The 57,671-nt window shown below is 46.1% G+C and carries 50 protein-coding genes (2 of these 50 cut by a window edge); 16 read left to right on the top strand and 34 right to left on the bottom strand.

Going from position 1 to position 57,671, the window contains the following annotated elements; genetic code table 11:
- Window positions 1-1,790: the 5' portion of a DUF294 nucleotidyltransferase-like domain-containing protein gene (locus tag AB6E51_RS11060; protein WP_102394135.1), read on the bottom strand. Its footprint begins 43 nt before the window's first position; the window shows 1,790 of its 1,833 coding nt (coding positions 1-1,790); the start codon lies at window positions 1,788-1,790; its stop codon lies beyond the left edge, outside the window.
- A gap of 232 nt (window positions 1,791-2,022) precedes the next feature.
- On the opposite strand from AB6E51_RS11060, the gene AB6E51_RS11055 reads away from it, so the two are divergent.
- Both AB6E51_RS11055 and AB6E51_RS11050 read left to right on the top strand, forming a co-directional pair.
- Window positions 2,023-3,219, top strand: a complete 1,197-nt coding sequence (locus AB6E51_RS11055; RefSeq protein ID WP_017062710.1) for a 3-phenylpropionate MFS transporter — start codon at window positions 2,023-2,025, stop codon at window positions 3,217-3,219.
- Between the two features lie 118 nt (window positions 3,220-3,337).
- A complete protein-coding gene (locus AB6E51_RS11050) occupies window positions 3,338-6,769 on the top strand; it encodes a PAS domain-containing hybrid sensor histidine kinase/response regulator (protein WP_136974344.1) in 3,432 nt (1,143 codons plus the stop codon).
- A gap of 117 nt (window positions 6,770-6,886) precedes the next feature.
- Here AB6E51_RS11050 and AB6E51_RS11045 read toward each other — a convergent pair whose 3' ends face one another.
- The 4 genes from AB6E51_RS11045 to AB6E51_RS11030 all read right to left on the bottom strand — a co-directional run bounded on the left by AB6E51_RS11045 (window position 6,887) and on the right by AB6E51_RS11030 (window position 10,852).
- Complete coding sequence (locus tag AB6E51_RS11045; protein WP_017062713.1) at window positions 6,887-8,272, bottom strand: lyase family protein; 1,386 nt, start codon at window positions 8,270-8,272, stop codon at window positions 6,887-6,889.
- A 12-nt stretch (window positions 8,273-8,284) separates the two neighbouring features.
- Window positions 8,285-8,671 carry a hypothetical protein gene (locus AB6E51_RS11040; RefSeq protein ID WP_017068852.1) on the bottom strand — a complete coding sequence of 129 codons (387 nt, stop codon included), beginning with the start codon at window positions 8,669-8,671 and terminating at the stop codon, window positions 8,285-8,287.
- Between the two features lie 200 nt (window positions 8,672-8,871).
- On the bottom strand, window positions 8,872-10,575 hold the full coding sequence (locus tag AB6E51_RS11035) for a sodium:solute symporter family protein (RefSeq protein WP_017062715.1): 1,704 nt from the start codon (window positions 10,573-10,575) through the stop codon (window positions 8,872-8,874).
- 10 nt (window positions 10,576-10,585) lie between these two features.
- Entirely contained in the window at window positions 10,586-10,852 is a 267-nt protein-coding gene (locus AB6E51_RS11030) for a DUF4212 domain-containing protein (protein WP_010435433.1), read from the bottom strand.
- A gap of 448 nt (window positions 10,853-11,300) precedes the next feature.
- On the opposite strand from AB6E51_RS11030, the gene AB6E51_RS11025 reads away from it, so the two are divergent.
- Window positions 11,301-13,052: a potassium/proton antiporter gene (locus tag AB6E51_RS11025; protein WP_372057591.1), complete on the top strand. Its 1,752-nt coding sequence runs from the start codon at window positions 11,301-11,303 to the stop codon at window positions 13,050-13,052.
- On the opposite strand, the gene AB6E51_RS11020 is transcribed toward AB6E51_RS11025, so the two are convergent.
- The 11 genes from AB6E51_RS11020 to aspA all read right to left on the bottom strand — a co-directional run bounded on the left by AB6E51_RS11020 (window position 13,049) and on the right by aspA (window position 27,694).
- Complete coding sequence (locus tag AB6E51_RS11020) at window positions 13,049-13,678, bottom strand: response regulator transcription factor (protein ID WP_017062717.1); 630 nt, start codon at window positions 13,676-13,678, stop codon at window positions 13,049-13,051. The genes AB6E51_RS11025 and AB6E51_RS11020 overlap by 4 nt on opposite strands.
- A gap of 212 nt (window positions 13,679-13,890) precedes the next feature.
- Window positions 13,891-15,738, bottom strand: a complete 1,848-nt coding sequence (locus tag AB6E51_RS11015) for a protein-disulfide reductase DsbD (RefSeq protein WP_372057592.1) — start codon at window positions 15,736-15,738, stop codon at window positions 13,891-13,893.
- Window positions 15,739-15,913: 175 nt separating this feature from the next.
- On the bottom strand, window positions 15,914-16,402 hold the full coding sequence (locus AB6E51_RS11010; protein WP_017063664.1) for an arginine repressor: 489 nt from the start codon (window positions 16,400-16,402) through the stop codon (window positions 15,914-15,916).
- 327 nt (window positions 16,403-16,729) lie between these two features.
- The gene (pyrI, locus tag AB6E51_RS11005; protein ID WP_048605441.1) at window positions 16,730-17,194 is read right to left on the bottom strand and encodes an aspartate carbamoyltransferase regulatory subunit; all 465 of its coding nucleotides are present in this window, start codon (window positions 17,192-17,194) and stop codon (window positions 16,730-16,732) included.
- Window positions 17,195-17,209: 15 nt separating this feature from the next.
- On the bottom strand, window positions 17,210-18,139 hold the full coding sequence (pyrB, locus tag AB6E51_RS11000) for an aspartate carbamoyltransferase (protein WP_017062721.1): 930 nt from the start codon (window positions 18,137-18,139) through the stop codon (window positions 17,210-17,212).
- A 490-nt stretch (window positions 18,140-18,629) separates the two neighbouring features.
- Window positions 18,630-19,640 carry an ornithine carbamoyltransferase gene (locus tag AB6E51_RS10995; protein ID WP_017062722.1) on the bottom strand — a complete coding sequence of 337 codons (1,011 nt, stop codon included), beginning with the start codon at window positions 19,638-19,640 and terminating at the stop codon, window positions 18,630-18,632.
- Between the two features lie 141 nt (window positions 19,641-19,781).
- On the bottom strand, window positions 19,782-20,693 hold the full coding sequence (arcC, locus tag AB6E51_RS10990) for a carbamate kinase (protein ID WP_372057593.1): 912 nt from the start codon (window positions 20,691-20,693) through the stop codon (window positions 19,782-19,784).
- 73 nt (window positions 20,694-20,766) lie between these two features.
- Complete coding sequence (gene arcA, locus AB6E51_RS10985) at window positions 20,767-21,990, bottom strand: arginine deiminase (protein ID WP_017062724.1); 1,224 nt, start codon at window positions 21,988-21,990, stop codon at window positions 20,767-20,769.
- Between the two features lie 805 nt (window positions 21,991-22,795).
- Window positions 22,796-24,244: a YfcC family protein gene (locus AB6E51_RS10980; RefSeq protein ID WP_017068849.1), complete on the bottom strand. Its 1,449-nt coding sequence runs from the start codon at window positions 24,242-24,244 to the stop codon at window positions 22,796-22,798.
- A 510-nt stretch (window positions 24,245-24,754) separates the two neighbouring features.
- Window positions 24,755-26,062 (bottom strand): anaerobic C4-dicarboxylate transporter, encoded by a 1,308-nt coding sequence (locus tag AB6E51_RS10975; protein ID WP_114634080.1) that lies wholly within the window; start codon window positions 26,060-26,062, stop codon window positions 24,755-24,757.
- Between the two features lie 180 nt (window positions 26,063-26,242).
- Window positions 26,243-27,694 (bottom strand): aspartate ammonia-lyase, encoded by a 1,452-nt coding sequence (aspA, locus tag AB6E51_RS10970; RefSeq protein WP_019821539.1) that lies wholly within the window; start codon window positions 27,692-27,694, stop codon window positions 26,243-26,245.
- Between the two features lie 284 nt (window positions 27,695-27,978).
- Between aspA and AB6E51_RS10965 the strand changes: the two genes are divergently transcribed.
- Window positions 27,979-28,503: an FxsA family protein gene (locus AB6E51_RS10965; RefSeq protein ID WP_012604974.1), complete on the top strand. Its 525-nt coding sequence runs from the start codon at window positions 27,979-27,981 to the stop codon at window positions 28,501-28,503.
- A 161-nt stretch (window positions 28,504-28,664) separates the two neighbouring features.
- Here AB6E51_RS10965 and trmL read toward each other — a convergent pair whose 3' ends face one another.
- From trmL to AB6E51_RS10945, 4 genes are all read right to left on the bottom strand, one after another.
- On the bottom strand, window positions 28,665-29,144 hold the full coding sequence (trmL, locus tag AB6E51_RS10960; RefSeq protein ID WP_009844716.1) for a tRNA (uridine(34)/cytosine(34)/5-carboxymethylaminomethyluridine(34)-2'-O)-methyltransferase TrmL: 480 nt from the start codon (window positions 29,142-29,144) through the stop codon (window positions 28,665-28,667).
- A gap of 83 nt (window positions 29,145-29,227) precedes the next feature.
- On the bottom strand, window positions 29,228-29,845 hold the full coding sequence (locus tag AB6E51_RS10955; protein WP_102429024.1) for a superoxide dismutase: 618 nt from the start codon (window positions 29,843-29,845) through the stop codon (window positions 29,228-29,230).
- Between the two features lie 76 nt (window positions 29,846-29,921).
- The gene (gene cpxA, locus AB6E51_RS10950; RefSeq protein ID WP_017068848.1) at window positions 29,922-31,301 is read right to left on the bottom strand and encodes an envelope stress sensor histidine kinase CpxA; all 1,380 of its coding nucleotides are present in this window, start codon (window positions 31,299-31,301) and stop codon (window positions 29,922-29,924) included.
- Window positions 31,301-31,990, bottom strand: coding sequence for a response regulator (locus AB6E51_RS10945; RefSeq protein ID WP_017066566.1), 690 nt, complete (start codon window positions 31,988-31,990; stop codon window positions 31,301-31,303). Before AB6E51_RS10945 ends, cpxA begins: the two co-directional genes overlap by 1 nt.
- Before the next feature lie 178 nt (window positions 31,991-32,168).
- Here AB6E51_RS10945 and AB6E51_RS10940 point away from each other — a divergent pair, with 178 nt between their 5' ends.
- The 3 genes from AB6E51_RS10940 (at window position 32,169) to pfkA (ending at window position 35,031) form a co-directional block, all read left to right on the top strand.
- On the top strand, window positions 32,169-32,678 hold the full coding sequence (locus AB6E51_RS10940) for a CpxP family protein (protein ID WP_372057594.1): 510 nt from the start codon (window positions 32,169-32,171) through the stop codon (window positions 32,676-32,678).
- A gap of 164 nt (window positions 32,679-32,842) precedes the next feature.
- On the top strand, window positions 32,843-33,751 hold the full coding sequence (fieF, locus tag AB6E51_RS10935; protein WP_050649603.1) for a CDF family cation-efflux transporter FieF: 909 nt from the start codon (window positions 32,843-32,845) through the stop codon (window positions 33,749-33,751).
- A gap of 317 nt (window positions 33,752-34,068) precedes the next feature.
- A complete protein-coding gene (gene pfkA, locus AB6E51_RS10930; RefSeq protein ID WP_017061160.1) occupies window positions 34,069-35,031 on the top strand; it encodes a 6-phosphofructokinase in 963 nt (320 codons plus the stop codon).
- A gap of 149 nt (window positions 35,032-35,180) precedes the next feature.
- On the opposite strand, the gene tpiA is transcribed toward pfkA, so the two are convergent.
- Window positions 35,181-35,951, bottom strand: coding sequence for a triose-phosphate isomerase (tpiA, locus tag AB6E51_RS10925; RefSeq protein ID WP_017061158.1), 771 nt, complete (start codon window positions 35,949-35,951; stop codon window positions 35,181-35,183).
- A 249-nt stretch (window positions 35,952-36,200) separates the two neighbouring features.
- Between tpiA and AB6E51_RS10920 the strand changes: the two genes are divergently transcribed.
- Entirely contained in the window at window positions 36,201-36,548 is a 348-nt protein-coding gene (locus AB6E51_RS10920) for a 5-carboxymethyl-2-hydroxymuconate Delta-isomerase (protein WP_017061157.1), read from the top strand.
- A gap of 45 nt (window positions 36,549-36,593) precedes the next feature.
- Complete coding sequence (locus AB6E51_RS10915; RefSeq protein WP_017063673.1) at window positions 36,594-37,022, top strand: DUF805 domain-containing protein; 429 nt, start codon at window positions 36,594-36,596, stop codon at window positions 37,020-37,022.
- A gap of 61 nt (window positions 37,023-37,083) precedes the next feature.
- Here the strand turns inward: AB6E51_RS10915 and AB6E51_RS10910 are convergent, their stop codons facing one another.
- From AB6E51_RS10910 to glpX, 3 genes are all read right to left on the bottom strand, one after another.
- A complete protein-coding gene (locus tag AB6E51_RS10910) occupies window positions 37,084-37,431 on the bottom strand; it encodes a DUF3135 domain-containing protein (RefSeq protein ID WP_017061155.1) in 348 nt (115 codons plus the stop codon).
- A 122-nt stretch (window positions 37,432-37,553) separates the two neighbouring features.
- A complete protein-coding gene (locus AB6E51_RS10905) occupies window positions 37,554-38,174 on the bottom strand; it encodes a metalloregulator ArsR/SmtB family transcription factor (protein WP_017063674.1) in 621 nt (206 codons plus the stop codon).
- Window positions 38,175-38,372: 198 nt separating this feature from the next.
- A complete protein-coding gene (glpX, locus tag AB6E51_RS10900) occupies window positions 38,373-39,380 on the bottom strand; it encodes a class II fructose-bisphosphatase (protein WP_017061153.1) in 1,008 nt (335 codons plus the stop codon).
- Between the two features lie 324 nt (window positions 39,381-39,704).
- Here glpX and zapB point away from each other — a divergent pair, with 324 nt between their 5' ends.
- Window positions 39,705-39,947: a cell division protein ZapB gene (zapB, locus tag AB6E51_RS10895; protein WP_008219652.1), complete on the top strand. Its 243-nt coding sequence runs from the start codon at window positions 39,705-39,707 to the stop codon at window positions 39,945-39,947.
- A 116-nt stretch (window positions 39,948-40,063) separates the two neighbouring features.
- On the opposite strand, the gene rraA is transcribed toward zapB, so the two are convergent.
- From rraA to hslV, 4 genes are all read right to left on the bottom strand, one after another.
- Window positions 40,064-40,582 (bottom strand): ribonuclease E activity regulator RraA, encoded by a 519-nt coding sequence (gene rraA, locus AB6E51_RS10890; RefSeq protein ID WP_017061152.1) that lies wholly within the window; start codon window positions 40,580-40,582, stop codon window positions 40,064-40,066.
- Window positions 40,583-40,655: 73 nt separating this feature from the next.
- On the bottom strand, window positions 40,656-41,573 hold the full coding sequence (locus tag AB6E51_RS10885) for a 1,4-dihydroxy-2-naphthoate polyprenyltransferase (protein ID WP_017061151.1): 918 nt from the start codon (window positions 41,571-41,573) through the stop codon (window positions 40,656-40,658).
- A gap of 155 nt (window positions 41,574-41,728) precedes the next feature.
- On the bottom strand, window positions 41,729-43,069 hold the full coding sequence (hslU, locus tag AB6E51_RS10880) for an HslU--HslV peptidase ATPase subunit (protein WP_017061150.1): 1,341 nt from the start codon (window positions 43,067-43,069) through the stop codon (window positions 41,729-41,731).
- Between the two features lie 58 nt (window positions 43,070-43,127).
- Window positions 43,128-43,676 (bottom strand): ATP-dependent protease subunit HslV, encoded by a 549-nt coding sequence (gene hslV, locus AB6E51_RS10875; protein WP_004729692.1) that lies wholly within the window; start codon window positions 43,674-43,676, stop codon window positions 43,128-43,130.
- A 298-nt stretch (window positions 43,677-43,974) separates the two neighbouring features.
- Between hslV and AB6E51_RS10870 the strand changes: the two genes are divergently transcribed.
- Window positions 43,975-44,235, top strand: coding sequence for a hypothetical protein (locus tag AB6E51_RS10870; RefSeq protein WP_017061149.1), 261 nt, complete (start codon window positions 43,975-43,977; stop codon window positions 44,233-44,235).
- A 108-nt stretch (window positions 44,236-44,343) separates the two neighbouring features.
- Here the strand turns inward: AB6E51_RS10870 and ftsN are convergent, their stop codons facing one another.
- From ftsN to priA, 3 genes are all read right to left on the bottom strand, one after another.
- On the bottom strand, window positions 44,344-44,883 hold the full coding sequence (gene ftsN, locus AB6E51_RS10865; protein ID WP_372057595.1) for a cell division protein FtsN: 540 nt from the start codon (window positions 44,881-44,883) through the stop codon (window positions 44,344-44,346).
- A 122-nt stretch (window positions 44,884-45,005) separates the two neighbouring features.
- Window positions 45,006-46,010 carry a DNA-binding transcriptional regulator CytR gene (gene cytR / locus AB6E51_RS10860; RefSeq protein WP_017061147.1) on the bottom strand — a complete coding sequence of 335 codons (1,005 nt, stop codon included), beginning with the start codon at window positions 46,008-46,010 and terminating at the stop codon, window positions 45,006-45,008.
- Window positions 46,011-46,250: 240 nt separating this feature from the next.
- Window positions 46,251-48,452, bottom strand: a complete 2,202-nt coding sequence (priA, locus tag AB6E51_RS10855; RefSeq protein WP_372057597.1) for a primosomal protein N' — start codon at window positions 48,450-48,452, stop codon at window positions 46,251-46,253.
- Between the two features lie 332 nt (window positions 48,453-48,784).
- On the opposite strand from priA, the gene rpmE reads away from it, so the two are divergent.
- Window positions 48,785-49,003, top strand: coding sequence for a 50S ribosomal protein L31 (gene rpmE, locus AB6E51_RS10850; protein WP_004737142.1), 219 nt, complete (start codon window positions 48,785-48,787; stop codon window positions 49,001-49,003).
- A gap of 334 nt (window positions 49,004-49,337) precedes the next feature.
- Entirely contained in the window at window positions 49,338-50,645 is a 1,308-nt protein-coding gene (locus AB6E51_RS10845; RefSeq protein ID WP_229647418.1) for a malic enzyme-like NAD(P)-binding protein, read from the top strand.
- Between the two features lie 166 nt (window positions 50,646-50,811).
- Here AB6E51_RS10845 and metJ read toward each other — a convergent pair whose 3' ends face one another.
- Entirely contained in the window at window positions 50,812-51,132 is a 321-nt protein-coding gene (metJ, locus tag AB6E51_RS10840) for a met regulon transcriptional regulator MetJ (RefSeq protein WP_004415993.1), read from the bottom strand.
- 208 nt (window positions 51,133-51,340) lie between these two features.
- Here metJ and AB6E51_RS10835 point away from each other — a divergent pair, with 208 nt between their 5' ends.
- The 3 genes from AB6E51_RS10835 to metF all read left to right on the top strand — a co-directional run bounded on the left by AB6E51_RS10835 (window position 51,341) and on the right by metF (window position 56,133).
- Window positions 51,341-52,522, top strand: coding sequence for an O-succinylhomoserine (thiol)-lyase (locus AB6E51_RS10835; protein WP_017063681.1), 1,182 nt, complete (start codon window positions 51,341-51,343; stop codon window positions 52,520-52,522).
- Window positions 52,523-52,524: 2 nt separating this feature from the next.
- Window positions 52,525-54,936: a bifunctional aspartate kinase/homoserine dehydrogenase II gene (locus AB6E51_RS10830; protein ID WP_137001065.1), complete on the top strand. Its 2,412-nt coding sequence runs from the start codon at window positions 52,525-52,527 to the stop codon at window positions 54,934-54,936.
- Between the two features lie 297 nt (window positions 54,937-55,233).
- Window positions 55,234-56,133 (top strand): methylenetetrahydrofolate reductase, encoded by a 900-nt coding sequence (gene metF, locus AB6E51_RS10825; RefSeq protein ID WP_372057598.1) that lies wholly within the window; start codon window positions 55,234-55,236, stop codon window positions 56,131-56,133.
- Window positions 56,134-56,257: 124 nt separating this feature from the next.
- Here the strand turns inward: metF and AB6E51_RS10820 are convergent, their stop codons facing one another.
- A complete protein-coding gene (locus AB6E51_RS10820; protein ID WP_017061141.1) occupies window positions 56,258-56,797 on the bottom strand; it encodes a PadR family transcriptional regulator in 540 nt (179 codons plus the stop codon).
- A gap of 348 nt (window positions 56,798-57,145) precedes the next feature.
- Window positions 57,146-57,671: the 3' end of a phosphoenolpyruvate carboxylase gene (ppc, locus tag AB6E51_RS10815; protein ID WP_170791819.1), read on the bottom strand. It continues 2,111 nt past the right edge of the window; only the last 526 of its 2,637 coding nucleotides appear in the window; its start codon lies beyond the right edge, outside the window — the gene reads right to left on this strand; its stop codon occupies window positions 57,146-57,148.

The following is a 57,671-nucleotide window of genomic DNA, read 5'->3' as shown; positions in this document are numbered from 1 at the left end:
TTCTTCACCACGTGCAGGCTATGACGAAGCAGATCCCTGTCTGCTCGTTCCATCAGTTTGACGTTAATCTTGTTGCTGCTGTGCTGCTGAGAAAGCCTTTGGGCTAAGCGCCACTTAAAGAATTGCTTGAGTGCTTCACTGAGATTATCGGCAGTACTTTGCTCTAATACTTTCTTGCTGACCAGCTGCTCAATGCGTTCGAAGGTGTTGTTGACCGTGACACCATGTTCTAGGCAAAGCGCTCTCACACCATGCACGATAGGGAAAATACCGCCTTGTTTGATATCGAGTCCGGACTTAGATTGCTTCACATTACCAAACAGGGTCAGGGGAACTGAGAAGTTCAGCGCCGGGCGGCAGAACTCCGTCAGAATCAATTCTTGTCCGAGCATTAAATCACTGAGGTGCTGCTTTACAGGTTTTAATAACTCTCTATTCCCCGCTACTGCGTGTGCATCTGCCATGATCGCGATATCCATCACGGTGTCTGGCGTGGCTTTTTTTACCCAATGGGTGAGGGTTTGTTTCCACTCTTGTTCTGAATGCACCCATTTCGGATTGTTGACCATTACGTTGCCCGGGCACAGTGGGTAACCCAATTGTTGAAGGGTATGGGTGAGGTCGTTCATGGCACTTTGGCATTGATGCCATTCCAAACCATCTTGAATAATCAGAGCGTTGTCTTGATCGGTTTTGAGAATTTGCTCTCCACGCCCCTCAGAACCCAACACGATTAGGCAGCAATGATTATGCAGTGCAGGTGGGATCACCAACTCAAAAGCCTTCTCTATGATCTGTTCGTTGACCGCAGAAATCAGCTCCATGATAAAGCGTGTGCGAATCCCATTACTGAGCAAGCTCTCGACCAGTTGACGTTGTTTGTTGGATGCCATTGCCAATTCTTCAACGCTGGTGGCGCGCGCAATACGCAAAGTAAGAACGTGGGAGTGTGTGGAGAATGCACTGAGAATCTGTGTCATATCCACCATGCCGACCGCATTTTTACCATCACAAACCATCAACCTTTTTACTCGATTTCTGGTCATGGTAATCATGGCGTTAAATAAGAAATCGCCTTGGTTCACGTGCATCACCGGAAACGTTGCGATCTCACCGACAGGCGCATCCAGTGTGAAATTATCGAGCATCACAGCATGCAATAAATTGGTTCGAGTGACGATTCCATACGACAAGGAACATGATGTTCCAAAAGCTTTTGGATCATTATGTTCCAAATGGACTAGGGCCGAGTCTAACCCTTGTTCTTTAAGGGTTTGAGTGACTTGGTTGATCGGTTGGTTTGGTTCAAGTATCAGTGGTGGGTGATAGATAGAGTCATCCACTTTGGTTAATATAAACTCGGCAAGATTCTGTTGCTGCTGGGCGGCTTCTATCAAAGCTTTTCGTGTTGATAGGTTGCTATCAAAGTAGGCAGCGAATTGGCCATTGGCGTGGTAAAGCTCAAGAAAAATATCGGTGGGCAGCAGATAACTTAATGTATCTTCGAGTGCGATATATTGGTGTTTGGTGTGGGGTTCAAACTGGCTGCGGACATCAAAAATATCGTCATTGGCATAGTGTGCGTAAATCTCACCATCACTGCTCGCGCGCTCTTCAACAGCTCCTTTGATCAAAATATGCAGGTGTCGGCTCGGCCTTTCAGCTTCCAGTATCACTTCTTGAGAGCGGTAATACACCACGTCTAATGAAGAGCGAAGCTTCAACTGTTCGGCGTCGGACAGGCTATCGAAGGGCGGGTGCTGCATATTAAATTTGTCAGGCATAAGCATCACAAGAAGAAATGGGAGTCTTTAATCAGTCTGACAAAATACCAGCGAAGCTCCAGACGACTTTAGTCTAAATGCGAGTATGAGTATTGATGAGCGTGAAATCTCTTGTTGAAATGCGATATCCAGACCCATTGAATATGGGAATACTATCCCAGTAATAATTCCCTTTTTCATCGTATGCGAGATAGGCATAATTGGTGCTGCCTTTTTCCGCACACTTTATAGGTCATTTATGTTTAGCCCTTCACCCTATGGCTGGATCTCTCAGTATTTTCTTGGTTTCTTTTTTGCGTATGGCGTGTATTTGCCATTTTGGGCGTTGTGGTTTGAAGACCAAGGCGTGTCTGCTGGTGATATTGGCGTATTGATTGGTATCGGCTTTGCGACTCGTTGTGTGGCCAACTTAGTGATTACGCCGCGTATCCATAAAGTGGAACACTTGATGCCAGCGCTACGCTGTTTGAGTTTCGCTGCGCTGCTGTTTGTTGGTTTCCACTTCTTCACCGGTGGCAGCTTTATACTGATGTTGTTGGCAACGGTACTGTTTAACCTCTGTTGTGGGCCGATCATTCCTCTTTCTGATGCGATGGCTAACCATTACAGTCGTTTGAAAATGCTCGACTACGGCCGAACTCGTCTTTGGGGATCAATTGCCTTTATCGCAGGTTCAACGGTTGTTGGCTATTTGGTGGCACAATTCGGCACTGACATGATTTTGTATACTGCGCTTGCCGGTGTGTTGCTGTCATTGATTCTTGCGATGAGAAACCCCAATGTGATGCCAGTAACACAATCTGAGCAACAAGCGGCGCGACCAAAACTAGGTGAACTGCTGCGTGAGTCGTCAGTGGTAAAGTTTTTAGCCTTGATGGCGCTGCTGCAAGGTAGTCATGCGGCTTACTACAGTTTTAGTGCGATTTATTGGAAAGAAGCGGGTCACTCAGAAGCTATCATCGGTTATTTGTGGAGTTTAGGTGTTGTTGCTGAAGTGGCCGTATTTGCTCTGAGTAAGCGATTATTCTCAGGCTGGTCACTGCGTACTTTGTTTGTCGTCGCGGCTATTGGGGTGATGGCGCGTTGGGGTATAACCGCATCAACCACGGCGATTTTTGCACTGGTGATGGTGCAGTTGCTGCACGGTGTGACATTTGCCATGGCACACATCGCCGCGATTCAATACATCCAATCTGAAGAACAAAACAAGATGGTTGCGCTACAAGCCCTGTATAACGCGATTCCATTAGGTGCCTTTATTGCACTGATGACCACCTTAAGTGGTTGGGGTTATGAGCTTTGGGGCGCAAATATCTTCTGGGGCATGGCTGCAATGGGTGCACTTGCTCTGTTCATTAAGTTGGATGAAAGAAGTTCAGTGGTTGAGATTAATCAATCAGATTCGGAACAGTCAGAATCTCACAGCAAATGCTGATAATTAGAGTCTAAAGCACAGAATTTAAGCGATGCGATTGAGTTAATCACCCATCCTTAGTTAAATGAAACCTCTCCCTTATGGAGAGGTTTTTTTATGGATGAAAAAAGGGTTTTCAATGCAAGGATGGATAGTAATTCCAGTCTCTTTAGCCTACTTGGGCGTGTTATTTCTGATCGCTTGGTATGGAGACAGGCAGGTTCGTTGGCTATCGCGTTGGCGCCCGTGGATCTATAGCCTTTCGATTGCCGTGTATTGTACCTCTTGGACCTTCTATGGAACGGTCGGGCAGGCGAGTAACAACCCTTGGTCTTTTTTACCCATTTACCTCGCCCCGATTCTAGTCTTTACACTAGGCTGGCGGATCTTGGCGCGGCTGATCCTGATTGCGAAGCGGGAACATATCACCTCCATTGCCGACTTTATCGCGGCTCGTTATGGAAAATCTCAGGGCTTAGCGGTGGCGGTGACGGTTATCGCCGTGGTTGGTATCCTTCCTTATATTGCTCTGCAACTGCGTGGTATTACCATGGGGTTGGATATTGTTGCACCCAACCTAGCGGCTGACTTCGGTTATCAGGACTATCATGTGTCTTGGTTTGTGGTCGGTGCTTTGGCTATTTTCACCATGCTGTTTGGTACAAGACACATTGATAACACAGAGCATCACCGTGGCATGATGATGGCGGTGGCGTTTGAATCCATCGTTAAGCTCGCGGCATTCCTGATCGTTGGCCTATTCATCATGTATCTGGCGATGAGCAGCGACAAGATCGACTTGCTTGATGTGGCGGCTTCCACCTACGAATCACCCAATATTCCGACCTTAATTATTCATACCGTTTTAACCATGTTGGCGATTGTCTGTCTGCCACGCCAGTTCCATACCATGGTGGTAGAGAACGAACGTCCTCAAGACCTGCATACCGCTCGTTGGTTGTTTCCGCTTTACCTGATTTTGATGGGACTGTTCGTGCTGCCAATTGCTTGGGCAGGACAAGGACTACTTACTGGTATGCCAGCGGATACCTATGTGATCAGTGTGCCAATGTCAGAAGGCGCTAATCACATTGCCTTGCTGGCTTTCCTTGGTGGTACGTCTGCGGCAAGTGGCATGGTGATAGTGTCGACCATCGCCTTGGCGATCATGGTGTCGAATGATTTAGTGATGCCATTGTTACTGCGCCGTATGCGCCTAACTCAAAGAACCCATCGACACTTTTCTGGCCTGCTATTGGTGATTCGCCGCGGGCTAATTTTACTGCTGTTACTGGGTGCTTGGCTGTTTTATCAGGCGCTCGATACCATCCATTCACTGTCAGCGATTGGCTTTCTTTCTTTTGCTGCGATTGCTCAATTCGCGCCAGCACTTATTGGTGGTTTGTACTGGCGCCCGGGTAACCGCAAGGGCGTGTATGTCGGCTTAATGGTGGGCTCGTTGATTTGGCTGATTACCTTGATGAGCCAAACCAGCATGTTGGCTGGCGACAGTGAAAGTAACCTTTTACTGTGGATTATCACGCCGCCAGAACTGCTCAGTAGCTGGAATATCAGCAGTTCAAACTGGGGCATTGTGCTGAGTATTGTACTTAATACCTTGTGCTATGCCGTGGTTTCGATGACGACTCGCCCAAGCCTAAGTGAGCGCTTACAATCAGCAGCATTTGTTGGCACGCCGCTGCCTGAAAACGAGAATATCAGCCTTTACCAGAACCGAGTGACGGTCGCTGAATTAGAGATGCTGGCGTCGCGTTTTGTGGGCCGTAAGCGTGCGAAAAGTGCTTTACACAGCTATTGGCAACAACACGGGCAGCCGCTGCTTCCTAATCAACAAGCGCCTGCGAGTCTGATTCGACACGCAGAGCGCGTGCTCGCCGGTGTATTCGGTGCTTCATCTGCTAAGTTAGTACTTACTTCTGCTTTGCAGGGAAGAAACATGCAGCTTGAAGAAGTCGCGACCATCGTTGATGAAGCCTCGGAGCTGTACGACTTCAGTCGCGGTTTACTGCAAGGCGCGATTGAACATATTGGCCAAGGCATCGCAGTAATCGACAAACAAATGAGGCTGGTTGCATGGAATCAGCGTTACCTAGAATTGTTTGAATTCCCTGCGGGTTTGATTCAGGTTGGGCGACCCATTTCAGACGTGATTCGTCATAATGCCGAGCAAGGGTTGTGTGGCCCAGGTGACCCGGAAGATCACGTTCGCCGCCGTGTTTATCACCTTGAGCAAGGCACTCGACACACCTCTTCTCGTATTCGTCCTGATGGCCGAGTGATTGAGGTGCAAGGTAACCCAATGCCAAGTGGTGGTTTTGTGATGAGCTTTACCGACATCACGGTATTCCGACAAGCAGAGCAAGCGCTAAAAGATGCCAATGAAAGCTTGGAATCGAGAGTGCATGAGCGAACTCAAGAGCTCGAAAAACTGAATCATCGCTTGGTAAAAGCCACGCAGATTTCGGATCAAGAATCACAATCTAAGAGTCGTTTTCTAGCCGCGGTAAGCCACGATTTGATGCAGCCGCTCAATGCCGCACGTCTATTTGCTTCGTCACTGTCTGAGGTGGCAAAAGAGCAAGAGGTGAAGCAATTGTCATCTCACATCGAGAGTGCACTTGGCGCCGCAGAAGATTTGATTGGTGACTTGCTAGATATCTCTCGATTGGAGTCCGGAAAGTTAGAAACCAACATTCACGCGATTGCCGTGCATGACGTATTAACCAATTTGAACGCGGAATTTAGCGCTCTAGCGAGACAACAGAAAATTGAGTTTAAGATGATTCCGTCGTCATTGTTCATTCATTCAGACCCTAAGCTGTTGAGGCGTGTGATTCAGAACTTTTTGACCAATGCGTTCCGCTACAACCCGGAAGGGAAAGTGGTACTGGGTGCGAGAAGAGTCAATGGACAGGTTCGAATTGATGTGTGGGATAATGGAACCGGTATCGATGAAGACAAGCAACAAGAAATCTTTGAAGAGTTTACTCGTGGCAGCCAAGTACGAGCCGATCAAGGATTGGGGTTAGGGTTAGCAATCTCGAAAGGTATTGCTCATGTGCTTGGCCATCAAATTTCGATGCGCTCATGGCCGGGGCAAGGCAGTGTCTTTTCCATCACTTTAGCTAGAGCGGAAAAAGTGGCTCCAGTTGTGCAAGCTTCGACGCCAATGGCGACCAGCGACATCGAACATCTCAAGATATTGTGTGTCGATAATGAACGAGAAATCTTAGTCGGTATGGAAAACCTGATCGGACGTTGGGGCTGTGAGGTTAAGACGGCGGTTGATTTGGTCGAAAGCTTGCAGTGCCTAGATGAGGGTTGGCTACCTGATGTGATTTTCTCTGATTACCGTTTAGATAATGGCAGAACGGGTCTCGAAGTCCTGCAGCAGTGTCGCTTGCGCCTCGGAGACTCTTTTGAAGGGGTCATCATTAGTGCCGATAGAACCGATGACATGTTGGCAGCGATAAAGGCCAACAGCTTTCGCTTTATTGCCAAGCCAGTGAAGCCACTTAAGTTAAGAGCGGTCTTGAATCGAGTGAGCTAGTTTGGGTTAACAGGCTCGGATTAGTACGTTCGTGAGCGGATAGTGAAAAGGCCTCAGATGAGGCCTTTTTTGTCTCTGTTTTTTTTGCGAACGCCGATTCGCTTGTTAATTCAATAACTAACCAGCAATGCCACCTTGTGTCAGTGTGGTTGGATCAAGCAGTTTACTGAGCTCTTCTCGGCTAAGATCGGTTTCTCTTTCTGCGACATCCAGAATTGGTAAGCCTTCTTTGTAAGCTTTCTTGGCAATATCAGCCGCCTTCAAGTAGCCAATCACAGGGTTAAGTGCGGTCACTAGGATTGGGTTCTTTGACAGTGCCAAATCGAGATTGTCTTGGCGTACCGTGAAGGTCGCGATGGCTTTGTCCGCTAAAGCGACTGAGCTGTTTGCCAATAACTCAATACTTTCCAACACGTTATGAGCAATCACTGGCAGCATCACATTAAGTTGGAAGTTACCTGATTGTCCGGCTACGGTAATGGTGGTGTCGTTGCCAATGACTTGCGCCGCCGCCATAGCTGCAGCTTCTGGAATCACAGGATTTACCTTGCCAGGCATGATCGATGAGCCTGGTTGTAGAGCCTGTAATTCAATTTCCCCTAAGCCAGCCAACGGCCCAGAGTTCATCCAGCGAAGATCGTTTGAGATCTTCATGATCGCAACTGCTGCCGTTTTGAGCTGACCTGACAGCGCAACGATCGCGTCTTGACTGCTGAGGCTAAAAAAGAAGTTTTCACTCGAGCTAAAACTGATCTTTGTCGATTGAGACAGGTTACTCGCAAACTTATCGGCAAAGCGTGGGTCAGCATTGATCCCTGTTCCAACCGCAGTACCACCTTGTGCTAAAGCCTTGATAGCGGGCAGGGTGTTCTCTATTGCTTGCTTAGCGTGTTCTATCTGAAATTTCCAACCACCTAGCTCTTGAGCAAAGGTCATTGGCATCGCATCCATTAGATGAGTGCGGCCGGTCTTCACGACCTCCGCAAGTTCCTGTTGTTTGATGGTGAGTGCTTCAGAAAGGTGAGTTAATGCAGGTAATAGCTTATTTTCAGCCATCAAAGCAACGCTCACTTGAATTGCGGTTGGCACCACATCGTTACTGCTTTGGCCCATGTTGACGTGATCATTGGGGTTCACGTCGCCTTGCAAGCTTCTTGAGGCAAGCGTAGCAATCACTTCATTGGCATTCATGTTGGAACTGGTACCTGAACCGGTTTGGTAGACATCGATAGGGAATTGATCGAGGTGTTTACCCTCAATGATCTCTTGGCTGGCTTCGGCTATCGCGTTGGCAATATCACCTTCCAGTAGACCTAACTGAGCATTGGTATCTGCCGCTGCCTGTTTAATTAACGCCAGTGCTTGAATAAAACTGGTCGGCATCTTGTGAGAGCTAAACGCGAAGTTATCCGCTGCACGCTGAGTTTGTGCTTGGTATAGCGCATCGGCAGGGACTTTCACTTCGCCCATGCTGTCTTTTTCAATCCGAAATTGTAGGGTCATGTTCTATCCTTGTTAGCCAAGTGGGGCTTGGACTTGTTTTAGTGTTTGGCTGAGATTCAAAAAACGCGCTTGGCCTTGAGGTTGCTGGCAGTAGTGGCGCTTCAAATAAAATAGTGGTGAGTGAATAGAGTCTAGGCAGATATGACGAAAGGCGAAACTGCGCTGAGGAGACTCAATCGCTTCAATCAAATGAAAGAAAACTTGGCGTAGATACAGCTCGCACAACAAGATGTTTTCTTGAGCGGCATGCTTTTCATAGTAAGCCGAAAGCGTCAGTGCACACTCGATATACTCTCGAATTACAAACGGCTCATGGCCTTGAACTTGTTCTAATGAAGCAAAGCGATCCTGTGCTTTGTAAAATCTCGAATAGAGAACCTGCTGCTCTTTCATCATCATCTGCATCTCTTTATTGGATGTTAATGATAATTATTATCAGATAAAATTTTAAAAACAACCCTTTGTTTATCTTTTTATAAAGTGAGCAGAAAAAGAAAAAGCCGATACACGAAGTATCGGCTTTCTGGAGTCAGTACCTAATCCCTACAATGTAAGTACTGATTCATTTTTTGCTAAACATCTTTGTTTAATGGTCGTGCTTAGTGGTCGTGAGCTTCACCTGCACCTTTCGGGTAACGGATGTTCTCAACCATATCTTGTACATCTTGTGGTACTTCAGCAGTTACTTTGTTTACAGCAATCGATACTACGAAGTTTAGACACATACCTAGCGTACCGATGCCTTCTGGGCTGATACCAAACCACCAGTTTTCAGGTGTGCTTGCTGCTGGGTTAATGAACTTGAAGTAGATGATGTAGCTTGCTGTGAAGGCAATACCTGACAACATACCTGCAATTGCGCCTTCCTTGTTCATCTTCTTGTAGAAGATACCTAGGATAATCGCTGGGAAGAAGGATGCTGCGGCTAAGCCGAAGGCAAACGCTACTACCTGTGCTACAAAGCCTGGTGGGTTAATACCTAAGTAACCGGCACCGACAATCGCGACCATGGCTGCCAGACGAGCGGCTAACAGCTCCTGCTTGTCGGTCATGTTTGGTCTGAAGCCTTTCTTCAACAAGTCATGTGAAATCGACGTTGAGATGACCAATAGTAGACCCGCGGCTGTTGATAGTGCGGCTGCTAGGCCACCGGCTGCAAGCAGTGCTACAACCCAGTTTGGTAGTTTCGCTAGCTCTGGAGAAGCCAGTACGATGATGTCACGGTTAATCTTCATCTCGTTGCGCTCATCGCCCGAGTAGAACATTTTGCCATCGCCGTTCTTATCTTCCCAACCTACTAGGCCAGTGCTTTCCCAGTTTTTGTACCAGCTTGGTGCGTCCGCTGCAGCGACACCTTGCATGTCAGGGCCGTTGATTGTTTCGATCATGTTTACACGAGCGAATGCTGCAACGCCTGGTGCTGTTGTGTATAGCAATGAGATGAACAGTAGTGCCCAACCCGCTGAGATACGAGCATCACGTACTTTTGGTACCGTGAAGAAACGAATGATTACGTGTGGAAGACCCGCAGTACCGACCATTAGAGCCGCACAGATGAAGAATACATCTACCATGCTCTTGTTACCTTCGGTATAGGCGGTAAATCCGAGTTCTTCGGTCAGTCCATCCAGTTTATCAAGAAGGTAAACATCTGTGCCTGATAGCGTAGAGCCCATACCAACTTGTGGAAGTGGGTTACCTGTCATCATGATTGAGGTAAAGATTGCTGGAACAAGGAAGGCGAAAATGAGGACACAGAATTGAGCTACCTGCGTATAAGTGATGCCTTTCATGCCACCTAGTACTGCGTAGAAGAACACAATACCCATACCAATGATGATGCCTAGGTTAATATCAACTTCTAGGAAACGAGAGAATACAACGCCCACACCACGCATCTGGCCTGCAACGTACGTAAACGATACGAAGATTGCACAGAATACCGCTACCATACGTGCCGTTTTCGAGTAGTAACGCTCACCGATGAAATCAGGAACCGTAAACTGACCGAACTTACGTAGGTAAGGTGCTAAACATAGCGCAAGTAGTACATAACCACCAGTCCAACCCATTAGGTAAACCGCACCGTCGTAACCAACGAATGAGATGATACCTGCCATTGAGATGAATGATGCTGCCGACATCCAGTCAGCGGCGGTCGCCATGCCGTTTGCTACTGGGTGTACACCACCGCCAGCAACGTAGAACTCACTAGTAGACCCTGCACGAGCCCAGATTGCGATGCCGATATATACCGCGAAAGTAATACCGACGAGAATAAACGTCCAAGTTTGAATATCCATGTTCTAGCCTCTAGTCTTCCTGTACGTTGTATTTTTTGTCGAGCGCATTCATGCGGACAACGTAAATAAATATCAGCGCCACGAAGGTGTATATCGAACCTTGCTGAGCGAACCAAAATCCTAGCTTGAACCCGCCAAACTGAACGGTATTGAGGGCATCCACAAATAAGATGCCAGCGCCGTAAGACACCGCAAACCAGACCGCGAGCAGTGTTCCCATAATTCCCAAGTTTTCCTTCCAGTAGGCTTGAGCATGTTCCGTAGATTCGAACGCCATTGCCTTCTCCTTTATTCCGTTTTCGTAGAAACTGTTTTTGTGAAACCGTTTTGTAAAATAGCGTGTTAACGTAATGTTACGATTTAGAATGTAGCAAGGATAATTCAAGGGATCTGTGCAACTTTAGTCGGGATGGTATTAGCGCTAATGTACTGAAATATGGGAGCTAGGAGACATAATCATAGAAAAATGTGATGTTAAAATGTTGTTAAATTAGCCAAAGGTCTAACAAAAAGGGATGAATTAGACTGCGAGTCATAAAATTTAACAACTAAATGACCGAGAAACGGTATTTAGCCCTGCTTATGACACGAAGCGAAACATAAGTTTGTTATAGTAACAACGGCACTTTCACCGACCGTGCCTTGCTAAACGGCAGAAGATCAACAAGCTAGCGGCAGAAGATCAACATGCTTATATCTTGAGTTTTATTCTTTGGGGGAACGAATTGGACGCAATAACTATCAACCACTTATTTTTAACTGGTGCGGTGCTCATCGCCATCAGTGTGCTTTTCTCACAAGTGTCCTCACGATTGGGCGTTCCGATTCTTTTGATCTTTTTATTCGTTGGTATGTTAGCGGGTGAAGATGGACCCGGTAATATTCATTTCGATGATTACTCACTGACCTACTTGGTGAGTAACCTTGCGCTTGCCGTGATTCTGTTGGATGGCGGTATGCGAACCAAGGTGGCGAGCTTCAAGGTCGCTTTCTGGCCTTCGCTCTCGCTGGCGACGATAGGTGTCGCATGTACAGCAACCTTAACCGGATTAATGGCGGCTTGGCTGTTTGACTTGTCATTAATGCAGGGCATCTTGGTCGGGGCGATTGTTGGTTCAACCGATGCGGCAGCGGTATTCTCTTTGCTGAAAGGACAGAGTCTCAATGAGCGTGTTGGCTCAACCCTAGAGATCGAATCGGGCACTAACGACCCAATGGCGGTCTTCCTGACGGTGACCTTAATTGCGCTGTTAGGTAACCCTGACGCTGAGATGGGAATGAACTTCCTACTGCAAAGTTTTGCGATGCAGTTTGGTATCGGTACTCTTGTTGGTATTGGCGGCGGCTGGGTTCTATGGAGCTTAATCAATCGAGTACAATTGGCTGATGGCCTTTATTCCATTCTGGTACTCAGTGGGGGCGTGGCGCTGTTTGCGTTCTCTAACATGCTTGGCGGCAGCGGCATTTTATCGATTTACCTAGTGGGCTTGTTCATTGGTAATCGTCCGACGCGCTCGCGACACTCTATTCTTAATGTTCTTGATGGCATGACGTGGCTAAGCCAGATCGTGATGTTCTTGGTATTGGGTTTATTGGTGACGCCATCAACGTTGATGGACATTGCTCTGCCTGCGCTGGCACTGGCCTTCGGTATGATTTTGTTTGCTCGTCCGCTGTCGGTTTGGTTGGGTTTACTGCCGTTCAGAAGCTTTTCCACCAAAGAACGCTGGTTTGTTTCTTGGGTAGGTTTGCGTGGTGCAGTACCAATCATCTTAGCGGTATTCCCGATGATGGCAGGCCTGCCCAATGCTCAGCTGTATTTCAATATCGCGTTCTTCGTGGTTATGGTGTCGCTGATTGTTCAAGGCGGCAGCTTGATGAAAGTCGCGAGATTGGCTCAAGTGACTTTACCACCGACGCCAACACCGATTTCTCGTACTGGCATTGAAATTTACCCTGCTAGTGAGTGGGAGATATTTGTCTACAAGCTGAAAGAAGAGAAGTGGTGTGTGGGCGAACCACTAAAGCGTTTGTCTATGCCGGAAGGAACGCGAATTACTGCACTGTTTAGAAAGGATGCCTTGCTTCACCCATCAGGCAGCACCGTGTTAGAGGCGAACGATATCTTATGTGTGCTTGGTCAAGACAAAGATTTGGACAGCTTAAGTTCGTTGTTCAGTGAGGCGCCTCTAGCAGAAGAGGCGGCACGATTCTTTGGTGACTTCTTCTTGGATGTTGAGCTATCAGTTGCGGCAGTGAGTGATTGTTATGGTATTGAACTTGGCTCGGAAGAAGAGCGAGAAATGACGCTAAAACAATTGGTTGCTCAAGAGCTTGGCGCACACTCTGTATTGGGTGATAGCTTTGAGTGGCATGACATCACTTGGGTGGTTGCAGAGATAGATGATCATAAAGTCGTCAGGTTGGGTTTATGTTTACCTAAGACGACTTTAGAAGAGGATATCAGTGAAGCTTAATTGTGGACTTCTTGTAGCAAGATAACCGCTTGAGTACGATTTTTCACATCCAGTTTACGGAAGATGGCCGTCATATGTGCTTTGATGGTCGCTTCCGAAACATTCAATTCATACGCGATTTGCTTGTTAAGCAAGCCGTCAGAAAGCATCCCTAATACCTTGTATTGCTGAGGCGTCAGTGTGGAAATCTTTTCTGCAAGGTCGCTACACGCTGCATTATTGGTGATAAGCCCTTCAGGGAAGAACGGGTCGCCATTCAGCACTTGATTCAGTGCACTCACCAACTCACGCATATCACTCGACTTAGGAATAAAGCCAAACGCACCGTGGCTCTTCACCTGAGTGACCACGCTGGCATCTTCACTGGCAGAAACCACCACAATCGGTAGATCTGGGTATTCAGCGCGCAGTTGAATTAAGCCTGACATGCCATTGGCGCCCGGCATTTTCAGATCGAGCAGTAATAGATCCGGCTCGCCTTCTTTCTTTAGCAGAGTCAGTAAGGCATCGAGAGAATCGGCCTCAAGCAGGTTCGCACCACTGATCGCCATATGAACTGACTGAAACAGGGCGTTGCGAAAGAGAGGGTGGTCATCAGCAATGATGATGGTATAGGTCGAGTCCATGACGTTCATACTTTTAACAATTTAGTTAATATTTATTATCATCCTGATTGAGTATGTGGACAATATCTATGCATTAAAAGTCTGAACCATATCGACTTTTATCCCCGGAATAAGAAAGCGTTACTCTGAATAGCAAAAAAGCCGCACTGCCATCTCGTTACGGAGGGGCGGTGCGGCTTTCGATTCGGCTTATATTTTAGTGAATATTGCCGTTATAGCTGGTGGTTTTGCATGTGTTTTAAGAATACATCGGCAGGCATAAAACCGGTTACACGAGCATTTGGAACATGGTTACCCTCACCATCCCAGAACTCAATCGTAGGTAAGCCAAGTACCTGTAATTGTTTAAGCAGTTCAATGTCTTGAGGCATGTTTCTCGTTACATCGGCTTGTAGCAGTACGAAGTCAGAAAGCTTGTTTTCCACATCAGCTTGATGGAAGGTGTACTTCTCGAATTCTTTACATGCCACACACCAATCGGCGTAGAAGTCGAGCATCACAGGCTTACCGAGTTTCTTCGCTTCGATGAGCTGGATTTCTAGTTCTTCAACCGTGTTGATGCGTGCAAATTGGATGTGTTGTTCTACCGTCACGCTCTTTTCTGCAAACCAGTAATTGAGCGCAGGTTGAGCTGATGCGAACAGGCCAAGCATCGCAATGATGCCCACAGCGCTTTGCTTCCAGCCACCAAATGGCAGTGCATTCTTACTGTGGTAAAGCCAACCAAAGGCGATGAAGCCAAGGCCAGACCAAAGCACGGTTGCCCACAATTCAGGAATGATGCGCTCTAGCAGGAAGATAGGCGCGGCAAGCAAGATAAAGCCGAATACGATCTTCACCTTGTTCATCCAGCTGCCCGCTTTAGGCAATAGCTTATTACCAAACACTGCCACTAAAATCAGTGGGATACCCATACCCATAGCCAACGCGTACAGAGCAATTGCACCGGTAAATAGGTCACCACTCTGAGCCACATACAGCAGTGCGCCTGACAATGGCGCCGTGGTACAAGGTGAACACACCAAGCCAGAGATAGCGCCCATTGCGAATACGCCCAAGGTATTGCCACCTTGCTGCTTGTTGCTTTGGTTGTTGAGCCAAGTTTGGATGCTGCTTGGCAGTTGCAGGTTATAAACGCCAAACATCGACATTGCTAACGCCACGAACAGAACACTCAGCGCGATCAGCACGTAAGGGTGCTGCATAGCGGCTTGGAATTGCATGCCTGCTGAAGCAACCACTAAACCTAATAAGGTGTAGGTTAACGCCATGCCTTGCACGTAAATAAAGGACAGCATCAGCGCGCGACCTTGGCTGAGTTTGCCACCACCTAAAACGATACCCGTTAGAATCGGATACATAGGCAGCACACACGGCGTAAAGGCTAAACCAACACCGAGTGCTAAGAATAATAGAGGGGTCCACCAACTGTCACCGAGCTTATCGGCTAAGCCTGCTTCTTTTGAAACAGGGGTATTTGGCTGTTGAGTCGTGTTACTTACAACGTCTGCTTTCGGAGATGTTGGTTGCGTAGAAACATCGGTTTCGTTGCCAGCAGAAGATGAAGCTTGTGAGTCACTACCTTGCGAATTAGCAGAACCTGTTGCTGTGAAAGGTTCAATGTCGATGATACGAGTCTCTGGTGGGTAGCAGAACCCTGCGTCCGCACAGCCTTGATACTTAACGATCAGCTGTGAGCCATCTTGGTAACTCTGCAGAGGAACTTGCACGAATAACGGCTGAGTATAAATGCTCACCTCACCGAAGAATTCATCTTGGTGCGGCTTACCATCTTCTAATTCAACATTACCGATAGCGAGATTTTGCCCGGTGAACGAGAGGCTATGTTGATAGAGGTAGTAGCCCTCTTTTACTTGCCAGTCGAGAAGGACTTTGTCGTCTTGCTGGTAGTAATTGAAAGGGAAAGCTTGGTCTACAGGGACAAAACCATTGTTATTGCCTCCGAAGCTTGGCTCGGCGTTGTCGTTCCCAAATAGCGCCCACGCAGGCTGGGTGAATAGGGAAACACAAACAAAAAGTAATGTGGCAAGTCGTCGCATACTATTTAGTCATCAAAATGGAGTTGAAGGTATCTTAACTCAATCAGACCGTAATAGTTTGCTATTAGTTTCATCGGCAAACAAATATCCCCTAAGGCGGGATAGCGATTTTATTGGGTAATCGAGTGGGGAGCTGCAATTCAACTTGAGTGACTTGCCTTTGTAAAAGAGACATTTAAGCTACACCCAAGCGTGCTTTTACTACTTGTTCGCAAGCATCAATATTCATCGTATCTTTTGGAATAATAAGCACGGTATCATTACCGCCAACGGTGCCGATAATCTCAGTATGTGGGTCGATATCGACTAATCTTGCGACTAATTGAGCACAACCTGGATGAGTTTTTACGATGACCATCGCTTGGTTATGAGTGATGAATTCGATTTGCGATGAGATGGATGCATCGACACGAACCGGTGCACTTTCAACCGTGATGCAGTAAACCTTTTTACCGCAAGCATTCTGAATTTTGACAACACCAAGCTGTGACAAAATACGAGATACGGTCGATTGGCTGATACCGGTATAGCCAATATCGACGAGTTTCTCTCGCAGTTGATTTTGGGTCGAGAAGCTTTGTTGTTGTAGTAAGCGTTTGCACGCTGCAGTCAGTGTTTTATCTTCAGCTGAATACAAGCAACCGTGCTCAGTGATTGGGTTCATGAACAACTCCTTAAGGTCAACATGTGGTTATCGCTTGTCCATAGCGCCGAGCGTACTCCCAAAGCCGTAGAGTACGATTGTTAAATAGGGCTTACCGATGAATCCCGAAATAAAGAGGGAAGGTATGCGTGATGTATGATCGTCTATCCCTTGAGTCTACCACTAAAGGATAGTTATCTTTTTGAAGGGGATCACCAAATAAAATTCTAGTTAATTGCTTTTATTTTGGAGTTTTATTCTTTTGTTAAATGGATATTTATTCCAAGTTTGGCATAAATATCCATCGGTATTAGGGTGCTTTGGAGACCGTGATAATGGCGCTAAGGGTTAGCGAATTTCACTCATGATCTCGCGAGAGAATACTTTTTCACAGTAGTGACATTTTAGCTGCACGTTTTCCTGTTTTAGCTGCACTTTAAAGCTGCTTTCGACTGGCTCACCGTGCGAAATACAGTTGCTATTCGGGCAAGAGTAGACACTGTTGATTTGGTCTGGCAGCACTAATGTTAGCTTGTTCACCACCTTGTACTCTTCAATCTGATTGACCGTCGCTTGCGGGGCGTACAGAGCCAATTGGTTGGCTTGTTCCTTGGTCAGGAAGATGTTCTCAATCTTGATTAGATCTTTATGGCCAAGTGCCGATGATGGCAGGTTTAAGCCCATAGTGATGCGCTGTTCTGTCTTGTGTAGCTTAAACAGTTTAAGGATTTTGATACCAAGGTGAGCAGGGATGTGGTCAATCACGCTGCCGTTACGGATCGCTTCTACTTGTAGCTGAGTTTGTTTAACCATGACTGTTTCTCCTGCTTATAAAGTGTCGTTAAGAACTAGGGCCAATAGGGCTTCGCGAGCGTATACACCGTTTTCAGCTTGTTCGAAGTAGTAAGCGTGTGGCGTTTTATCAACGTCGGTGGTGATTTCGTCGACGCGTGGCAGCGGGTGAAGTACCTTCATGTTTTGACGAGCGTCTTTCAATGTATCGGCGGTGAGGATGTAAGCCGATTTCATGTGTGCGTATTCCGACGCATCAAAGCGCTCTTTCTGCACGCGAGTCATGTACAGAACATCCAGTTCCGGCACGACTTCTTCAATGCTGCTGTGAGTGCTGTATTGGATGCCCATCTCTTCCAATTCTTCACAGATGTAATCTGGCATCTCTAAGACTTCTGGCGCGATAAAGAAGAAACGCACGTTATTGAATTTCGATAGTGCTTGGGTCAATGAGTGCACGGTACGGCCATATTTTAGGTCGCCGACGAACGCCACATTGAGGTTATCGAGCGTGCCTTGTGTTTCGTAAATCGAGAACAGGTCCAGCAAGGTTTGCGTCGGGTGCTGGTTAGCACCGTCGCCGCCGTTTACTACCGGCACACCGTTAGAAAATTCAGACGCTAAACGTGCTGCCCCTTCTTGTGGGTGACGCATTACAAAGGCATCGACGTAGGATGAAATAACCTGCACTGAATCGGCAAGTGTTTCGCCTTTCTTCGCCAGTGAGGTGTTACCGCCATTATCAAAGCCAATGACCGTGCCACCAAGGCGCTGGACGGCGGTCTCAAATGAAAGGCGAGTTCGAGTTGAAGGCTCAAAGAAGCAGCTCGCAACGACTTTATTTTTCAGCAACTCTGGGTTTGGCTCGGCCTTGAGTCTTGCTGCTGTGTCGACGATAAGCTCCAGTTCATTACGAGTGAGCTCAGGTATGGAGATGATGTGCTTGTTAAATAACGAATGCGCCATAACGGGTCTTCCTTCTATGCATACAGTCAAATTGCGGACAAAAAAAAAGCCCCCTAAAAATAGGAGGCTTCGAAACGATCAATAGAGCAAAATAAAAATGACACCACCGCCACTCTTTGGCGTGTAGTTTGACAATCATGTGCGACAGAATTGCAGTTCATTTTTTGCTCTCTTAAGACAAATTGCGGAGGATTATACTCAGATAAAAACGGCATGCAATACTTTCTGTAAAGTATTCATTTAATGGATTTTTATGCGAAATAACCTCTACATTTTGCTTTGATTTAAGCCCTTGTTGAAACAGAAAATCTCAGGGTTTTTGGGGCGATAATGCCCTCAAGTACATGAAAAAAAATGCGGGCTTTATCCAAGGGCTAAATCCCAAGTTCGCCGCCCGCATTTCCCTGTCATTACACTTAACTTGTCAATGTCTCGCGAACAAGTGAGTGCTTAACTTCTTAGTTGTTTCGATTCTTAGCTGTTTAGGTAATTAACTGCCTAGTGTTGCAACCATTACTGCTTTGATGGTGTGCATGCGGTTTTCAGCTTCATCGAACACGATAGAGTATTCAGACTCAACTACCTCATCAGTCACTTCCACACCGTCTTTTAGCTGTGGATATTCAGCCGCAAGTTGTTTGCCTACCGTGGTATCTTCGCCATGGAAAGCTGGCAGACAGTGCATGAATTTCACATGTGGGTTACCCGTTGCTTTCAGCATTTCCATGTTCACTTGGTAAGGCATCATTAGGTTGATACGCTCAGCCCATGCTTCTTTCGCTTCGCCCATAGATACCCAAACGTCGGTGTACAGGAAGTCACAACCTTGCACGCCTTCTTGAACATCTTCAGTCAGTGTAATTTTGCCACCTGTGTGCTCTGCGATTTCACGACACTGAGCCAATAGTTCTTCTTGTGGCCAGAACTGTTTTGGAGCAACAAGGCGAATGTCCATGCCCATTTTCGCTGCGCCAACCATCAGAGAGTTACCCATGTTGTTGCGAGCATCACCTAGGTAAGCAAAGCTGATTTCATGCAGTTGTTTACCACGGCCGTATTCCGTCATGGTTAGGAAGTCAGCAAGAATTTGTGTAGGGTGGAATTCGTCAGTCAGACCATTCCATACTGGAACTCCAGCGTAAGCGCCTAGCTCTTCAACAATCTCTTGACCGAAGCCGCGGTATTCAATGCCATCGTACATACGGCCAAGAACGCGAGCGGTATCTTTCATTGATTCTTTGTGGCCAATTTGAGAGCCAGATGGGCCTAAGTAAGACACGCGAGCGCCTTGGTCGAATGCCGCTACTTCGAATGCACAGCGAGTACGAGTTGAGGTTTTCTCAAAGATAAGCGCAATGTTTTTGCCAGTTAGTGTTGGCTGTTCGTAACCGTTGTACTTCGCTTTTTTTAGCTCCATAGAAAGATCTAATAAGTGTTGAATTTCGCGTGGAGTGAAATCTAGTAGTTTTAGGAAGTTACGATTGCGTAGGTTAAAAGCCATGATGTATTCCTTCTTAGATTTAGGCGCTTTCTTGTTACAGGGAAAGAAAATTCAAGAAAGCGCGATTCAATTTTTGTGTATTAATTTCAGTTCAAACGGTGATTCAGTTTTCTCGCAAGGTTTGAAAAGCTCGCGAGTAGATTAATCTTTGGTGATGTTGGTGCCCGCCAAGCCTTGCAGGATTTGCAAACCATCTTCGAGTGCACCAATACCGACGACTTTGCCGCCTTGCTGAATGAATTCGCACGATGCTTCAATTTTTGGTCCCATAGAGCCTGCATCAAATTCGAATTTCGCCAGTTCACTTGGTGTGGTGCTGCGCAGTGCGTGTTGAGTCGGTTTGCCCCAATCAAGGTAAACAGCGTCCGCGTCGGTCAAAATAAGCAGTGCATCCGCATCCAGTTGTTTCGCTAAGAAAGCCGCTGACATGTCTTTGTCGATAACCGCTTCAACACCCACTAATTTGCCGTTCTCTTTTTTCACTGGGATGCCACCGCCGCCAGTACAAATCACTAGGTGGCCTGCATCGATAAGTTGGGTGATCGCTTCGTGCTCAACAATGCCAGTAGGGCGTGGGCTTGGCACAACGCGACGGAAGTGTTGGCCGTCTGGTTTGACGATCCAGTGGAATTTCTCCGCCAATTCACGCGCTTCCGCTTCTTCGTAGATCGGGCCAATCGGCTTCGTTGGATCGGCGAATGCAGGATCGTTTGGATCAACGGTCATTTGGGTCAACATGCACGAGATGTTGCGGTTAGGTAGATAGTTCTTGAACTCTTGCATCAGCATGTAGCCGATCATGCCTTGAGTCTCACTGCCCAATACATCTAGCGGATACGGGTTTACTTTTTTGTATTCCAAACCTTGCAGAGCCAGTAAACCAACTTGTGGGCCATTACCATGTACTAGAACCACGTTGTACACTTTCGCGATTTCAGACATGGTTTTAACCGCTGTTTCAATATTACGGCGTTGAACATCGGCTTCTAACGGCTCACCGCGACGAAGTAAGGCATTACCGCCGAGTGCAACAACAACAGTTTGCTTAGTCATAATTGTGTTCTCTCATTTTGGCCAAGCTGAGATTATTTAAGATCATTCAACTTGGCCGTTTTCGTCTTAGTGATTAGATACCATCACGCTCAATTGGGCAGCTCATGCAGCGTGCGCCACCGCGACCGCGGCCAAGTTCATCTCCAGGGATAGGAAGAACTGTGATGCCTGCTTTATCGTATTTTTCATTGGTGTAGGTGTTGCCTTCGTAGCCAATCACAACGCCAGGTTTAACCGTTAGAACGTTGTTTGCATCGTTCCACTGCTCACGTTCTGCATGGAAGTTGTCACCACCGGTCGTGATTAGGTTTAGCTTGTCTACGCCAAGTGCTTTTTCGATAGCTGTTACGAAGTAGCCTTCTTCTTTCACTTTCACTGCGCCAGACTCATCACCAGTTAGGTTCCAGCACTGTACGTCTTTACTCACCACTTCAGGGTAAACAGAGAACGTATCTTCGTTCATGTGCGTCATAACGGTGTCTAAGTGCATGCAAGAGCGGTGTTTTGGTAGCTGCATTGCGATAACTTGTTTCGCTTGACCGTGTTTGAATAGGCTAGATGCTAAGTGCTCAACACCTTGTGCTGTTGTACGCTCAGACATACCGATAAGAACCGTACCGCGACCGATTACAAGAACGTCACCGCCTTCAATGGTTGAGTTGTCGTAGCTGATGTTTTCTTCATCGCCGAAGTACTTAATGAAGTCTTGGCCAGCAAATGTTGGGTGCCAGCGGTAAATAGCGCGAACGTGGTTGGTTTCACGTTGACGAGCAGGTTTCGCCATCGGGTTGATGGATACGCCACCGTATACCCAGCAAGATGTGTCACGAGTAAATAGGTGGTTTGGTAGCGGTTCGATAATGAAGTCGGTTGGTGCGTGCATGCCTTGCATCATTGAAGATGATTTCATTGGCATCTCAGCGTAAGACAGACCACCCGTTAGGATTTTTGCTAGTTCTAGGTTTGGTAAGTCGCCCAAGTAGCAGCGCACATCGTTAGCAAAGGTTTTGCCTAAGCGGTAATCAGAAACTTGATGATTCAAAAGCCAATCTTTCGCTTCTGGCACTGCTAGCGTGTCTGCTAGTAGGTCAGTAAGAAGAAGAACTTCAACACCTTGATCACGCAACGTTTGAGTAAATGCGTCATGCTCTTTACCAGCACGTTCAACAGCCAGTACGTCATCAAATAGTAAATCGTGACAGTTAGAGGGTGTTAGGTGAGTCAGTGCGCGTCTTGGACGGTGAACTAGAACGCGGCGTAATTGACCTATTTCAGAACCTACATAGAACTTACTCATGATCGTCTCTCTCTTATATATTTGAATTACTTTTATCGCTAAGAGTAATTATTTATTTTCAGTTGAGAAGAATGAATTATTTATTCATATCTCTTGTCTGGAATTAATATTACGCCTGCTAGTCAGGTATTCTTAGAGATCTATCACAAATCGTTTTTTATCCCGCAGCCCTTTAAAATTAAGGGTTTTAACAAACTTTATGCACTTTCAGTTATGAATAATACATTCTAAATAGTTAGCAGTTAGGGAACTTTATGCACGCTTTTTTGACGAAACTTACTAGAATCTAATTTACGAGGGATTATATGCAGAATAGTTTTATTGATAAGAGTGTACTTAGCTTGGAAGTATGCAGTGTTTTTATTTAGATATTTAATTTTGGATGTGGAATTAATTGTTTATTAACAAAGTAAATGCGAATAAAGCTGTTGCGATCACATTTTAAAATCGGCTGTTTAAGTGTGTTTTTTGATAGAAAAGGGCATTAATCCTCGTCTGTTTATTAGGCTATTAATTACTTTAAATATAATTAACGCTAATAAGTGACTAACTATTTGTTTAAACATCATGGTTGAAAATAGAGTGTTATTTCATCAAGAAAATTAGATGTTTAAAAGTAGGATTGATTCTTCTATTGCGAGTGCTTTGAGTTTAGTTGAGCTTGGCTACGAACAGAAGAACCTTGAATATCGCGTGTATGGCTTTGAGGAGCTGTTTCAGTGGCAGAGGGTTACATTGAGAGGGAACAATAAAAAAGCCGCTGTGAGAAGCGGCTTTGGATGAGAAAGGAGTGAAGTGCTGTTAGTTAGATCAGCGCACCAATACTCAGTACAACAATGCAGAACACCATCAATATACCGACTAGTGGCATCACCCATTTAACCCAGCGCACGTAAGGGACACGAGCAATCGCCAAACCACCCATCACCACCGCGGAGGTTGGGGTGATTAGGTTCACCAAGCCAGATGCAGATTGGTACGCAGTGATAACCAAGTCACGACCTACGCCAGCAAAGTCGGCCAGTGGTGCCATGATTGGCATGGTCAGTACCGCTAAGCCAGAGGTCGATGGCACTAAGAACGACAGTAGAATCTCTAAGAAGAACATCACGTTAATGAAGATAACCGAAGAAAGCCCCGTTACCATCTGTTCTGCTGAGAAGAGAATGGTATCGGTGATCATACCGCGGTCCATCACCACTACGATACCACGTGCAATACCTATGATGAGCGCAACGCCAAGTAGGTCGCGGGCACCATCAATGAAGCTGGTGGTAAACTCTTCTTCGCTCATGCGAGCCACAATACCAACGATGATGGTTGCTGCTAAGAACATCGCTGAGATCTCAGCCATCCACCATCCAGCAACGGATACACCATAAATCATTACAGCGAACGAGCCACCAAAAATGGTCAGAATCAGTTTGCGAGTCGCGGTGAATTCAAGTTTTTCGCCGCTCGCATTACCTAAGAAGTGCGCTTTGTTCTCTTCGTATTTGTCGTAGACAATTGATGTTGTTGGATCGGCTTGAACCATTCTTGCGTAACGCATTACGTAGACAACACAAATACCCCAACCAATAATCAACATCGCAATGCGCAACACGATACCGTCTGTAAATGGAATACCAGAGGCGTTGGCAGCGATCACGGTTGCGAATGGGTTAATCGTTGAACCCAGCACCCCAATACCTGCACCAAGCAGTACGGTCGCAGCGGCAACAAGAGGGTCAAAGCGAGCTGCCATCATTACCGGCACTAGCAATGTATAGAAGGGCAGTGATTCTTCCGCCATGCCGTAGACGGTACCACCTGCGGCAAATAGCGCCATCAGTATTGGTATCATCAACTCTTCTCGCCCTTCTAAGCGGGCGGTGACGCGCTCGATACCGGCATCAATGGCACCCGTTTTGGTTACTAGCCCTAAGAAGCCACCAATGATTAAGATGAACAGCGAAACGTCGATAGCCGCCGCTTCATAGCTATTGTGGTCATAGAAGCCGTCAATAGGCGCGAGCAGTACATCAATCACGCCTTGAGGGTTACCTTCTACCGCTTGATAGGTTCCGGTTACGGGTACTTCTCGGCCTAGCTCTTCATTCATTGCACGGTCGTATTGGCCTGCTGGAACAATCCAGGTAAGCAGTGCGACGAACGCAATCAGAATAAATAGAATGGTGTAGGCAGAAGGGAATTTAAAGTTGGCAAAGAAGCCGCCCTTTTTTTTCTCGCTTGGTATCGTTTGAGTTGTCATGGCTATCTCCTTACATCATCTTAAATAGAAGTGATGTGAATTAGCGACTAATGATTTATAGATTGTAAATACACGGACACTTATAAAGCACTCAACGATATAAAGTTGCTGACTTTAAATTAAGGTTGTTTTTATATTTACTAATCCAAATGAAGTTAGATTTAATTTAGCTGCGGTTATTTTATTCCTTACTCCGGTATTTAAGTTTGGTGCTGTTCACAAAAATAATGGCTAATAAAAGGGCTAAAAAATGGCAGAAAATCGTCAAGGTTTTTTGGTTAGTTAGCTTGGATTAATATTCGTTGTGGATTAACTGGAAGTGGAAGGAGATTGATTTGGTAGGTGTTGTTTATGATTAGGCAGAATAATCTTGGAATTTTATTCAAACTTTATTTTTAGGCGGTTTTTAAAGTTTATAATGGTTATTTGATGCGTATCAAATAAACACATTGTGCAGAAAAGAAAAAAGGAAGCCGAAGCTTCCTTTTAGGTTTGGTTTTTCAGCGAGTGTTAGATAAACAGACCGCCGAATGCGAAGCCGAGTGCTACCGCTGTACTGATTGTTGCCACACCAGGAATGAAGAATGGGTGGTTAAATACGTACTTACCAATACGCGTTGAACCTGTGTCATCCATCTCAACCGCTGCCAGTAGCGTAGGGTAAGTTGGAAGTACGAACAGTGCACTTACCGCAGCAAAAGAAGCCACGGCTGTTAGTGGTGCTACGCCAATCGCTAGAGCGGCAGGCATCAGTGCAACCGTTGTTGCACCTTGAGAATAAAGCAGCATAGAAGCGAAGAACAGAACAAGAGCTAGCATCCACGGGTAGTCAGCCAGTAGAGCGCCTGCTACGTCTTTGATTTCAGCAACGTGTGCGTTTACAAACGTTGAACCTAACCAAGCCACACCAAGTACACATACACATGCCGTCATACCAGAACGGAACGTTGGTGCTGAAGAAATCTTCGCTGCATCAATCTTAGTGAACATCACGATAGCCGCTGCTGCTGCCAGCATTACAGACATGATCGCTTCGTTACGACCTAGCGCCGGGTTTTCAATTAGGCCAACAGAGCTAGAGATAGCCGCTGCGTAACAAACCACGAAACCAATTGCAGCTAGGAAGATGTACGTTGCTTTCTTCGCTGTAGGTAGAATTTCGCGTTTCTCTTCTGTTGCTAGCTTGATTAGACCTTTCTCTAGACGTTCTTGATAAACAGGATCGTCTTTCAATTCGCTACCCATGTAGTTAGCAACAACCGCACCAACCATACAAGCGATGAAGGTTGTTGGGATACAAACCATCAATAGCGTTAGGTAATCAACACCAAATGGTGCCAACATTGCTGCGAAAGCCACAACTGCAGCCGAGATTGGCGAAGCTGTGATAGCAATTTGAGAAGCGACAACTGCGATAGACAGTGGACGAGAAGGACGAACACCTTGGCCTTTCGCTACTTCTGCAATAACAGGAAGCGTAGAGAATGCTGTGTGACCAGTACCCGCCATTAATGTCATTACAAAGGTCACAATCGGCGCGTAAAAGGTGATGCGTTCAGGGTGTTTACGCAAAAAGTTTTCGGCAATTTGTACCAACCAGTCCATACCGCCAGCAACCTGCATTGCTGCAATTGCGGTGATAACCGACATGATGATCAAAATTACATCGACCGGGATAAAAGATTGGCTTGTTGGAACACCAAGAATTAATGAAAGGGCAATAACACCAGCACCACCGGCAAAACCAATACCGATACCGCCAATTCTGGCCCCCAAAAAGATAAAGAGCAGGACGACAAACAGTTCTACTGCAATCATAAGTAACACCTCATTTAGATTTTATTATGTGAACATTCGCCGCTGGAATGTTCACATAATAGTTCTATGGTTTAGATTCAATTTGGCAAAAGCGCAACCAACGGAAATCCACAAAATAATCATGGTTAACCGTATTGGAGCCTAAAAAAGGGCTCCGTTTGGAACCCTTTCTCGCTAACTTTATTCGTAGCGCTTCGCTTTATACTGAGGATGCATCAAATTTTCAACAGAGAAAATGTCATCAAGTTCTTCTTCGGTTAATAAACCGCGCTCTAGAACCACATCACGAACGCTCTTACCTGTCTCAGCACAGATCTTACCAACAATGTCACCCTCGTGGTGGCCAATGTATGGGTTTAGGTAAGTGACGATACCGATAGAGTTAAATACGTGTGATTCACATACTTCTTTGTTCACCGTAATGCCGTCTACACACTTGTCGCGTAGGTTCACACAAGCGTTTGTTAGGATGTCTAGAGACTCAAACATGCTTTGTGCAATAACAGGTTCCATTACGTTCAGTTGAAGTTGACCACCTTCCGCAGCGAAAGAAACCGTGTTGTCGTTACCTAGAACTTTGAAGCAAACTTGGTTTACTACTTCAGGTACAACTGGGTTTACTTTAGCAGGCATGATTGAAGAACCTGCTTGCAGTTCAGGTAGGTTTAGCTCGTTCAAACCAGTACGTGGACCTGAAGAAAGTAGACGCAAGTCGTTACAGATCTTAGATAGCTTAACTGCTAGACGCTTAAGTGCGCCGTGCGTCATTACGTATGCGCCACAGTCAGACGTTGCTTCGATTAAATCTTCAGCCGCTACACACTCTAGGCCTGTTACTTCTGCTAGGTGTTTCACTGCTAGGCCTTGGTAACCCGGTGCTGCGTTCAGACCTGTACCGATAGCCGTTGCGCCTAGGTTTACTTCAAGCAGTAGTTTTGAAGTGTATTCTAGGTTTTTGATTTCTTCATTGATGGTTACAGCCCAAGCGTGGAACTCTTGGCCAACCGTCATTGGAACTGCGTCTTGAAGCTGAGTACGACCCATCTTCAAAATCGTGTTGAATTCTTGGCTCTTAAGCTCGAATGCACCTTTTAGGTATTCGATCGCATCAATCAGTTTACGAACGCTGTTGTAAACAGAGATACGGAAGCCAGTTGGGTAAGCACAGTTTGTAGATTGGCTGCGGTTTACATGGTCGTTCGGGTTGATGAACTCGTATTGGCCTTTTTCTTTGCCCATAAGTTCAAGAGCCACGTTCGCAACAACTTCGTTTGCGTTCATGTTTACAGAAGTACCAGCACCACCTTGGAAAACGTCCGATGGGAACTGATCCATGCACTTACCCGTGTCTAGAATTAGGTCACAAGCTTGGATGATGTATTTAGCCACTTCGCTTGGAATTACACCTAACTCTTTGTTTGCTAAAGCCGCTGCTTTCTTAGTCATCACCATACCGCGAACGAATTCAGGTACATCTGAGATCGTTACATTTGAGATGTTGAAGTTTTCAACTGCGCGTAGAGTGTGGATGCCGTAGTAAGCATCAGCCGGAACATGACGTTGACCTAATAGATCTTCTTCGAGACGAGTAGCTTGAGGAGCTTCAACTTGAGCTTCTGATTGAGTAGCCATAACAGGATCCTTAGAGAATTATTCTGATTATATAGTTAGTTATTAGCCTATTCTGTGTGCAAATACTCCGTTCGCTAGAATATTGGGCTGATAAATCCGTCCTGACTTATGTGGCACATGATACTGTACTTAGCGCATAAAAATATTAAGTGGATCACCTTTTTCGGTTTTGTTTCGTCAATATTTTGCAAAGTTATTCTTGGTCAATAAACACGCTTATTTACAGGATAAATTTGAGATTGTTAGGGCTTTCAGCGTAAACTGCAAGTAACAAAGGAGGGCGTGTGTTTCCTATCTTATTATTACTATTTATCTTCGTACCCATCATTGAGATTGGGCTATTTATTCAAGTTGGTGGCTTCTTAGGATTGTGGCCAACTATTGCGTTGGTTTTGATCACTGCATTTGTGGGTGCATCGCTGGTTCGTAGCCAAGGCATTCAGACACTTATGTCTGTGCAAGGTCGTTTGCAACAAGGCGAAATGCCAGCACAACAGATTCTTGAAGGCGTGATGCTTGCAGTTGCCGGTGTATTGCTACTGACTCCGGGTTTTATGACGGACGCACTCGGTATGTTGGTATTATTGCCAGCACCAAGAGCGATGATTGCCAAGAAAATGATGGAAAAAATGGTGGTGACCAACATGTCTGGCGGTTTCCATGCCGGTGGGCAAGCTGGTTTTGGCCAGAGCCCATTTGGACAAGACCCATTCAATCGCGATCCATCTGACCAATCAAAAGACGGCAACACCTTTGAAGGTGAGTTTGAGAAGAAAGACGACGACAACGATCGTAACCGCTTAAACTAATTAATTTTTTCTCTCTTTATATAGAGGGAAAACAGAAAAGGCTCTTACCTTTATCCTTCGCAAGAAAGTGATAATGGTAAGAGCCTTTTTTATTGTCTGTCGCTAGCTGTTACTTACTGTTTACTATCGATAACAGATAAAAGATAAGCTTGAGTGTTCGGTTATACCGCGCCTTCAAAACCCATTTGTCGCCATGCTTCAAAAGCAATGATTGCCACTGCGTTAGACAGGTTGAGGCTGCGCGCGTCTGGCATCATTGGAATACGAATGCGTTGTTCCATTGGCATGCTTTCAATGAACTCAGCAGGCAGGCCGCGAGTCTCAGGGCCAAACATCAGCACATCGCCTTGTTGGAATTTCGCATCAACGTGGTGGCCTGTCGTTTTTGTGGTGCAAGCAAAGATGCGGAAATCACCCTCACGTTCATTCTCTAGATACTCAAGGAAAGCTTCTAGGTTCTTGTGACGCTTAACTCGCGCAAGGTCGTGGTAATCCAAGCCAGCACGACGAACCTTCTTCTCTTCAAAATCAAAGCCAAGCGGTTCAATCAGGTGCAGATTTGCGCCGCAGTTAGCACATAGGCGGATGATGTTACCCGTATTGGGTGCAATTTCTGGTTCGTATAGAGCGATATCAAACATGTTGGTTCACAAGAGTAATCAAAGATAGCCCGAGTATACGGTGGCAAGCTGAGTGAGTACAGTTCGCCACCGTCACCATTCGCTTACGCTTGGTTCGTTAGTGCTTGCGCGTAGTTTTCAGATACGGCATTCCAATTCACCACATTCCACCATGCATTGATGTAATCAGGACGACGGTTTTGGTAGCTGATGTAGTAGGCGTGTTCCCAAACATCGAGCGCGAGAATCGGTTCGCCATCACTCGCCACGGTATCCATCCACGGATTATCTTGGTTCGAGGTTGAGATGATCTTCAGTTGCCCTTGCTCTACCACTAGCCAAGCAAAGCCGGAGCCAAAGGTATTGATCGCCGCTTGGGCGAACTGATCTTGGAATGTCTCGAAATCACCGAAGGTACTCTTGATAGCCTCACCAAGCTCGCCCGTAGGTTCACCACCACCGTCTTGCGACATGCAATTCCAATACAAGATGTGATTGTAGTAGCCGCCGCCATTGTTACGCACGGCAGGGCTGTGCTGAGATATGTTGGCAAAGATCTCGGTCAGAGATTGCTGTTCTAGCTCGCTGCCAGACACTGCCGCAACAAACTTATCGTAGTAGGTTCTATGGTGCTTGTTGTAATGCACTTCCATTGTCTTAGCGTCAATGTAAGGCTCTAGGGCATCGTAAGCGTAGGGTAAAGCAGGGAAAGTGTGCGACATGGTAAATCCTCCTTAATTAGAGGATTTACCATAATGATAATAACAATCATTATCAACTGTGATCTTTGTGGGGGTATTACACCGGTAAGATAGGCAGGGTGATTTCGAGTTGTAATCCACCGAGCTGGCTGCGGGTTGCGGTGATGGTTCCGCTGTGTTGGCGAATCGCACTTTCAGTAATGGTTAATCCAAGCCCTGTGCCGCCAGAGTTTCTGTCACGCGCTGTTGAGACACGGTAAAAAGGTCTGAAGATAGAATCGAGTTCATCCTCTGGAACACCATCACCATTATCATTGACGCAAATTGTTAGCTGATCTTGAACCACATGGAACTGTACATCCACTTGGTCTTTACCGTAGTAGATGGCATTGCGTGTAATGTTGTCTAGCGCACTCATCAGCAGTTTAGGGTTCCCCGAAATAGAGCGTTCTGGGATCTCCGAGAACGTCAGTTGTTTGCCCATCTGTTCGGCTTCAAACTCTGCGTCTTTTAAGATCTCTTCCCATAGGCTCGAGATAGGCTGAACCTCACGAGTAATATGGCTGTCGACCTGCATACGAGATAGCGTCAGCAGCTCACTGATCATCTGTTCCAAACGCTGTGCTTCGGTATCAATGCGTTCTAACTCTTGGCTCTCGCCTTGTTTACGAATCGCCAGTGCATTGGCCATGCGAAGACGTGTCAGTGGCGAGCGGAGCTCGTGTGAGATATCAGAGAGCAGGCGTTGTTGCCCCGAAATCATCTGGTTTACCGCTTCTACCATCTGGTTAAAGCTTTCACCAGCTTGTCTGAACTCTGAAGTACCTTTTTCGAGTGTTGGATCGACCTCGAATTGACCTTTCGCCACGCGTTGTGCCGCGCGTTCTAGCCTGCGAGCGGGTTGACTCAGTGCCCAAGCTAACCAAAGTAATAGCGGGGTACTCGCCAACATCACGGCAAGCAATAGCTGCAGAGGTCTATCAAACAGGCGCAGTAAGAATGGCGGTGGTTGGTTCCACTTCACTCCGGCATACATCAGCAACTCTTCACCAGCGAGAGTAATTGGCACTGGCCCTGCGACCATGTAGTGTCCGTAGAGTTTTTGCTTCGGTATCTCAGGGTTATCAATCGAGGTAACAAAGTTACGAATCGCCTTTAGCTTATAGTCTGAATGCCTTTTCGAGGTAAGGACTGCGCCCTCAAGATCGGTCAGGTAGATGCGAGCTCTAGAATCCTTGCGGCTGCGTGGCGCCTCCAGTTGGAAGACAATCTTGCCCAGATTAGGTTCTTTGGCGTAGCGTTTCTCTGTGATTTTAGCGATACGCTCGAGTTTATCGAGGTGATCTGCGGGCACATCTCGCGCGACTCGAGGGTCTAAATGGGGAAGTGACAGCACCGACAAAAGCACCAGTAACATGGTGAACCAAAAGATAGCAAAGATACGTCCATATAAGCTGGTGATTTTAGGTATACGCATTAATCTTCCTCTACCAATAAGTAGCCACGGCCTCGTAAGGTTTTGATACGTGATTTGCCGTCAGTGCGCTCAGGAATCTTCTTACGTAGATTAGAGATGTGCATGTCTATCGCGCGGTCAAACGCTGCGAGCCTTTTACCCAGCACATCCAAACTCAATGCTTCTTTGGTGATCACTTGCCCTGGGTTTTGGATAAGGTGACTCAGTAGGGCGAACTCGGTTGTGGTGAGGTCGATGAGCTCCCCATTGCAGTAGGCTTCTTGTTTGCCCGGGAAGACTTCGATGTCTTGATATTGAACTCTATCACTGGCCGCCTTAGGTGCGGTGTTGGTTTGAGTACGACGCAAGATAGCTCGAATACGAGCTAACAACTCTCGGTCACTGAAAGGTTTAGGCAGGTAATCATCCGCGCCAAGTTCAAGACCAATCACACGGTCGATCTCTTCGCCTTTTGCGGTCAGCATTAGTACCGGCGTTTCCCAATTTTCCCTCAGCTTTTTTAGCGTTTCCATGCCATTAAGGCGCGGCATCATCACATCCAAAAGGACCAGATCAATCTCATCATTGATCGCTTCAAGCCCGGCATAGCCATCATTGGCTTCGGAGACAGTGAAGCCCTCAAAGCTCAAAATGTCTTTAAGTAAGCTGGTTAACTCTGTGTCGTCATCAATAAGAAGAATGTTCGCCATTGGGAAGCCTTAATCATTTAGTTAGGTTAATAATACTGCTAATTATTCGTCAACTTTCACTCTTTACGATTCTTTACGCTTTCTAAACGTCACTTTACGAGGGAAAGACTAATCTATATTCAAGCGCTGAGAAACAGACGCAACACATGACTTATTATACCGAATTGAGGCAACAATTATGAAAATGACTAAGAAACTTGTACTAGCAGCTGCGGCACTTCCACTTATTTTTGGTACAGCAAGCGCGTATGCTTACGGTGGTGGTGATAAAGGTGACCACAAAGGTATGCACGACAAGTGTGGCGGTTTCGATAAAAAAGTAATGCGCCAACTAGACCTAACCGACGCTCAAAAAGAACAGTTAAAAGAGATGCGTGAAGCAGACCGTGCTGAGATGAAAGCAAAGCGCGGTGCAAACAAAACGGCAAAAATGGCGCAAATGAAAGCGCATCACGAAAAGGTTCAAGCATTGGTACTTGCTGACAACTTTGACGAAGCAGCAGCAAACGACCTAGCAAGCCAAATGGTTGAGAAGCAAACTGAGCGTCGCGTAGCAATGCTTAAGAAGCAACACCAAATGATGAGCGTACTAACGGCTGAGCAAAAGACTCAACTGAAAGATATCCAACAAGAGCGCATGACTAAGTGTGCTGACAAAATGGGAAAACGCATGAACAAAGACAAGTAATTCATTGCTTGAAAAATCAGCGTTGAATGAAAGTGTTTAGAAAGAAGCGGCCGAGTGCCGCTTTTTTTGATCCTTAAAAATGAATGTTTTACATCATAGCTGTCATATTCAATTGGTTGTTTGCAGGTTATACTTTGTGCTATCAGTCACTTTATAGCCAAGTTATGAAACAAGAATACGCACGTTTAGTTACGCTCGCCGCTTGGGCAGCCACCACCATCGCCACTATTTTATTGATAGTGAAAGTCGCAGCTTGGTGGGTGACAGGTTCCGTGAGTCTGTTGGCTTCCGTCGTGGATTCAATGCTGGATATCGCGGCCTCTGTCGTTAACCTTATCGTGGTTCGTTACTCTCTGCAGCCTGCCGACAAAGAGCACACCTTTGGTCATGGTAAGGCTGAATCTCTCGCTGCATTAGCGCAGGCAATGTTTATTTCAGGCTCTGCATGTTTCCTTATTCTCAATGGTATTGAGCGCTTCTTCCGACCTCATGAACTGAACTCTCCAGAAATTGGTATCTACGTCAGCCTGTTCGCGATAGTGATGACCTTTGGTCTGGTTCGCTTCCAAAAACATGTGGTCAACAAAACGGGTAGCCAAGCTATTGCAGCCGATTCATTGCACTATCAATCAGACCTTTATATGAACGCCGCGATTATGCTGGCACTGGCATTGAGCTGGTTTGGGATTGGTCAGGCGGACTCAGTATTCGCGGTCGGTATCGGTATCTACATTCTGTACAGCGCTTATCAAATGGCGATGGAAGCGGTTCAGTCTCTGCTTGATCATAAGCTGCCAGATGATGAGCTGAAACAGATTAAAGAGACATCATTGAGCGTGGAAGGCGTGTTGGGTGTGCATCAATTACGAACGCGTCGCTCGGGGCCAATACGCTTCATCCAACTGCATCTAGAATTGGAAGATAATATCCCACTTATTGAAGCGCATCGCATTTCTGACGAAGTAGAGGCTAAGCTTATCTCCGTGTTCCCTGATGCTGATGTATTAATTCACCAAGACCCGTATTCGGTCGTATTTGGACCAGAGAAGCAGCAGAAATTCCACTCGTGGTAATGCGTGCTAAAAATCAGCGGGCAAATGGTAAGTGAGTGGCTTTTGAACTAAAGTGAGTAAAAATTATTAACTGTTAGGTGATTCAAAAACCACCTTAGTAACAATTAATGTTGATTCTGATGTGAATCAACAAAGTTATTGAGTAAAACTGTAATACTCTTACAGAAGTAGAAATGTTACATAATTTTACGCGATTTGAGTGCTATTCCTGTTGAGGAAATGTAACATAACGCACAAATATAGATTTAAAATCTTGTTGATATACAATCAGCAAGAACAAGAATTGAATAATAGATTCCCAAAAATCGAGGGTGAGCATGATTAAGAAGATCGGTGTTTTGACCAGTGGTGGTGACGCTCCAGGTATGAACGCAGCAGTTCGCGGCGTTGTTCGTACTGCGTTATCAGTTGGCATTGAAGTTTACGGTATTTACGATGGCTACCAAGGCCTTGTTGAAGACCGTATCGAAAAGCTTGACCGTTCAAGCGTATCTGACGTGATCAACCGTGGTGGTACTTTCTTAGGTTCTGCACGTTTCCCTGAATTTAAAGACGTTGCTGTTCGTGAGAAAGGCATTGAGAACCTTAAGAAGCACGGTATCGAAGCACTTGTTGTTATCGGTGGTGACGGTTCTTACATGGGTGCTAAGAAGCTGACTGAAATGGGTTACCCATGTATCGGTCTTCCAGGCACAATCGATAACGATATCGCGGGTACTGACTACACAATCGGTTACCTAACAGCGCTTAACACTGTTATTGATTCAATTGACCGTCTACGTGACACGTCTTCTTCTCACCAACGTATTTCTATTGTTGAAATCATGGGCCGTCACTGTGGTGATCTTACGCTTATGTCAGCAATCGCGGGTGGTTGTGAGTACATCATTACTCCAGAGACTGGCCTAGATAAAGAACAGCTTATCAGCAACATCCAAGATGGCATTGCGAAAGGTAAGAAGCACGCAATCATCGCTCTAACTGAGCTAATGATGGATGCTAACGAACTGGCTAAAGAGATTGAATCTTCAACAGGTCGTGAAACTCGTGCAACGGTTCTTGGTCACATCCAACGTGGTGGTCGTCCTACTGCATTTGACCGTGTATTGGCTTCTCGCATGGGTAACTACGCTGTTCACCTTCTTCAAGAAGGTCACGGTGGTCGTTGTGTGGGTATCGAGAAAGAAGAACTTGTTCACCACGACATCATCGATTGTATCGAGAACATGCAGAACCCAGACCGTTCTGAGCTGTTCCGCGTTGCAGAAGAGTTGTTCTAAGCCACGCTTAGCGTTCTCTTAAAGAATTTAAAAACCGCTGATTATTCAGCGGTTTTTTTGTGCCTGCCGTTTGGGTTTCAGAAACGACAGGTAATAAAAAAGGCCAACCTAAGTTGACCTTTCATCTAATCTAAACGGTGAGGTTTAAATTAAGCTTTTGCTTCAGCTGCTGCTTTAGCGATAGCTGCGAAGCTTTTCGCGTCTAGAGCTGCGCCGCCAACTAGAGCACCGTCGATGTCTGGTTGTGCGAAGTAAGCTGCTGCGTTTTCTGGCTTAACAGAACCGCCGTATTGGATAACAACTTTCTTAGCAACTTCTTCAGATTTCTCTGCGATGTGTGCACGGATTTGAGCGTGGATGCGTTGTGCATCTTCAGCTGTAGCTGCTTTACCAGTACCGATAGCCCAGATTGGTTCGTAAGCGATGATAGCGCCTTCAAGAGCTTCAACACCTTGAGTGTTGATAACAGCGTCAAGTTGACGAGCACATACTGCAACAGTTTCGCCTGCTTCGTTTTGTGCTTCAGATTCACCGATACAAAGAACTGGAGTTAGGCCGTTCTCTTTTAGGAATGCGAATTTCTTAGCTACGAACTCATCTGATTCGTTGTGGTATTCACGACGCTCAGAGTGACCGATGATGATGTGAGATGCGCCGAACTCTTTAAGCATTGCTGGAGACATGTCGCCAGTGAATGCACCGCTGTTGTTTAGGTCAGAGTTTTGAGCACCTAGGATGATCGCGCTGCCCGCTTCAGTAAGCGTACGCTCAGCAAGATCAACGAAAAGTGCTGGTGGAGCAACTGCTACGTCTACGCCTGTTACGCCTTCAAGTTCAGCGTTAAGACCGTTTAGTAGATCAACAACCATTTCTTTGCTGCCGTTTAGTTTCCAGTTACCCATAACTACAGGATGACGCATAGGAATATCTCCAAAGTATTTAAATAAATCGAATGTAAAAAAGTAAACTTTATTACGAAATAATATAACAGATTAATATCAACAGATCATGACTGTGGTCATGACTTTCTTGGATCTTACTCAATGGTCAGAGTAGATTTTGAGCATATATCAGTGATCCGGCAGACAGAATAATAGCTAACTTCTCGGATTTTTCATCGTTAGTTGTTATTAAGGGACAAACGATTGCGTTAACAACAGGAAGTAACAATGCCGAATCTAGTTCTAGAGTACTCCAATTCAGTGGATGAGCGAGTAAATATCCAAGGCTTACTGGAAGATCTCCACCAAGTCGCTCTCACATGTGGCTTGTTTGATGTGCCATCAGTGAAATCTCGTTCACTGCGTTGCCATAATTGGTTGGTCGGTGATGAGGAAGATAGTGTAGACTTTATTCATATCAGCTTTGAGTTACTTTCGGGACGAACGGAAGAGCAAAAGCGAGAATTGTCACGATCGTTAATGCAGATCCTGCAAGAACAAGCAAGTCATGTAAGAAGCTTAACGGTGAATATTCGTGATATGGATAAAAGTTGCTTTCAAAAAGTAATAAACTAACCATTGCTGCTGACTTTTAGCGGCGTATAAATTTGAGTATTTAAGATGTCGATGAAAGAATTACTGCTCTCTTTCAAGGGGAGAATTGGTCGTAAGACTTACTGGATTTGGAATGTTTTCTACTACATAGCGATTACCGGTTTTGCTTCAGGTATCTCTGTGTTGTTCCCTGCTTACTCTTATATCCTGCTACCAATCATCCTATTGATGCTTGTGATCCCAGACCTTGCGGTAACCGCTAAGCGCTGGCACGACCGCAATAAGTCTAATTACTGGCTACTATTGAATGTGCCATTAGTATTGGGTCGTTTAGCTTCGCCAATGGTTGCAACGACGACAGAGCCGGTATCGCCAATTCATATGGCGGCAACCGTCGCGGCATTAGTGTGTGGTTTCTGGATTCTGATTGAGTGTGGTTTGTTGAAAGGTACAGAAGGCCGTAATGACTACGGCGAAGACCCATGTAAATATTGAACAGCGAACCAATAAGAAGGGGGCATTACGCTCCCTTTTTCTTTTTAGTGCTTTGCTAATTTCAGTACATTTTAGGTTCGGTATTCGGCTTAAAAGGCACGACATTTTCAGGCAGAGATTCTTCAAAGCCGCAGCGCCCTTCGAGTGCATCTTGGAACTTACAGACCTGACAGCGCAGCTCTTGCATGAGTACGACATTGGCGTGGTGTGGGTTTTTACAACGGCTAACCACTAAGTCGATGTGACTTTGCTGCGCACGAAGTCGGTCTTGCATCACGTCTGAAGCCGAACAAATCATCTGTTCGCACATCTCGTGTTTGAATTGATTGAATGCTTTCGGGTCGCTTTTCGCGAGTTGGACAAGTTCATCAAAGGGTGGCAGTTTTTGAGCGGGTTGTGGATGCGCCATCATTCCTTCCTTAGCATTAAGCGTGTTTCATATGCTCTAAGCTTAAGAAAGAAATCTGTACAAATTTTAATCTATTTGTATTTTCTCAATATTGAGACGGTATTAGCCGATTACCTTTGCAATCAAAGGGCGGGTGTTAAGGTGTAAGTGCAGCGTCGTTCGCCAGCAATGATGTGCTCTGTACGGCTCACGTGACACTCATCTTTTAGTAACTCAGTAAACACGTTGAGCTCAGATTGGCACAGGCTAGGGCAGCGAGTTGCAGCCTTACAGATAGGGCAGTGGTTCTCAATTAAGATGTAGTGATCATCATGCTCTTGAAGCTCAGCCATGTAGCCTTCGTCTTCACGAAGCTGGGTGAGTTTTTTAAGCTTGCTGATGAGTGAATCACAGCCAGACAGCGCAGTTTGATACTGCTTAAGAGTGTGTTGTTCACGCTCGGCAGCAACCTTAGCCAGCCCTTCTTTACCAAATAGATTCTCGACAGCATCAATCACTTGAATGGTGAGTTCACCATGTCGGTCTGAAAATTGGTTATGACCTTGTTGAGTCAGGGACCAGTGGCGAGTCGGGCGACCCACTTTCACTTTCACATCATGAAACGCAAGAATACCGTCATCTTCCAGGCTTTGCAGATGTTGCCTTGCCCCCATTGTCGTCATGCCAAATTCTTCTGACAGTTGTTTCGCGGTTACCGCGCCTTGACGCTTAATGGTCTGTAAGATTCTGTCGCTTGTTTTCATACTATCCCTACCTAATGAACCTTACTATTATGAGGCAAGGTGTTTATAAAGCAAACCATTTACTATATTGATGATAATTTACTCTATAGATAGCGTTTTACTCTATTGGCTGCCATGGTCAGATTCTGGTGCGCTAATAAAACAAAAGGCTGATACTAGGTATCAGCCTTGGAATATTCTGTTTCACCGAATTTAGGCTTACAGGATATGACCTACTACTTCTGGATCTTTACGCTCTAGGTAGTGGATAGATTTGATGCGGCGAATTGTACGGCAGCGGCCACGGATAAGCAGGGTTTCTGTGGTTGCGATATTACCTTGACGAGAAATACCTTCTAGCAAGTCACCCTTAGTGATGCCTGTTGCTGAGAATACAACGTTGTCGCTGCGTGCCATGTCTTCCATCTTCAATACGATACCCGCCGTTACGCCCATTTCTGCGCAGCGCTCAAGTTCAAGTTCACCGTGCTTGCGGTTCTCTTCTGTGTCGCCTTTCACTTCGTGGCGAGGTAGAAGACGACCGTGCATGTCGCCGTCGAGTGCGCGAATTACCGCCGCCGAGACCACACCTTCAGGTGCGCCGCCGATGCAGTACATGACGTCTACTTCACTGTCTGGCATACAGGTTAAGATAGAAGCCGCAACATCACCGTCTGGCACAGCAAATACACGAACGCCCATTGCTTGCATGTCGGCGATGACTTGATCATGACGAGGCTTAGCAAGCGTGGTTACGACTAGAGTATCAAGTGTTTTACCTAGTGCTTTAGCGATGTTTTCTAGGTTTTCTGTTAGTGGCAGTTCTAGGTCAATCACGCCTTTAGCGCCAGGGCCAACAACCAACTTTTCCATGTACATATCAGGCGCTTTAAGGAAGCTGCCTTTTTCGCCCGCAGCCAATACAGCCAATGCATTTGATTGGCCCATTGCTGTCATGCGTGTCCCTTCAATTGGGTCAACTGCGATGTCGACAGCGTCGCCGCCCACACCTACGTTTTCGCCGATGTATAGCATAGGTGCATCATCGATTTCACCTTCGCCGATAACAATCTCACCGCTAATTTCGGTTTTGTTTAATAGGCTACGCATTACTTCTACAGCAGCGCCATCTGCAGCGTTTTTATCGCCACGGCCAAGCCACTTGTAACCAGCTAGTGCTGCACCTTCTGTGACACGAGAGAATGACATTGCTAAATCGCGTTTCATGCGGACTCCAAAATTTTCAAAGGGGGAATAGAAATTTCGCGGCGAATTTTACCATATCCAAAAGGAAACGTTTGCCTTTTTGTTTTTTGGAGATTGCTCTCGATCAATTCGCAGTGGAAAACAGTTATTATTCATCAAAATAATCGGTTTGCCGTTGTGGCGGTAATCGTTCACGTCAATATTCGGTAAAAAGCGCTGTTTTTTTCATCGAATGGCGCAAAATATCGAATATATTGAGTGTTTATCCTTGCTCTGCTGAGTAGAATGGGGAAATAAGTGGAGTGAACCTTCACCATCAAACGGATAACTTAAAGGTAGGCCAGAATGTCTTTTGAAGTACTAGAGCAGCTAGAAGCAAAAATTCAAACAGCAGTAGATACAATTGCACTTCTTCAAATGGAAGTGGAAGAGCTTAAAGAAGAGAAACAAGCACTAGCAACAGAAGCTGGTGAGCTTAAAGCAAGCCGTCACGAGCTAGAGCAAAAAACTCAGCAAATGCAGGAAGAGCATTCAGCATGGCAAGATCGCATCCGTAACCTTCTTGGTAAAATGGATGAAGTAGAGTAATCGACTCTTCAGATTTAAAAAAACGCCCGCTACTCAGTAGCGGGCGTTTTTGTTTGTGTTCTTATGATTTGTTTGTGTTCTTATGATTTGTTTTATTATTTGAAGCTGAGTGAGAGTTACTCGACGTCTTCTTCCTCGACATCCAAATCGAGTTCTACATCTAGAGGTTCGGCAGAAAGAATGATGCCAGTGTTGTCTGCGTAGAGGTAATCTTCAGGTAAGAAGGTCACGCTGCCAAAGTTCACTGGAACGTCTAATTCACCGACACCTTCTTGGCTCGCACCAACAGGGATAGAAGCCAAGGCTTGGATACCTAGGTTCATGTCTTCAAGCTCATCGACTTCACGAACGCACCCGTAAACCACAATCCCTTCCCACTCATTGTCTTCGGCAAGTAGGGCTATCTCAGCATCGATCAGCGCTTTACGTAGTGAGCCGCCCCCATCGATTAACAACACACGCCCCAGACCGTCTTGCTCTAGTACAGAGCGAATCAAAGCGTTGTCTTCAAAACACTTTAATGTAGTGATCTGTCCTGCGAAGGATGCACGTCCACCGAAGTTGCTGAACATTGGCTCCACGACATCAACTTGATCCAAATATATGTCGCACAGTGCTGAAGTGTTGTATTCCATTAGTATACCTTTTGAACAATGAGCTTACTTTGAGTATATCGGCGCTTGATCCCTTTGCAATGATTAGTCTCATTTAACTCAATAGAGTTTGAGCTACGACAACCCCTGCAAACAATAGGTTAGTGACCAGTGAGCATTTCACAATCACGGGCATCATTGGTGCAATTTGCGCTGGCTTTTCGGTTTCCCAAACGGCTTTGCCATGCTTGTAAACAATAATAATGCTCAGCAAAAACGGCAGGCTGATCCAGACCGGCTTTTCTTGAATAAGCAGGTAGATAGCGAAAGACGCAAGGGCGAGGCCAAGCAGAGCAAAATGATAGTGTTTGGCTTTGCGTTGTCCTAGGCGAACCGCCATGGTGCGCTTACCACATTCGCTGTCGTTTTCGATATCACGCATGTTGTTGATATTGAGTACCGCAACCGCCATCAAGCCACAGCCCAATGCCGGAAGGAATAGGCTTGGTTCAACATGGCCAGTGTGCAAGAAGTAAGTCCCTGAAACACCTAATAAACCGAAGAAGATAAATACCGATAAGTCGCCAAGGCCAATATAGCCATAAGGCTTATTACCGACGGTATAAGCGATGGCAGCAACAATGGCTAATATGCCTAACGCAATGAAAGATAAGATACTTTCAATCGAGGTTAAGGCATGAAAAATAAGAATCAGCCCAGCGACCATAGTAAACACGATGTTGAGGATGATCGCTTGCTTCATGGTTTTCGCTGTTACCGCGCCAGATTGCATGGCACGTGTTGGCCCCAGACGATTTTCGTTGTCTGTGCCTTTTACGGCGTCGCCATAGTCATTGGCTAGGTTCGATAAAATCTGTAATAGGGTGGCGGTTAAAAATGCCAGTAGGGCTATCGATAAAGAAAACTGACCACCGGCGAACGCTAAACTACTTCCTGTAAGAATAGAGACAAGTGCGAGAGGCAGAGTTTTTGGTCGTGCGGCATCAAGCCAGATCAGTAGAGATTGTTTCATCGTAGGTCTAATTCTTTGTAAGTCTTCGTTTCATACTGTGATTTGAGTATACGCCCATTTTTCGGGTAATAAAAAGCCCACTAGAAAGTGGGCCTTGAATTCGCTTATTAGCTGCTATTTCTTTGAGATAGAGCAATAAGTTAGAGTTTGGTGTGCTACAGGATGAAGCGGCTTAGGTCTTCGTCTTCAACGAATTCGCCAAGTTTCGATGTTACGTAAGCTTCATCAATCACTAGCTTGCTGCCAGCTTTGTCTGTTGCTTCGAATGAAATCTCATCCATTAGACGCTCCATCACTGTGTGTAGACGACGCGCACCGATGTTCTCAGTGGTTTCGTTTACGCGCCATGCTGCGTCCGCAATCTGGTTGATGCCATCTTCAGTGAACTCAATGTTGACATCTTCTGTTTTCATTAGGGCAATGTATTGCTCTGTTAGAGATGCTTTTGGCTCAGTTAGGATGCGTTTGAAGTCATGTGCTGATAGTGCTTCAAGTTCTACGCGGATTGGTAGACGACCTTGTAGCTCAGGGATCAGGTCAGATGGCTTAGCCACTTGGAATGCGCCTGATGTGATAAACAAGATGTGGTCAGTTTTAACCATACCGTGCTTGGTTGATACTGTGCTGCCTTCGATAAGAGGCAGTAGGTCACGCTGAACACCTTCGCGAGATACATCTGGGCCTGAACTGTCGCCACGCTTACAGATTTTGTCGATCTCATCGATGAATACGATGCCGTTGTTTTCAGCGTTGAAGATCGCGTTCTCTTTCAGCTCTTCTTGGTTCACAAGCTTCGCAGCTTCTTCTTCCGTCAGTGCTTTGAATGCGTCTTTGATTTTCATCTTACGCTTTTTCTTGGTGTCGCCCGCTAGGTTTTGGAACATGCCTTGCAGCTGGTTTGTCATCTCTTCCATGCCTGGAGGTGACATGATTTCAACGCCCATTTGCGGTGCGGCTACATCAACTTCAATCTCTTTGTCATCTAGCTTACCTTCACGCAGTTTCTTGCGGAAAATCTGACGAGTGTTTGAAGAGGTTGTGTCTTCAGTTGATTGCTCGTTCTGACCCCAAGCATCACGCGCTGGTGGTAGAAGGGCATCAAGAATGCGTTCTTCAGCTTGTTCTTCAGCGCGGTATTGTACTTTTTCCATCGCTTGTTGGTGCGTCATCTTGATCGCAACGTCCGTTAGATCACGGATGATGGTTTCAACTTCTTTACCAACGTAACCCACTTCGGTGAACTTAGTCGCTTCTACCTTGATGAAAGGCGCGTTTGCTAATTTCGCTAGGCGGCGAGCGATTTCAGTTTTACCTACACCCGTTGGGCCAATCATCAGGATGTTTTTTGGCGATACCTCAACACGTAGGCTTTCTTCAAGCTGCATACGGCGCCAGCGGTTACGAAGAGCGATAGCCACTGAGCGCTTAGCGTTGTCTTGGCCGATAATGTGGCGATTGAGTTCGTGAACAATTTCGCGAGGAGTCATCTCAGACATGGTTTTTCCTTAATTCTTTAATCACTGTTGAATACAACGTTATTGATGGAAGCGGTCGTTACTCTGGCTTTGGCAGCTCAACGGTGCTTTCTAGTTCTTCAATAGTGTGGTGATGGTTGGTGAAGACACAGATGTCGCCTGCAATGTTCAGCGACTTTTCTGCGATTTCACGCGCATCTAAATCAGTATTTTCTAATAGTGCAGTAGCGGCTGCTTGAGCGAAGTTTCCGCCCGAACCGATCGCAATCAGGTCGTTCTCAGGTTGAACTACGTCACCGTTACCTGTGATGATCAGTGAAGCGGTCTCATCCGCTACTGCTAACAGTGCTTCTAACTTACGTAGAGCACGGTCGCTACGCCAATCCTTCGCTAGCTCAACTGCCGCTTTGGTGAGATGGCCTTGGTGCATTTGCAGCTTGCTTTCAAATTTTTCGAATAGCGTGAAAGCATCAGCCGTACCGCCAGCAAAACCGGCCAGTACTTTGTTGTTGTATAGGCGACGTACTTTACGGGCGTTGCCCTTCATTACTGTATTGCCCAGAGATACTTGTCCATCACCCGCGATGACGACTTTATTATTACGACGTACAGATACAATGGTAGTCACGAGTCGACCTCTTTTGATTATTATTTATGGTTACTACTTATATGTGGCTCCACTATCATGAATTCAAGTGCCACATTTAATGGTATGTCATATCAAAAAAACTAAATGTTACCAGTTGTTTCAAACATCCATTGCCTGTTGAGCCTATGTGTGGCAAGGGTTGGTGGGTTAATAGTTTGTGATAAATATAAAAAAAGATAAAACAAATTTCTAACGTGAAATGGTTAACACTTTTTGTTTGATTTATAAGGAATGATGTTCACTAATCAGTGGTATTCACTGCATAAGGAGTAGTGTGATGAATAGTGACAATATCAGTTTTTTTAATAGAGATATGGATCTGGATGAGCTGTCTATACTGCATCATCTGATGTATCAGGAGGCGGGCGAGTGTTCAACAGAACATCTAAAAAACTCGGTCAACGTTTTTCTTAAACGTCCATTTCCTAACGTTTTAGCGCACTTGGATTTTTTTGGTTACATCGAGATAAATAAGGAGCAGGTCTACCTGACTGACTTTGGGCTTGAGTACTACGAACAAGTACCTCAGTTTCGTTAAAACGCACTCTTTTGATTAACATACTGGTATTGCTTGTGCGATGAACTATTGAACGCTTTCAAACAGCAATAGGGGGAATCTTCTTCCCCCTATTATATATTGAGTTGATTAAGCCCCGTCTTTCCAAATAGCGCAAGGTTCAATTTTCGCCCGTTGCAGCTTATGGCGATCGCGCTCGGCGTCACGCTTCAACTTGTATGGCCCTAGAACCACACGGTACCAGCTACTGCCGTCTTTTTTACGGATTTCACTCGAGATACCTTGGAACGCAATATCTAACTTGCGCGTTTCTGCCTGTGCTGACGTTTTGTATGCGCCACACTGCATCACGTAAGGGATCTTAGAGATCTCTTGTTCTTTGGCTTTAACTTCAATCTCGCGGCTTGGCAGCGTTTCAACGTAGTCCCACTTCTCTTCTGGAGGCGGTGGAATCACTTTCGCTGGTTTTGGCTTAGGTTTTGGTTTGGTAGCCACAGGTGTTGGTGCTGGCGGCTCAGGATCATTACTCAATAAGTAAAGTCCATAACCAAAACCACCGGCAAGGAGGATCGCCAAAAGACCACTGCGCCAAGGTTTACGGCGAGGGGCTTGTTTCTTGGTCGGTTTTTTCGTGCCACGACCGCGTTTTACATAATCTCTATTAGCCACAAGACAATTCAATAGTTGCTGATTCTGCCCTCATGGTAATCCAGATTGCGCGAGGATAATAGTGCAGAAATGGAAGCGGCACATCAAAATGTGCCGCAGATTTATAAGGGTATTTCTAAGGGTTATATTCGAGGTGGCGCTGTACTGCCTCGAACCACTAATTTAGCTTCAAGCAGACGCGAACCTGCTTGCACATCGTTGCCTTTTAATAGATCAAGCATCATCAACATCGCTTGGCGTCCAATCTCATAACGAGGCTGAGAAATGGTGGTTAGCGGTGGATCGCAGTATTGAGCGAATTGGATGTCATCGAAGCCGACAATCGATAGGTCTTGAGGAACGCGCAAGCCCAGCTTCTTCGTTTCTTGAATCGCACCAATCGCCATCGCATCGTTGTGACAGAAGATAGCTGTAGGTTGTTCAGGAAGTGCCAGTAATTGACGAACCGCTTGAGCGCCCGCTTCAAAGGTGAAGTCACCGACCGTGCTATAGGCTGGATTCATTGAGACTCCGGCGCGACGCAGCGCTTGCTGGTAGCCTTGTTGGCGGAACTTACACAGTGTTGCCGATACTGGTCCTGAAATTTGAGCAATACGCTTATGACCTAACTGAGCTAGGTAGTTCACCGCTTCAAAGGCAGAGGTCAGGTTATCGATGTGTACCGTAGGCAGTTCAAGCTCAGGGGCAAACTCACACGCCATTACCATCGGCGGTAAATTCTTTTGTTCAGGTTTGCTGACATCAAACGGATGGTCAGTACCCAGCAGCAACATGCCGTCGGCTTGTTTGGTGAAAACTAAGTTAACAAACGAAGACTCGCGCTTCTTTTGCTGGCCGCTATCACCCAGTAGAACAAGGTAATCATTTTCTACTGCGGCATCTTCGATACCACGAATGATCTCGGCGAAATAAGGGTCACAGATATCAGGAACAATAGTGATGATGGTTTTTGATTCGTTGCGACGTAAGTTTCTAGCTAATGTATTGGGTGAGTATCCAGCTTCAAGTACTGCTGTTTCCACTCGTTTGCGAGTCGAAACTGAGACTTTCTCAGGGTTCATCAATGCACGTGATACCGTGGCTGTTGAGACGCCTGCTAGCTGGGCAACATCCTTCATTGTCGCCATAAATTAAACCCTCTTTTAAGTTCCTTTGCCGCCTAAGCATCTAAGGCGTGAATAATAAATGTAATCGAATAGATATTATGAAAGTGTTGCTAACACTTTTTTTATTGCAATATTTTATTCGTTTAATCCGTGTAAAGTTACGGCTAGATTAACAAAAATCACATGACTAGTGTGAAGTTGCTCACGAGAAATATGAAATATTTGTGAACAAACTTATCATTAGTTTTAACCCAAGTGGGTTTAACTCAAATCTTGCGGCTCAATATCGAGTGACCAGCGAACTTTTTTCGCAGCAGGTAACATATTGATGGCCGGCTTGGCACTCATCAATAGCTTCTGCATTAACGAGCGCGTCTGAGTTTGTAAGATTAACTGCCAGCGCGATTTGCCCGCTCGTTTTGCTAACGGAGCCGGGGTTGGCCCTAACACCATGCAATATTGGTCAAACAGCGGGTGCGATTCCAATGTGTGACGAACCTGACGCAAGAACTCTTCCACCAAGCGAGTGTCATTGGCTTCTGCTCTAAACAGCGTCATAAAGGTATAGGGCGGTAACATTGCCTGCTTACGTTCTGCCAGCGCCGTCTGAGCAAAGTGGTTATAGTCTTTGTGTAGCAAGGCTTGCAACAACCCATGTTCTGGGTGGTGAGTCTGTAAGATCACTTCACCGGGTTTGCTTGCTCGTCCTGCGCGTCCCGCTACTTGGATGAATAGCTGGGCAAGACGTTCAGAGGCACGGAAGTCACTACTATATAAAGAGCCATCCACATCCAATAACGCCACAAGTGTCACGTCAGGGAAATGGTGACCCTTAGCAAGCATCTGCGTGCCGATAAGAATTTGGAATTCACCCTTACGAATCGACTCGAGCGCGCTTTCTAAGCTGCCTTTACGGCGGGTGCTGTCGCGGTCAATACGAATGGTTTTGTATTCCGGGAATAGTTGACCAAGTTGAGCTTCTAACTGCTCGGTACCGACACCCACTGTCACCAAGTTCACAGACCCACAACCTTGGCAGTTGTGCACGATATGCTGCTGAGAACCACAGTGGTGGCAGCGCATCTCATTACTGTATTGGTGATAGGTGTAGTAAGCATCACAACGTTTACACTCGGCTGTCCAACCACAATCGTGACACATCAATGCCGGAGAAAACCCTCGGCGATTGAGGAACAGCATCACTTGGTTGCCTGCTTTGAGGTGTCTTTGCATCTCTGCAATTAACGACGCAGACAGGCCACTTTCTAGATATTCACCTTTAACATCCAACACCTTATTGGTGGTCGGCAGTGCGACACCCGCACGTGAAGTCAGGGTGAGATAACTGTATTTACCTATTTGAGCGTTGTGCAGTGTTTCAAATGCTGGAGTTGCAGAGCCTAACACAACCGGGATCTGCGCTTTGTGCGCACGCATGATCGCCACATCACGAGCGTGGTAGCGCAGGCTATCTTGCTGTTTATAAGACGCGTCGTGTTCTTCATCGACAATGATAATACCTAGGTCAGCAAATGGCGTGAACAGAGCTGAACGGGTACCAATCACGATGCCTGCTATTTTATCGCGCGCCGATAACCACGCATTCAGGCGTTCTGAATCGTTTAAACCTGAGTGGATAACCTCAACAGGCACATTAAAGCGTCGCTTAAAGCGGTTAATCGTTTGAGGAGTGAGACCAATCTCGGGCACGAGCACTAACGCTTGTTTACCTTGATCGAGAATCGGCTTAATCATATTCAGGTAAACCTCGGTCTTACCTGAGCCAGTAACGCCCTCTAACAGGAAACAACCAAAGTCGGTTTGGCTATTTACGGTCGCAATCGCGATGGCTTGTTCGGCATTGAGCTTAGGTTTGTCTTGGTCATTCTCAAGTTCAACTGGCCACGGCTGACGCGTTGGCTTTTTCTCTACCGATTCAATCCAGCCTTTCTCTTCTAGCGTTTTGAGTACGGCGCTGCCAACTTCTTCATCAATGAACTCTTGATGAGGAACCGGGCCGTGTTCAAGCATGTGCATCACTTTGGCTTGCTTGACCGCGCGACCAAAACCTTGCATCAGTTGGTCTTTGCCTGATGGCGTTAACTGCCACTCAACCAGCGTCGCGAAGTCGGCGGCTTTGCCTTTTCTTAGAGCGCTCGGAAGGGCGTTAGCAAAGGTTTCGCCAAGAGGGTACTGATAAAACTGACTGCACCACATTAATAGTGAATAGACAGATTCCGGCCAAACAGGTTGGTTATCCAATAGCGCTTTTATTGGCTTGAGCTTATCTAGCTCGAATTCTGATTCGTTAACCAGAGCCGTGACAATCCCAGTTAAGGTTTGTCGTCCAAAAGGCACAGAGACGCGACCACCAATAATCGGGAATAGGTGGTTTGGAATCTTGTAATCGAACTGCTTGTCGAGTGGAACAGGCAGCGCCACACGGGCAATCATTGGACGCATAAAGGGACGGCTTTATCTGAATTGACGAGAGCGAACAGTCTAAAGGATAAGGCGGTTAAATTCGAGAAGCAGTTTGGATGAAGGTGGCGAGTTAGCGTATACCGACAACGACAGCCCGAAATCTCAGGCCGATAAAGGAAATAAAGAGAGAATTGGTGAAAAATGTATCAAATCGGTTGATCCTGCTTTATAGATTCATTACTATACTGCGCCTTAAAGGTATGGCTTCATCACTCTTTTGTGTCGATGCGGTGTCTTTATTTCTTTTTTTAAACTACGTGTGGTGTGCGGCTTAGAATCGTATAGCGACACGGCCTACTTGAGGTTATCCCATGAAAGCTGGAATCCACCCAGAATACAAAGCAGTTACTGCAACTTGTTCTTGCGGCAACACATTTGAGTTCAACTCAACGCTAGCAAAAGAATCAATCCACCTAGACGTATGTGACAAATGTCACCCGTTCTACACTGGTAAGCAACGTATCGTAGATACTGGCGGCCGTGTTGATCGCTTCAACAAGCGTTTCGGTGCTCTTTCTAGCAAGAAGTAATTCTCGCTATTTAGACATGAAAAAGGACACTTCGGTGTCCTTTTTTGTTGCCTGTAATTTGAGAAAGCACTGACTTCTATTCAAGCATCACTCTCACCCAACGATAAGTTGCCTCTCTATTCTATTTCAGGGCAATTCCTTGCGTATCTCTCTTTACCAAAATTCAGCACGAAACTTCAACAAGCGATAGTAATTTCAACTGCTCACTGGTCTTATTAGTAGTGAAATCTCGTTTTTTAATGAGACAGAGGCTTCAACCACCTAGGAACTTTGAAGTACATCCATTAACATGAACAAGATCCCCCAAATAATAATATCCTAGGAACCTACACCTATGTCTGAAGACAGCCGCCAAGATCAATCCTCTCAAGCGTTATCATCTGAAAAATCGTTATCGCCTCAAGAACAATTCCGTCAGCAAGCTCTTGATTACCATGAGTTCCCAATTCCAGGCAAAATTGCCGTAGAACTGACGAAGCCTGCAAACTCTGCAGAAGACCTAGCACTTGCATACAGCCCAGGCGTGGCTGAGCCTGTTCGCGAGATCGCACAGAACGTTGATAACGTTTATAAGTACACAGGTAAAGGCAACATGGTTGCAGTTATCTCTAACGGTACAGCGATTCTTGGCCTAGGTAACCTTGGCCCTATTGCTTCTAAACCTGTTATGGAAGGCAAAGCGCTCCTGTTTAAGCGTTTTGCTGGTTTAGATTCTATCGATATTGAAGTAAAACACCGCACAATCGATGAGTTCGTTGATACAGTTGCGAATATCGCAGATACATTCGGCGGTATTAACCTGGAAGACATCAAAGCACCAGACTGTTTTGAGATTGAACGTCGCCTGATTGAACGTTGTGATGTTCCGGTATTCCACGATGACCAACACGGTACTGCGATTGTAACGGCAGCGGGTATGCTGAATGCGATCGAGCTTCAAGGTAAGAAACTTGAAGAGTGTAAGATCGTTTGTTTAGGTGCTGGCGCAGCGGCGGTTGCTTGTATGGAACTACTGATTAAGTGTGGCGCTCAGCGTGAAAAAATCTACATGCTTGACCGTAAAGGTGTGATCCATACTCGTCGTGATGACCTAAACGAATACAAAGAGCTGTTCGCAAATAACACTGATAAGCGTACGCTTGAAGATGTTATCGAAGGCGCTGACCTGTTCTTGGGGGTATCGGGGCCGAATCTACTGCCTGCTGAAGCACTAACGCTGATGGCTGATAAGCCTGTTGTGTTTGCATGTTCAAACCCAGATCCAGAGATCAAGCCTGAGCTTGCACACGAAGTTCGTTCTGACCTAATCATGGGTACAGGCCGCAGTGATTACCCTAACCAAGTAAACAACGTACTTTGTTTCCCATTCATTTTCCGTGGTGCACTAGACGTGCGTGCGAGCGAAATTAATGACGAAATGAAGCTAGCGGCGGTTAAAGCGATTCGTGAACTGGCGAAAGAAGAAGTTCCAGCTGAAGTACTAGCAGCTGCGGGCGAGACTGCACTGGAGTTCGGTAAGGGTTACATCATTCCTAAGCCAATGGACCCACGTCTACTTCCTCGCGTAGCACGAGCAGTTGCGGAAGCGGCTGTTGAATCTGGCGTAGCTCGTATCGAGATGCCTGCTAACTATATGGCTTAATAGCTGTTGCTCTATTGAGCCAAAAAGAATAATAAAAAACCGACTCATCTGGAGTCGGTTTTTTTATGTCTATCATTCACAGCGCAATCATAAAAAGCTATGCGCGATGTGATAAATAAGGTTCAGCTAGAGCGAATCAATAATGAAGGCAGTGACTGAGTTGTTTTTATTCTTCGTCAAACGCTTCGAACTCGATACCCATCTCTGTCATCAGCTTTTTCACTTCAGCAGGAATATCGTCTGGGCGGTCTTTACGAAGGTCTTCATCCGTTGGTAGTGGTTGGCCTGTGTACGCATGTAGAAAGGCTTCGCACAGTAGCTCACTGTTTGTTGCATGGCGTAGGTTATTAATCTGGCGGCGAGTACGCTCGTCAGTAAGAACCTTTAACACTTTTAGAGGGATAGAAACTGTAATTTTCTTTACTTGTTCGCTTTTCTTTCCATGCTCAGCATATGGGCTTATGTATTCACCATTCCAGTCGGCCATTGCGTACCTTCATCACTTTAGTTGTTAGAATAAATTAATAGTGGTGATTTTAGCGGGATTTACTGCCATAAGCAAAGACATATAGACGTCTAGAAGTGTTGACGTCTCACGTTTATGAAAGTAAAGTGAATAACATATATCTAACACAGCCGCAAAATGCCGACAAGCCGCTGTGATTCTCAGACGCAAAACTTGTAAGGAAGCACCTATGAGCAGCCGGAAGCCAGCAACAATCGCAGTACGTACTGGTATCGAGTCAGACACGCAACACCATGCCGTTGTCCCACCCATTTATCTTTCGACTAACTATGGGTTTCCCGCTTTTGGTGAAGTGCCAAAGTACGATTACACCCGTTCTGGTAACCCAAACCGCGGTTTATTAGAGACGGCACTGTTTGAGCTTGAATCAGGCAAAGGCGCGGTTGTGACTAACTGTGGTACTTCGGCGCTTAACTTATGGGTTTCGGCTTTCTTAGGCGGCGATGATCTTATTATTGCACCGCACGATTGCTACGGCGGTACTTACCGTCTGTTTAACACTCGCTCGCTAAAAGGTGACTTCAAAGTTCTGTTCGTTGATCAATCGGATCAAGCAGCGCTGGATGCGGCGCTCGCGCTTAAGCCAAAGTTGATCTTAATTGAAACCCCATCGAATCCACTGGTTCGCGTGGTTGATATTGCAGAAACTTGCCGTAAAGCGAAAGAGGTTGGTGCTCTGGTTGCTGTCGACAACACGTTTTTGACACCTGTGTTCCAAAAGCCTTTAGAGCTGGGTGCTGATTTTGTTATCCACTCAACCACTAAGTACATCAATGGACACTCAGATGTTATTGGTGGCGTTGTGGTCACTAAGACAGAAGAACACGCTGAAGAGTTAGCATGGTGGGGCAACTGTATTGGTGCGACCGGCACACCATTTGATAGCTACATGACTTTACGTGGTATTCGTACGCTAGGTGCGCGTATGCGAGTTCACGAAGAAAGCTCACGTGAAATTCTAGCGTCTCTGCAGCAACAAGATCTTGTTGGCACTATTTACCACCCAAGCCTTCCTGAACATCCGGGTCATGATATCGCGAAGAAACAGCAATCGGGCTTTGGTTCCATGCTCAGTTTTGAGTTTGCGGGCTCATTCGAGGCGCTTAAATACTTTGTTGATAAGTTAGAGCTGTTTTCTTTGGCAGAATCATTGGGCGGTGTTGAAAGCCTGATTTGTCACCCTGCGTCGATGACTCACCGCGCGATGGGTGAAGAAGCCTTAGCAGAAGCGGGTGTTTCTCAGCAACTACTGCGTCTATCTGTTGGCCTTGAAGATGCAGAAGACCTAATCGATGACCTCAAGCAAGCGTTTGAAAGAACACAGCGCTTTATCGCTGAAGGGGAGGGTTAATAATGGCAACCTTTCGCCAGCTACATAAATTTGGTGGCAGCAGTTTAGCGAATCCTGAATGTTACCAACGCGTGGTCAACATTCTTAGAGAATACTCATCAGCATCTGATTTGGTGGTGGTATCGGCAGCAGGCAAAACAACCAACCGTTTGATTGAATTTGTTGAAGCGCTCGACAAAGATGGTCGTATTGCCCATGAATGCCTACAAGCACTTCGTCAGTTCCAACTCGATCTGATTGAAGCACTGCTTGAGGGTGAATCAGCCGCACAACTTACTTCAACCATTCAACAAGAATTTACCGCTTTGGGTGAGCTAACGGCTCCCTTGAGCGAAGCACAAAAAGCAAAAGTGCTTGGACACGGTGAGGTTTGGTCTTCACGTATACTCGCGGCTTTGTTGTGCCAGCATGATTTACAAGCCGTTGCTCAAGATGCGCGTGCTTTTTTACGTGCAGAAGTGGGCGCTCAGCCTGAAGTCGACCGCGCACGTTCTTACCCTCTGATCAAAGAAGCCTTGGCGCAGCATGCACATTGCCGCGTGGTGATTACGGGCTTTATGGCTCAGAACTGCGAGGGTGAAACGGTATTGCTTGGCCGTAACGGTTCGGATTACTCAGCAACCGTGATTGGTGCTTTGGCTGAAGTTGAACGCGTGACGATTTGGAGTGATGTGGCAGGCGTTTACAGCGCTGACCCTCGTCTGGTTTCAGATGCGTGTTTATTGCCTCTACTTCGCCTTGATGAAGCCAGCGAATTGGCTCGTCTTGCCGCTCCAGTGCTTCACAGCCGAACGCTACAGCCTGTGGCTCAAAGTGCTATGGATCTCAGCTTACGCTGCAGCTATCAGCCGGAGGCGGGCTCTACACAGATCGAGCGTGTACTGGCATCGGGTCGTGGCGCAAAAATCATTACCTCTTTGGATGAAGTGCTTATCGTGCAACTGACCTTTGGTCACGGCCATGATTTCGACCGTCTAGAGAGTGAAGTGCTTGAAGGGCTTAAGCGTGCTCAACTTGAGCCGCTTGCTTATGAGCTTGAACCGGATCAACACTGCTTGCGTCTTGCCTACACAGAAGAGATCGCTGGTGGTGCATTAGAATATCTCCAAGACCATGCGATTGAAGCTGAGATTAAGCTAAAAGAAGGTTTCTCTCTGATTGCTGCAGTGGGTGCGGGTGTGACTAAGAACCCTAACCATTGCTACGGTTTCTACCAGCAGCTTAAGAGCTCGCCGGTTGAGTTCATCTCAGAAGCGAACTCAGGCTTAAGCTTGGTGGCTGTGATTCGTAAGAGTGAAACATCAAGTCTAGTGAAAGGCATTCATTCTCAACTGTTCCAAGCGCAGAAGCGTGTTGCGATTGCCTTGTGTGGTAAGGGCAATATTGGTTCAAGCTGGTTAAGCCTGTTTGCTGAGCAAAAAGCGGAACTTGAAAAGCGCCGTGGAATGAACTTTGAATTGGTTGCCGTGGTTGATAGCCAAACCTATTGGTTCGACGATCAAGGCATTGATGCGACTTCGGTAGGTAAGCGCTTTGACGACGAAGCTATTGCTAACAATGGTAACGACTGGTTAGAGCGTTTGGGCTCTATTCAAGGTTATGACGAAGCAGTGGTTCTGGATGTGACTGCGAGCCCAGTGCTTGCAGCAAAGTATCTGCAAATCGCACAACAAGGTATTCACCTAATCTCGGCGAACAAGGTGGCAGGTTCTGCATCGAGCGAGTATTACCATCAAGTACAAGATGCTTTCGCTAAGATCAGCCGTCATTGGTTGTACAACGCGACAGTGGGTGCTGGATTGCCGATTAACCACACGGTACGTGACCTACGTGAAAGTGGCGATGACATCATTGCGTTGTCTGGCATTTTCTCGGGCACGTTGTCTTGGTTGTTCCAACAGTTTGATGGCACCGTGCCGTTCAGCGAGTTGGTTGACTTAGCATGGCAACAAGGCCTTACGGAACCTGACCCTCGTGCTGACCTAGATGGCTCAGACGTGATGCGTAAGCTGGTGATTCTGGCGCGTGAATCTGGTTTGGATATCGAACCTGAAAACGTAAAAGTGGAATCGCTCGTACCTGCAGAGCTGCAAGATCTATCTGTGGATGACTTCTTCGACAAAGCTTCTGTACTGAGCGAAGAGCTGGCTGAGCGTTTAGAGAAAGCGCACTCTCAACAGAAAGTTCTGCGTTACGTAGCGCGTTTGGAGAAGAACGGTAAGGCAACCGTAGGCGTTGAAGCACTGTCGAAAGAACATGCTCTGGCGAACTTGTTGCCTTGCGACAACATCTTTGCGATTGAGAGCAAATGGTACAAAGATAATCCATTGGTTATTCGTGGCCCAGGTGCCGGTCGTGAAGTAACGGCAGGTGCAATTCAATCTGATTTAAACAGAATGTCTAGCCTGTTCTGATACTCATATCGGTTGGTTTGAAACTCAGATCAATTGTTTTAGTACGTAAATGGCATACTATTCACTAAGATAAATAAGGCTGAAAGCACGATGTGTTTTTCAGCCTTTTTTCTACATTATTTCTGCTTTGCGACCCATCTAACGACTTGAGTTTTACTCACGATCTACTTGAGAAAAATTCATAATGGATCTGTTGACATTAAATCGTATTCAATACATTCTACAGACATATAGACGTCTAAACGTCGTTTAAGGATTTGAGTTTTTAGTGGTTGCTTTTGCCACAGGGAGAGTAAGATGGGATACACACACGCTAGTCATATCGACGCTTTAAATCAGAATATCGCTGAGCTTTCTGACAACATCAATGTGTCATTTGAGTTTTTTCCGCCGAGCAGTGAGAAGATGGAAGAGACCCTGTGGAACTCTGTTCACCGCCTTAAAACACTTCAACCAAAATTTGTATCGGTAACTTACGGTGCAAACTCGGGTGAACGTGACCGTACCCACTCAATCATTAAAGAAATTAAAAACCAAACCGGCCTAGTGGCTGCACCGCACCTAACGTGTATTGATGCAAGCCGTGAAGAGCTGATTCAAATTGCCGACGATTACTGGGCAAATGGTATCGAGAGTATTGTTGCGCTACGTGGTGATATTCCAGCAGGCGGCGGCGGGCCAGAGATGTACGCATCTGACCTAGTCGAGCTACTTAAATCTCGCCACGATTTTGATATCTCAGTAGCGGCATTCCCTGAGGTTCACCCTGAAGCAAAAAGCGCTCAATCTGATCTTATTAACCTAAAGCGTAAAGTGGATGCGGGTGCCAACCGTGCCATCACTCAGTTCTTCTTTGATGTAGAGAGCTACCTACGCTTTCGTGACCGCTGTGTAGCGGCTGGCGTTGATGTTGAGATTGTACCGGGCATCTTACCTGTTTCTAACTTCAAGCAAGCATCTCGCTTTGCTGCGATGAACAACGTAAAAGTACCGGGCTGGATGGCGAAGCAGTTTGAAGGTTTGGATGATGATCCAACGACTCGTCAGCTTGTTGGTGCTAGCCAAGCAATTGATATGGTTCGTACACTGAGCCGTGAAGGTGTGAAAGATTTCCACTTCTACACGCTAAACCGTGCAGAAATGACTTATGCACTTTGCCATACGCTAGGTGTTCGTCCGCAAGTCGCTGCGCTGTAAGAAAAGTCTAAGAAGTAAAGCCTAAGCACTTGTAAAAAGCCTCTGGCAGTAACATTTCAAATCCTATAGATACAAAAAAGGCTTGGACTCATAGAGTTCAAGCCTTTTGCTTTTCTAGCTTAACTTAAGCTAGAGCGCCAAGTTCAAGCAGTACTTCTTCAGCCCATACAATCCATGCTTCACGGATAAGTAGGTTACGACGAAGTGTTAGACGCTCAAGGCGTGCTTGCTTGTCTAGTGTCGATGGCGTTGCGTAGTAAGCTGCTTCGATTTCACGGTAGTGAGAAACCAGTTTGCGAGACTCTTCTACTAGCTCAGCAAGTTGTACACGGTAAGCGTCAGAAGGTTGTACAGCACAAGCCATTAGCTTAGCTGAGAACTCGTCACGAACGGTTGGGTGTGCAGTTGGTTGTTCAAACCATTCACCTAGCGCGCCACGGCCAGCATCAGTGATAGAGTAAACTTTACGATCAGGTTTGCCTTCTTGAGGCTCAAGCACGCAAGTTACCTGGTCGTTCTGAGCCATTTTATTTAGCTCGCGGTAAACTTGTTGATGGCTAGCTTTCCAGAAGTAACCAATGCTTGCGGAGAATTCTTTTGTGATATCGTAACCAGTAGCATCGCGTGTACTTAAAACGGTTAGAATTACGTGTGGTAATGACATGTCTGAAATCCAAATGGTAAACAGTAAACAAATACTTAAACAACAAGTGTGCTTCTAATGGCACGTTATATTGGTTATGTCTAAGTAGCACCAACTCATCGGTTGGTTATGTCACCTTACAAAGCCGTTTATCACCTAGGTTGACCAGTTTATTGGTCAAGATGCTGCAGATTATTTTTTGGAGTGTTTCCGCAGCGGAGCAGTAGTATATCTAAATAATAAGCATAAAGTAGAATACATGGACAAAATAACCCAAAAAACTGACAAAAAACTCACTATTGCTTATTTTGTGAAATAAAAAGGTCGCACTAGGCGACCTTTTGTCTGTTGAATGGTAGGAATCACTAATTAACCAGTGTTTCGCATGCCTGCTGCAATGCCTGCAATCGTCACCATTAGCGCTTCTTCAAGCTCTGCTGGTGGTGTTTCACACTTACGAGTACGGTAAAGCAGTTCAGCTTGAAGCATGTTTAGTGGCTCAACGTAGATGTTACGTAGGCGGATTGACTCAAGTCCCCAAGGGTCGCTCTGCATTAGGTTCTCGTTGTTCTCAACATTTAGCACGGCTTTGATGTCTTTTTGCAGCTGTTCACGCAGTAACTCACCTAATGGTAATAGCTCTTCGTCAACAAGGCGTTGGTCGTAGTACTTAGCGATTTCCATGTTGCACTTCGAGTACACCATTTCCAACATACCGAGACGGGTAGAGAAGAACGGCCACTCGCGACACATCTCTTCGAGCAGGGCTTGATGGCCTTGATCTACAGAGTACTGAATCGCTTCACCAGCGCCTAACCATGCAGGCAGTACCAAACGGTTTTGGCTCCAAGAGAAGATCCATGGAATCGCACGTAGGCTTTCTACGCCGCCGTTC

Source organism: Vibrio sp. 10N.247.311.47 (genome assembly GCF_041467535.1).
Taxonomy (GTDB): domain Bacteria; phylum Pseudomonadota; class Gammaproteobacteria; order Enterobacterales; family Vibrionaceae; genus Vibrio; species Vibrio crassostreae_C.
Note: the sequence above shows the minus strand (reverse complement) of the source record. Positions and strands in the feature narration are given on the sequence as shown.

What these genes read in the sequence shown, in the direction of transcription:
- AB6E51_RS11055 (WP_017062710.1), top strand. Translation starts at nt 2,023, where the DNA reads ATGTTTAGCCCTTCACCCTATGGCTGGATCTCTCAGTATTTTCTTGGT.
- AB6E51_RS11050 (WP_136974344.1), top strand. Translation starts at nt 3,338, where the DNA reads ATGCAAGGATGGATAGTAATTCCAGTCTCTTTAGCCTACTTGGGCGTG.
- AB6E51_RS11045 (WP_017062713.1), bottom strand. Translation starts at nt 8,272, where the DNA reads ATGACCCTACAATTTCGGATTGAAAAAGACAGCATGGGCGAAGTGAAA.
- AB6E51_RS11040 (WP_017068852.1), bottom strand. Translation starts at nt 8,671, where the DNA reads ATGATGATGAAAGAGCAGCAGGTTCTCTATTCGAGATTTTACAAAGCA.
- AB6E51_RS11035 (WP_017062715.1), bottom strand. Translation starts at nt 10,575, where the DNA reads ATGGATATTCAAACTTGGACGTTTATTCTCGTCGGTATTACTTTCGCG.
- AB6E51_RS11030 (WP_010435433.1), bottom strand. Translation starts at nt 10,852, where the DNA reads ATGGCGTTCGAATCTACGGAACATGCTCAAGCCTACTGGAAGGAAAAC.
- AB6E51_RS11020 (WP_017062717.1), bottom strand. Translation starts at nt 13,678, where the DNA reads ATGGACTCGACCTATACCATCATCATTGCTGATGACCACCCTCTCTTT.
- AB6E51_RS11015 (WP_372057592.1), bottom strand. Translation starts at nt 15,738, where the DNA reads ATGCGACGACTTGCCACATTACTTTTTGTTTGTGTTTCCCTATTCACC.
- AB6E51_RS11010 (WP_017063664.1), bottom strand. Translation starts at nt 16,402, where the DNA reads ATGAACCCAATCACTGAGCACGGTTGCTTGTATTCAGCTGAAGATAAA.
- pyrI (WP_048605441.1), bottom strand. Translation starts at nt 17,194, where the DNA reads ATGGTTAAACAAACTCAGCTACAAGTAGAAGCGATCCGTAACGGCAGC.
- pyrB (WP_017062721.1), bottom strand. Translation starts at nt 18,139, where the DNA reads ATGGCGCATTCGTTATTTAACAAGCACATCATCTCCATACCTGAGCTC.
- AB6E51_RS10995 (WP_017062722.1), bottom strand. Translation starts at nt 19,640, where the DNA reads ATGGCTTTTAACCTACGCAATCGTAACTTCCTAAAACTACTAGATTTC.
- arcC (WP_372057593.1), bottom strand. Translation starts at nt 20,693, where the DNA reads ATGACTAAGCAAACTGTTGTTGTTGCACTCGGCGGTAATGCCTTACTT.
- arcA (WP_017062724.1), bottom strand. Translation starts at nt 21,990, where the DNA reads ATGAGTAAGTTCTATGTAGGTTCTGAAATAGGTCAATTACGCCGCGTT.
- AB6E51_RS10980 (WP_017068849.1), bottom strand. Translation starts at nt 24,244, where the DNA reads ATGACAACTCAAACGATACCAAGCGAGAAAAAAAAGGGCGGCTTCTTT.
- AB6E51_RS10975 (WP_114634080.1), bottom strand. Translation starts at nt 26,062, where the DNA reads ATGATTGCAGTAGAACTGTTTGTCGTCCTGCTCTTTATCTTTTTGGGG.
- aspA (WP_019821539.1), bottom strand. Translation starts at nt 27,694, where the DNA reads ATGGCTACTCAATCAGAAGCTCAAGTTGAAGCTCCTCAAGCTACTCGT.
- trmL (WP_009844716.1), bottom strand. Translation starts at nt 29,144, where the DNA reads ATGTTTGATATCGCTCTATACGAACCAGAAATTGCACCCAATACGGGT.
- AB6E51_RS10955 (WP_102429024.1), bottom strand. Translation starts at nt 29,845, where the DNA reads ATGTCGCACACTTTCCCTGCTTTACCCTACGCTTACGATGCCCTAGAG.
- cpxA (WP_017068848.1), bottom strand. Translation starts at nt 31,301, where the DNA reads ATGCGTATACCTAAAATCACCAGCTTATATGGACGTATCTTTGCTATC.
- AB6E51_RS10945 (WP_017066566.1), bottom strand. Translation starts at nt 31,990, where the DNA reads ATGGCGAACATTCTTCTTATTGATGACGACACAGAGTTAACCAGCTTA.
- AB6E51_RS10940 (WP_372057594.1), top strand. Translation starts at nt 32,169, where the DNA reads ATGAAAATGACTAAGAAACTTGTACTAGCAGCTGCGGCACTTCCACTT.
- fieF (WP_050649603.1), top strand. Translation starts at nt 32,843, where the DNA reads ATGAAACAAGAATACGCACGTTTAGTTACGCTCGCCGCTTGGGCAGCC.
- pfkA (WP_017061160.1), top strand. Translation starts at nt 34,069, where the DNA reads ATGATTAAGAAGATCGGTGTTTTGACCAGTGGTGGTGACGCTCCAGGT.
- tpiA (WP_017061158.1), bottom strand. Translation starts at nt 35,951, where the DNA reads ATGCGTCATCCTGTAGTTATGGGTAACTGGAAACTAAACGGCAGCAAA.
- AB6E51_RS10920 (WP_017061157.1), top strand. Translation starts at nt 36,201, where the DNA reads ATGCCGAATCTAGTTCTAGAGTACTCCAATTCAGTGGATGAGCGAGTA.
- AB6E51_RS10915 (WP_017063673.1), top strand. Translation starts at nt 36,594, where the DNA reads ATGTCGATGAAAGAATTACTGCTCTCTTTCAAGGGGAGAATTGGTCGT.
- AB6E51_RS10910 (WP_017061155.1), bottom strand. Translation starts at nt 37,431, where the DNA reads ATGGCGCATCCACAACCCGCTCAAAAACTGCCACCCTTTGATGAACTT.
- AB6E51_RS10905 (WP_017063674.1), bottom strand. Translation starts at nt 38,174, where the DNA reads ATGAAAACAAGCGACAGAATCTTACAGACCATTAAGCGTCAAGGCGCG.
- glpX (WP_017061153.1), bottom strand. Translation starts at nt 39,380, where the DNA reads ATGAAACGCGATTTAGCAATGTCATTCTCTCGTGTCACAGAAGGTGCA.
- zapB (WP_008219652.1), top strand. Translation starts at nt 39,705, where the DNA reads ATGTCTTTTGAAGTACTAGAGCAGCTAGAAGCAAAAATTCAAACAGCA.
- rraA (WP_017061152.1), bottom strand. Translation starts at nt 40,582, where the DNA reads ATGGAATACAACACTTCAGCACTGTGCGACATATATTTGGATCAAGTT.
- AB6E51_RS10885 (WP_017061151.1), bottom strand. Translation starts at nt 41,573, where the DNA reads ATGAAACAATCTCTACTGATCTGGCTTGATGCCGCACGACCAAAAACT.
- hslU (WP_017061150.1), bottom strand. Translation starts at nt 43,069, where the DNA reads ATGTCTGAGATGACTCCTCGCGAAATTGTTCACGAACTCAATCGCCAC.
- AB6E51_RS10870 (WP_017061149.1), top strand. Translation starts at nt 43,975, where the DNA reads ATGAATAGTGACAATATCAGTTTTTTTAATAGAGATATGGATCTGGAT.
- cytR (WP_017061147.1), bottom strand. Translation starts at nt 46,010, where the DNA reads ATGGCGACAATGAAGGATGTTGCCCAGCTAGCAGGCGTCTCAACAGCC.
- priA (WP_372057597.1), bottom strand. Translation starts at nt 48,452, where the DNA reads ATGCGTCCAATGATTGCCCGTGTGGCGCTGCCTGTTCCACTCGACAAG.
- rpmE (WP_004737142.1), top strand. Translation starts at nt 48,785, where the DNA reads ATGAAAGCTGGAATCCACCCAGAATACAAAGCAGTTACTGCAACTTGT.
- AB6E51_RS10845 (WP_229647418.1), top strand. Translation starts at nt 49,338, where the DNA reads ATGTCTGAAGACAGCCGCCAAGATCAATCCTCTCAAGCGTTATCATCT.
- metJ (WP_004415993.1), bottom strand. Translation starts at nt 51,132, where the DNA reads ATGGCCGACTGGAATGGTGAATACATAAGCCCATATGCTGAGCATGGA.
- AB6E51_RS10835 (WP_017063681.1), top strand. Translation starts at nt 51,341, where the DNA reads ATGAGCAGCCGGAAGCCAGCAACAATCGCAGTACGTACTGGTATCGAG.
- AB6E51_RS10830 (WP_137001065.1), top strand. Translation starts at nt 52,525, where the DNA reads ATGGCAACCTTTCGCCAGCTACATAAATTTGGTGGCAGCAGTTTAGCG.
- metF (WP_372057598.1), top strand. Translation starts at nt 55,234, where the DNA reads ATGGGATACACACACGCTAGTCATATCGACGCTTTAAATCAGAATATC.
- AB6E51_RS10820 (WP_017061141.1), bottom strand. Translation starts at nt 56,797, where the DNA reads ATGTCATTACCACACGTAATTCTAACCGTTTTAAGTACACGCGATGCT.